At 29.7% G+C, this 57,671-nt stretch carries 52 protein-coding genes (2 of these 52 cut by a window edge); 15 read left to right on the plus strand and 37 right to left on the minus strand.

Translation table 11 applies throughout. The features are described from left to right. From ACYEKI_RS09095 to ACYEKI_RS09120, 6 genes are all read right to left on the minus strand, one after another. Positions 1-3,785, minus strand: the 5' portion of a protein-coding gene (locus tag ACYEKI_RS09095; RefSeq protein ID WP_459210873.1) for an amino acid adenylation domain-containing protein. 1,846 nt of this gene lie to the left of the window's left edge; 3,785 of the gene's 5,631 nt are visible here — the first part of the coding sequence; it begins with the start codon at positions 3,783-3,785; the stop codon falls past the left edge of the window. Between the two features lie 97 nt (positions 3,786-3,882). Beyond that, positions 3,883-9,405 (minus strand): amino acid adenylation domain-containing protein, encoded by a 5,523-nt coding sequence (locus ACYEKI_RS09100; RefSeq protein WP_459210874.1) that lies wholly within the window; start codon positions 9,403-9,405, stop codon positions 3,883-3,885. Between the two features lie 750 nt (positions 9,406-10,155). Further along, positions 10,156-10,686, minus strand: coding sequence for a DUF4199 domain-containing protein (locus ACYEKI_RS09105; RefSeq protein WP_459210875.1), 531 nt, complete (start codon positions 10,684-10,686; stop codon positions 10,156-10,158). A gap of 97 nt (positions 10,687-10,783) precedes the next feature. Next, positions 10,784-11,206, minus strand: a complete 423-nt coding sequence (locus tag ACYEKI_RS09110) for a helix-turn-helix transcriptional regulator (RefSeq protein ID WP_459210876.1) — start codon at positions 11,204-11,206, stop codon at positions 10,784-10,786. 3 nt (positions 11,207-11,209) lie between these two features. Next, positions 11,210-11,680 (minus strand): hypothetical protein, encoded by a 471-nt coding sequence (locus ACYEKI_RS09115; RefSeq protein WP_459210877.1) that lies wholly within the window; start codon positions 11,678-11,680, stop codon positions 11,210-11,212. A gap of 19 nt (positions 11,681-11,699) precedes the next feature. Beyond that, positions 11,700-12,113 (minus strand): VOC family protein, encoded by a 414-nt coding sequence (locus ACYEKI_RS09120; protein WP_459210878.1) that lies wholly within the window; start codon positions 12,111-12,113, stop codon positions 11,700-11,702. Between the two features lie 184 nt (positions 12,114-12,297). Between ACYEKI_RS09120 and ACYEKI_RS09125 the strand changes: the two genes are divergently transcribed. From ACYEKI_RS09125 to ACYEKI_RS09160, 8 genes are all read left to right on the plus strand, one after another. Further along, entirely contained in the window at positions 12,298-12,885 is a 588-nt protein-coding gene (locus ACYEKI_RS09125) for a TetR/AcrR family transcriptional regulator (RefSeq protein WP_459210879.1), read from the plus strand. Between the two features lie 156 nt (positions 12,886-13,041). After that, positions 13,042-13,641: a hypothetical protein gene (locus ACYEKI_RS09130; protein ID WP_459210880.1), complete on the plus strand. Its 600-nt coding sequence runs from the start codon at positions 13,042-13,044 to the stop codon at positions 13,639-13,641. 23 nt (positions 13,642-13,664) lie between these two features. Beyond that, the gene (locus ACYEKI_RS09135; RefSeq protein ID WP_459210881.1) at positions 13,665-14,441 is read left to right on the plus strand and encodes a hypothetical protein; all 777 of its coding nucleotides are present in this window, start codon (positions 13,665-13,667) and stop codon (positions 14,439-14,441) included. A gap of 37 nt (positions 14,442-14,478) precedes the next feature. Then, positions 14,479-15,039 (plus strand): SMI1/KNR4 family protein, encoded by a 561-nt coding sequence (locus ACYEKI_RS09140; RefSeq protein ID WP_459210882.1) that lies wholly within the window; start codon positions 14,479-14,481, stop codon positions 15,037-15,039. Between the two features lie 31 nt (positions 15,040-15,070). Then, on the plus strand, positions 15,071-15,484 hold the full coding sequence (locus ACYEKI_RS09145; RefSeq protein WP_459210883.1) for a hypothetical protein: 414 nt from the start codon (positions 15,071-15,073) through the stop codon (positions 15,482-15,484). After that, complete coding sequence (locus tag ACYEKI_RS09150) at positions 15,481-16,047, plus strand: tetratricopeptide repeat protein (protein WP_459210884.1); 567 nt, start codon at positions 15,481-15,483, stop codon at positions 16,045-16,047. The genes ACYEKI_RS09145 and ACYEKI_RS09150 overlap by 4 nt, the downstream gene beginning before the upstream one ends. Positions 16,048-16,134: 87 nt before the next feature. Then, positions 16,135-16,785, plus strand: coding sequence for a hypothetical protein (locus ACYEKI_RS09155; RefSeq protein WP_459210885.1), 651 nt, complete (start codon positions 16,135-16,137; stop codon positions 16,783-16,785). A 143-nt stretch (positions 16,786-16,928) separates the two neighbouring features. Further along, the gene (locus ACYEKI_RS09160; RefSeq protein WP_459210886.1) at positions 16,929-17,501 is read left to right on the plus strand and encodes a hypothetical protein; all 573 of its coding nucleotides are present in this window, start codon (positions 16,929-16,931) and stop codon (positions 17,499-17,501) included. 13 nt (positions 17,502-17,514) lie between these two features. Here ACYEKI_RS09160 and ACYEKI_RS09165 read toward each other — a convergent pair whose 3' ends face one another. The 5 genes from ACYEKI_RS09165 to ACYEKI_RS09185 form a co-directional block, all read right to left on the minus strand. Further along, the gene (locus ACYEKI_RS09165) at positions 17,515-18,039 is read right to left on the minus strand and encodes a GNAT family N-acetyltransferase (RefSeq protein ID WP_459210887.1); all 525 of its coding nucleotides are present in this window, start codon (positions 18,037-18,039) and stop codon (positions 17,515-17,517) included. Between the two features lie 87 nt (positions 18,040-18,126). Next, on the minus strand, positions 18,127-18,465 hold the full coding sequence (locus ACYEKI_RS09170) for a cupin domain-containing protein (protein WP_459210888.1): 339 nt from the start codon (positions 18,463-18,465) through the stop codon (positions 18,127-18,129). A 4-nt stretch (positions 18,466-18,469) separates the two neighbouring features. Then, positions 18,470-19,864: a pyridoxal phosphate-dependent decarboxylase family protein gene (locus ACYEKI_RS09175; protein WP_459210889.1), complete on the minus strand. Its 1,395-nt coding sequence runs from the start codon at positions 19,862-19,864 to the stop codon at positions 18,470-18,472. Between the two features lie 59 nt (positions 19,865-19,923). Further along, positions 19,924-20,745 carry an AraC family transcriptional regulator gene (locus ACYEKI_RS09180; protein WP_459210890.1) on the minus strand — a complete coding sequence of 274 codons (822 nt, stop codon included), beginning with the start codon at positions 20,743-20,745 and terminating at the stop codon, positions 19,924-19,926. A 110-nt stretch (positions 20,746-20,855) separates the two neighbouring features. After that, positions 20,856-21,779: a sensor histidine kinase gene (locus ACYEKI_RS09185; protein ID WP_459210891.1), complete on the minus strand. Its 924-nt coding sequence runs from the start codon at positions 21,777-21,779 to the stop codon at positions 20,856-20,858. Between the two features lie 289 nt (positions 21,780-22,068). On the opposite strand from ACYEKI_RS09185, the gene ACYEKI_RS09190 reads away from it, so the two are divergent. The 6 genes from ACYEKI_RS09190 to ACYEKI_RS09215 all read left to right on the plus strand — a co-directional run bounded on the left by ACYEKI_RS09190 (position 22,069) and on the right by ACYEKI_RS09215 (position 29,691). Beyond that, positions 22,069-24,495: a DUF5916 domain-containing protein gene (locus ACYEKI_RS09190; protein WP_459210892.1), complete on the plus strand. Its 2,427-nt coding sequence runs from the start codon at positions 22,069-22,071 to the stop codon at positions 24,493-24,495. Positions 24,496-24,513: 18 nt separating this feature from the next. Further along, complete coding sequence (locus ACYEKI_RS09195; protein ID WP_459210893.1) at positions 24,514-25,074, plus strand: YceI family protein; 561 nt, start codon at positions 24,514-24,516, stop codon at positions 25,072-25,074. An 8-nt stretch (positions 25,075-25,082) separates the two neighbouring features. Next, positions 25,083-26,819 (plus strand): sodium:solute symporter family protein, encoded by a 1,737-nt coding sequence (locus tag ACYEKI_RS09200; RefSeq protein WP_459210894.1) that lies wholly within the window; start codon positions 25,083-25,085, stop codon positions 26,817-26,819. Between the two features lie 6 nt (positions 26,820-26,825). After that, positions 26,826-28,022, plus strand: coding sequence for a DUF3500 domain-containing protein (locus ACYEKI_RS09205; protein ID WP_459210895.1), 1,197 nt, complete (start codon positions 26,826-26,828; stop codon positions 28,020-28,022). Between the two features lie 41 nt (positions 28,023-28,063). After that, positions 28,064-28,888 (plus strand): DUF6503 family protein, encoded by an 825-nt coding sequence (locus ACYEKI_RS09210; RefSeq protein ID WP_459210896.1) that lies wholly within the window; start codon positions 28,064-28,066, stop codon positions 28,886-28,888. Positions 28,889-29,100: 212 nt separating this feature from the next. Further along, on the plus strand, positions 29,101-29,691 hold the full coding sequence (locus ACYEKI_RS09215) for a class I SAM-dependent methyltransferase (RefSeq protein ID WP_459210897.1): 591 nt from the start codon (positions 29,101-29,103) through the stop codon (positions 29,689-29,691). Positions 29,692-29,823: 132 nt separating this feature from the next. Here the strand turns inward: ACYEKI_RS09215 and ACYEKI_RS09220 are convergent, their stop codons facing one another. The 26 genes from ACYEKI_RS09220 to ACYEKI_RS09345 all read right to left on the minus strand — a co-directional run bounded on the left by ACYEKI_RS09220 (position 29,824) and on the right by ACYEKI_RS09345 (position 54,937). Continuing rightward, entirely contained in the window at positions 29,824-30,381 is a 558-nt protein-coding gene (locus ACYEKI_RS09220; RefSeq protein ID WP_459210898.1) for a phosphatase PAP2 family protein, read from the minus strand. After that, complete coding sequence (locus ACYEKI_RS09225; RefSeq protein WP_459210899.1) at positions 30,378-31,439, minus strand: glycosyltransferase family 9 protein; 1,062 nt, start codon at positions 31,437-31,439, stop codon at positions 30,378-30,380. Before ACYEKI_RS09225 ends, ACYEKI_RS09220 begins: the two co-directional genes overlap by 4 nt. Positions 31,440-31,716: 277 nt before the next feature. Then, positions 31,717-32,745, minus strand: a complete 1,029-nt coding sequence (locus ACYEKI_RS09230) for a helix-turn-helix domain-containing protein (protein WP_459210900.1) — start codon at positions 32,743-32,745, stop codon at positions 31,717-31,719. Positions 32,746-32,891: 146 nt separating this feature from the next. Next, complete coding sequence (locus ACYEKI_RS09235; RefSeq protein WP_459210901.1) at positions 32,892-33,527, minus strand: hypothetical protein; 636 nt, start codon at positions 33,525-33,527, stop codon at positions 32,892-32,894. A gap of 9 nt (positions 33,528-33,536) precedes the next feature. Continuing rightward, positions 33,537-34,226, minus strand: coding sequence for a HupE/UreJ family protein (locus ACYEKI_RS09240; protein ID WP_459210902.1), 690 nt, complete (start codon positions 34,224-34,226; stop codon positions 33,537-33,539). Between the two features lie 78 nt (positions 34,227-34,304). Then, complete coding sequence (locus tag ACYEKI_RS09245; protein WP_459210903.1) at positions 34,305-34,520, minus strand: hypothetical protein; 216 nt, start codon at positions 34,518-34,520, stop codon at positions 34,305-34,307. A 23-nt stretch (positions 34,521-34,543) separates the two neighbouring features. Further along, positions 34,544-35,722 carry an efflux RND transporter periplasmic adaptor subunit gene (locus tag ACYEKI_RS09250; protein ID WP_459210904.1) on the minus strand — a complete coding sequence of 393 codons (1,179 nt, stop codon included), beginning with the start codon at positions 35,720-35,722 and terminating at the stop codon, positions 34,544-34,546. Positions 35,723-35,735: 13 nt separating this feature from the next. Beyond that, entirely contained in the window at positions 35,736-40,136 is a 4,401-nt protein-coding gene (locus tag ACYEKI_RS09255) for a CusA/CzcA family heavy metal efflux RND transporter (protein WP_459210905.1), read from the minus strand. A 183-nt stretch (positions 40,137-40,319) separates the two neighbouring features. Further along, a complete protein-coding gene (locus ACYEKI_RS09260; RefSeq protein WP_459210906.1) occupies positions 40,320-40,775 on the minus strand; it encodes a hypothetical protein in 456 nt (151 codons plus the stop codon). Positions 40,776-40,802: 27 nt separating this feature from the next. Next, a complete protein-coding gene (locus ACYEKI_RS09265) occupies positions 40,803-41,240 on the minus strand; it encodes a TlpA family protein disulfide reductase (RefSeq protein ID WP_459210907.1) in 438 nt (145 codons plus the stop codon). A gap of 86 nt (positions 41,241-41,326) precedes the next feature. Further along, positions 41,327-42,490, minus strand: a complete 1,164-nt coding sequence (locus ACYEKI_RS09270; RefSeq protein ID WP_459210908.1) for a hypothetical protein — start codon at positions 42,488-42,490, stop codon at positions 41,327-41,329. Positions 42,491-42,684: 194 nt separating this feature from the next. Next, on the minus strand, positions 42,685-43,146 hold the full coding sequence (locus tag ACYEKI_RS09275; RefSeq protein WP_459210909.1) for a TspO/MBR family protein: 462 nt from the start codon (positions 43,144-43,146) through the stop codon (positions 42,685-42,687). A gap of 3 nt (positions 43,147-43,149) precedes the next feature. Then, positions 43,150-43,851 carry a GTP cyclohydrolase I FolE gene (folE, locus tag ACYEKI_RS09280; RefSeq protein WP_459210910.1) on the minus strand — a complete coding sequence of 234 codons (702 nt, stop codon included), beginning with the start codon at positions 43,849-43,851 and terminating at the stop codon, positions 43,150-43,152. Continuing rightward, complete coding sequence (locus ACYEKI_RS09285; RefSeq protein ID WP_459210911.1) at positions 43,814-44,236, minus strand: 6-pyruvoyl trahydropterin synthase family protein; 423 nt, start codon at positions 44,234-44,236, stop codon at positions 43,814-43,816. Before ACYEKI_RS09285 ends, folE begins: the two co-directional genes overlap by 38 nt. Positions 44,237-44,243: 7 nt before the next feature. After that, entirely contained in the window at positions 44,244-44,513 is a 270-nt protein-coding gene (locus tag ACYEKI_RS09290; RefSeq protein ID WP_459210912.1) for a TIGR03643 family protein, read from the minus strand. After that, positions 44,503-44,934, minus strand: coding sequence for a hypothetical protein (locus tag ACYEKI_RS09295; protein WP_459210913.1), 432 nt, complete (start codon positions 44,932-44,934; stop codon positions 44,503-44,505). Before ACYEKI_RS09295 ends, ACYEKI_RS09290 begins: the two co-directional genes overlap by 11 nt. Next, positions 44,931-46,418 carry a cryptochrome/deoxyribodipyrimidine photo-lyase family protein gene (locus tag ACYEKI_RS09300; protein ID WP_459210914.1) on the minus strand — a complete coding sequence of 496 codons (1,488 nt, stop codon included), beginning with the start codon at positions 46,416-46,418 and terminating at the stop codon, positions 44,931-44,933. The genes ACYEKI_RS09295 and ACYEKI_RS09300 overlap by 4 nt, the downstream gene beginning before the upstream one ends. After that, positions 46,411-46,959, minus strand: coding sequence for a hypothetical protein (locus tag ACYEKI_RS09305; RefSeq protein WP_459210915.1), 549 nt, complete (start codon positions 46,957-46,959; stop codon positions 46,411-46,413). Before ACYEKI_RS09305 ends, ACYEKI_RS09300 begins: the two co-directional genes overlap by 8 nt. Continuing rightward, positions 46,943-47,215 (minus strand): deoxyribodipyrimidine photo-lyase, encoded by a 273-nt coding sequence (locus tag ACYEKI_RS09310; protein ID WP_459210992.1) that lies wholly within the window; start codon positions 47,213-47,215, stop codon positions 46,943-46,945. The genes ACYEKI_RS09305 and ACYEKI_RS09310 overlap by 17 nt, the downstream gene beginning before the upstream one ends. A gap of 84 nt (positions 47,216-47,299) precedes the next feature. After that, on the minus strand, positions 47,300-47,953 hold the full coding sequence (locus tag ACYEKI_RS09315; protein WP_459210916.1) for a flavin reductase family protein: 654 nt from the start codon (positions 47,951-47,953) through the stop codon (positions 47,300-47,302). Next, entirely contained in the window at positions 47,950-49,272 is a 1,323-nt protein-coding gene (locus ACYEKI_RS09320; RefSeq protein WP_459210917.1) for an ABC1 kinase family protein, read from the minus strand. Before ACYEKI_RS09320 ends, ACYEKI_RS09315 begins: the two co-directional genes overlap by 4 nt. Before the next feature lie 3 nt (positions 49,273-49,275). Further along, positions 49,276-49,929, minus strand: coding sequence for a TetR family transcriptional regulator C-terminal domain-containing protein (locus tag ACYEKI_RS09325; protein ID WP_459210918.1), 654 nt, complete (start codon positions 49,927-49,929; stop codon positions 49,276-49,278). Positions 49,930-50,062: 133 nt separating this feature from the next. After that, complete coding sequence (locus ACYEKI_RS09330) at positions 50,063-51,457, minus strand: TolC family protein (RefSeq protein WP_459210919.1); 1,395 nt, start codon at positions 51,455-51,457, stop codon at positions 50,063-50,065. Between the two features lie 2 nt (positions 51,458-51,459). Next, positions 51,460-52,812 (minus strand): HlyD family secretion protein, encoded by a 1,353-nt coding sequence (locus tag ACYEKI_RS09335; protein ID WP_459210920.1) that lies wholly within the window; start codon positions 52,810-52,812, stop codon positions 51,460-51,462. Next, positions 52,805-54,478 (minus strand): peptidase domain-containing ABC transporter, encoded by a 1,674-nt coding sequence (locus ACYEKI_RS09340; protein WP_459210921.1) that lies wholly within the window; start codon positions 54,476-54,478, stop codon positions 52,805-52,807. The genes ACYEKI_RS09335 and ACYEKI_RS09340 overlap by 8 nt, the downstream gene beginning before the upstream one ends. Positions 54,479-54,604: 126 nt before the next feature. Further along, a complete protein-coding gene (locus ACYEKI_RS09345; RefSeq protein ID WP_459210922.1) occupies positions 54,605-54,937 on the minus strand; it encodes a hypothetical protein in 333 nt (110 codons plus the stop codon). A 287-nt stretch (positions 54,938-55,224) separates the two neighbouring features. On the opposite strand from ACYEKI_RS09345, the gene ACYEKI_RS09350 reads away from it, so the two are divergent. Beyond that, positions 55,225-57,671, plus strand: partial view of an amidohydrolase family protein gene (locus ACYEKI_RS09350; protein WP_459210923.1) — the 5' portion only. The gene runs 835 nt beyond the window's last position; the window shows 2,447 of its 3,282 coding nt (coding positions 1-2,447); its start codon is at positions 55,225-55,227; the stop codon falls past the right edge of the window.

The following is a 57,671-nucleotide window of genomic DNA, read 5'->3' on the forward strand; positions in this document are numbered from 1 at the left end:
TCATTTAGTTCTAGTTCATTAATTACATTATTAGGAATATCAATACATTGTTCAATTATATTTTCAAACATAACATGATAATGCTCAATAGTCTCTTTAGAAAATAAATCTGTATTATATTCTATCTCATAATGCAATTTTTCATTTTCTTCAATAAATCTATATGCCAAATCAAATTGAGCAGATGTATACCCCTCGGTTTTATATCGTTCAACTTTTAATGCATCATTATCTTTATTTAATGCTCCCATTATATCCAAGTTGACGAAATTTTGTACCGATAATACAACATCAACTAGTGGAAATCTATCATTATTAATTGGAATTTTAAGCTCTTCAACTAACAATTCAAAAGGATATAACTTATGTTTGTACCCTTCTTTTAACATTTGAGAACATAGTTCTAATAGTTCTTCAAAACTCTTGTTTTCATCCCATTCCATTCTTAATGGAATCATATTTAAATAAAGACCTATTTGATTTTCTAATTCTTTACTATCTCTTTCTACTATAGGTAAACCTAAAGTAATATCTGTTTTTCCAGATTTCTTGTATAATAAAATATTAAGAAAAGTACTTAACATCATTGTTAGTGTTTTTCCTTTATCTTTTGTGTATCTTTTTAATTTAGTGAATATCTCATCAGAAATTTTAAACGTAGTTATAGTACCATTATATGTTTTAACAGCTGGTCTTTCTTTTTGATCATGAAGCTGTAATACCGATGTTTTTTTTTCAAATTTTTGCAACCAATACCTTTTTGCTTCCTCAAATTCACCAGAAGTAACCTTCTTAAGCAACCATGCTGTATAGTCTTTATATTGAACCGTTAAAGGATCTAAAACTATTGGTTTTGCATCTTTTAAACATTTATAAATATGAAAAACTTCTTGCTGTAAAATACTAGTTGACCAACCATCACATACCAGATGATGAATTGCTATATTAAGAATATGTTTGGTTGTTGATAATTTAAAAACAGAAACTCTAATCAAAGCTCCTTTATCTAAATCAAAAGGTTTCTCATGAAAATTCAATATCATTTCATTAATTTGAGATCCTTCATTATTCTCTATGTTTTCTATCTCAACCTCAAAGTCTAACTCATTTATTGACAATACTTTTTGACGAAGTCCTGTTTCACTTAGAAAGAAATTAGTTCTTAACGATTCATGTCTATCAATCAAAATTTTGAAAGCTTCTTTCAAACTCGACAAATCTAATTCTCCTGTAATGGTAACCGATTCTGCTATATTAAGACTTGATGTATTTCCTGATAATTTAGACGATAACCATAATCTTTTTTGTGCGAATGAAACTTCATAACTTGATTCTATTGGTATTTGTTCAATAACATTCTCATTAGCTGGAATATTAACATCTGCTATATCTTCTATATGAGCTGCCATCTCTATAGGAGTTCCATAGTCAAATAGCGTATCTATATCAAAAGTTAAATTGAAATTCTCGTTTATTAAATTAATCAATTGCTGACCATTTAATGAGTGTCCTCCCATTTCGAAAAAATCATCTTCACCTTTTGTTTTCGTTTTTAAAACTTGTTCCCATAGTTTAATAAGAATTTCAAGTGTATTTAGTCCTTTAATATCATCTTCTTTGCTAGTTTTTTGAATTTTAACTTGCCCAAATTCAGGAAGTTCTCCTAAAGGATTATTTTCTGACCTTAACCAACATCTTGTTGTTTCAAAGCTATAAGTCGGTAGTATAACTTTTGAATAAATTTTATTACTATATAAGGTTTTAAACGACATAGTATTCTTAAACTCAAACAATGAATTTAATGATACATTAAATTCATTATCTCTTTCAAAGTTAATAGTTCTAATACTACATACATTTACATCTTCAATCTTTCTAAATATCTTAAAAAGAGTCCCTTCACATCCTATATTTAAAATAGTCAATTTATCACTATATCTATTTATTAGTGCTTTAGCTCGTTCTAATAATTTTTCTTCAACGTCTATTTCAAAAACTTCTTCAGACAACTTTTCTAAAGCTTCTTCTAAACTTATTTCATTTTTGATTACCTTAATTACAGTTTTTCCTAATCCATACCCTAACATATCTTTAATTACCAATCCAGTTCTTAAAATTTTTTTATATGTTAAATACTGTATTAAAAGGCTTTTTTGATTTGGGTTTAAATTCTCATCTCTAGTATTTTCTATACCTAGATCAGTATAATTATCAGTAGTTAATGAATCATCTATACCGTTATCAAAAAGTAAAAGAGTAGAATTACTATTTTCAGACCTTTCTAAATCCCCTATTTTTACTGATCTGATTTTCTCTAACAGTTCTTTTTTATTATCTGCTAATATTGAAAAACGATATTCATAAATCGGCTTCTGATTTAGCATTGATGTGATATCTATTATATCATCTTGTGTGGTTTCAAGGTATGCACCAAAACTTTGTATATAGCTATACAAACTATTTGAGCTTTTTGCACTGAAAAGACATACATAATTACTCTTGACATCTTCCTTTTTAATTATTTTATTTGACTCATATGCTTCTATGATTGCATGAACATTAGTTCCCATCAATCCAAAAGAACTTATCCCTGCTATTTTTCTTTCATATTTCGTTTTGTTCCACGAAATAGGTTCTGTTACTACTTCAACTTTAGCACTCTTAAAATCTATATATTCATTTAATGGTAATGCATTTGCTGAAGGGTAAATAGTATTTTCTTTAAATGATAACAAAATCTTTATAAGTCCTACAAGTCCTGCAGCACTATCAGAATGTCCTAAATTTGATTTTACAGCTGATAAATAAATACTTTCTTCACTAGATAAAAATGGAGCAAATACTTTTCCTAAACCTTCTATCTCTATTGGATCCCCAAGTTTAGTGCCTGTACCATGAGCTTCTATATATGAAATTTCATCTGGCCTAATTCCAGCATTTTTTATAGCCTGATTTATTACCTCTGTTTGTGCTTCACTACTTGGTGCTGTAATACTTGCAGAACTTGCGCCATCTTGATTTATAGCTATTCCTTTTATTACTCCATGAATTGTATCGTTATCAGTAATAGCATCTTCTAACTTTTTTAAAAGTACACAAACAACAGCTTCTCCTGATAAAGTACCATCAGCATTTGCAGAAAATGGACTACATTTACCACTACCTGACTCAACTCCCATCTTCAATGCTGATTCTGTATGTTGTGGAAAAACTTGAAGATTAACACCACATACCAATGCCATTTTTGTCTGTTCTAAATATAGTTCATTTGCAGCTACACTTAACGCAGATAAGCCAGATGAGCACGTTGTATCAATATTATATGCACTTCCTCTCAAGTCAAAAAATCTTGAAATTCTACTAGCATTTAAAGATTTCATATTACCAGCTATAAGCGATGGAGATATATCTTCTGCCAAAAGATAATATTCTGTCGAAGTATCTCCTACATAAACAGAGGTATTACTACCTTTAATATCATTAGGGTTATAATTTGCCCTTTCAAATGTCTTATACGCTTCTTGAAGCAATAGCCTTTGATGTGGTGTAATTTGTTCTGCTTCTCCTAATGAGATTTCAAAAAACTTATGATCAAAACTAGAAATATCTTCCAAATAGCCTCCATGGCAATAATCTATATTATTTGGTATAGTTGTATCATTAATTCTTTCCTTTGAAATTTTTCCAATTGATACATGTCCTTTTTTTAAATTATCGGCTAATTGCTCTATTGTGTTAGCATCTGGTAATATACCTGAATAGCCTATGATAGCTATATCTTTCATTGACAGTTTTTTTATTGATTTTTTATAAGCTGATTATGTTGTACAGTTTTAAGAGTAGTTACTGTACAATGAATATTTTTTTATTTAAAAGGGTAGTTTAAAACTCTACTTCATTAACTTCTAAAACTAAATTCTTTGCTACTTTGTCTTTAGAAATTAACTTTGCTTGTTCTTGTATTGTAGGATGGCTAAATAATTGACTAATATTAATTTCCTCGTTTATTTTTTTTATTTCACTATACAACTTAGTTATCAATATGGAATTACCTCCTAAATCAAAAAAATTATCTTCTATACTAATTTCATTAAGATTAAGAACATTTTTCCATATTACTGTTAATTGTTCTTCAGTTTCATTTTCTGGAGCAATGAACTCTTTTTTTACTAAGTGTTTTTCTGAGAAATCAGGTAATTCTTTTCTATCTAATTTTCCATTATGAGAAATTGGCAACTCGTCAAGCTGTACATAATATTGCGGAATCATATAAGATGGTAATCTTTTTTCTAAGAATTCTTTAATCTTTCTTATATCAATAATACCCGAGCTTGATGTAAAATATGTAACTAGAACTTTTTCTTCATTTAATTCTTTAGCGGTAACTATTACTTGATCTATTATTGTTTCATATTCACTGATATTTTTTTCAATATCTTCTAGCTCAACTCTAAACCCTCTTATTTTAACTTGATTATCGATTCTACCTAAAAAATCGACTTCTCCATTAGGTAACCATCTAGCAATATCACCTGTATCATACATAAATGTATCTTTTTCATAAGGGTTTTGTATAAACTTTTTTAAAGTAAGTGAGTCATTATTTATATATCCTTTAGAGAGTCCTTTCCCCGAAAAATATAATCGTCCATAAACACCTTCTTCACAAAGTAGTTTGTTTTCATTCAGTATATATGCCTTACAGTTACTAATAGGAGTTCCTATCGTTATTGGATAATCTCCCATCTTTGCACTCAATACATCTATTGTTGTCTCTGTCGGCCCATAATTATTATACAAAACATAACCTTTCTCTAGAATTTTATTTTTATTAGGCTCTGTTAATTGTTCTCCTCCAACAATAATTTTTTTTATTGATGTTATCTTAGGTATTTGAGATAATAAATTTGCGGTGTAATCGGGTACATAATTTATTATTGTAATTTGATTCTTGGTTATGTATGATAGAAGTTTATCTTGTTCAAGTAATAAATCTTTTTTAATTAAATGAAATGTTCCTCCTTGAGTTAATGTTCCAAAGATATCTTCTAAGCTAGGATCAAATGTGTAATCGGTAAGTTGTATTGATCTAGTTTTTTCATTTATTTCAAATGTATTGGTAAACCAATTAATAACATTACTTATATTTCCATGAGAAACCATTACTCCTTTAGGTTGACCTGTAGTTCCTGAAGTATATATTACATATGCTAAATTTTCATTGGTTATTTCTCTTTTAATATTTTCGAAAGAAAGATCATCTCTTTTAAATTTAAAATCTGCTATAACCTCTTTATCTATAATAGCTTTACAATTACTATTTTTTTGAATATAGGTTATTCGTTCTTTTGGATAGCTAATATCTATTGGTACATATGCTGCTCCTGCTTTTAATACAGCTAAAATTGTTATAATTTGTTCTAAACCACGTTCTAATTTTATTCCTAATAAATCATCTGGTCTTAATTGATATTGATTTATTAAATAATTTGCCATTTGATTGGCTTGTTCATTAACCTCTTTATATGAGACTTTTTGGTCATGAAATATTAGTGCTCTATTATATGGTGTTATAGATACTTGTTTTTCAAATTTATCTATAATTGTCTCGTTTTCATCAAATTTATCTAGAGTATCATTAAACCCAATTAGCAATCTATTTTTTTCCTCTTTTGTAAGATATTCATGTGCTATTATTTCTTTATTTGGTTCAGAAATTGAAAGCTTAAGAAAGTTTTCAAAATGCATAAACATCCTTTCTATTATAAATGCATCATAAATATCCGTATTAAACTCTATTTCTAAATCAAGTCCCTCATTTTCTGTAAAAGTAAAACTCATATCAAATTGAGCTGTATCTCTATCCAAATTGTATGGTTTTACTTTTAACTCATGCTCTATTTGAGTATTTTCAAATTGTGATAATTGTCTTTGGTTTTGTAAGACTACCATAATATCAAATAAAGGTGATCTAGATGTATCTCTACTTAAGTTTAGTTTGTTAATTAATACATCCAAAGGATATTCCTGATGTTCATAAGCTTCTGTAAGAGCTTCTTTTTCTAATTCAAGAAGTTCTTTAAACGTACTCTTTTTATTAAATGAAGTTCTAATCGCTAGTGTATTTAAAAATAATCCTAATTGATTTTCTAAATCAGGATGGTTTCTTCCTGCAATTGGAGTTCCTATAATAATATCTTCTTGTCCTGTATATCTAAAAAATAATCCTTTGATACCCGCCATTAATACCATAAAAAGAGTCGTTCTATTTCTTTGAGCATGCTCTTTTAGTCTATCCAAAAACTCTCGATTATACGAGTTTACTATTGTTTTACCATTATAGGATTGTACTAATGGTCTAGGTTTAAAACTTGGAATATTTAAACAAGGTATTTTACTAGAAAACTTATCTTTCCAATATATTTCGGCATTCTTATATGTTAAAGTTTCTTCTTGTTTCTTTTTCCAGAATACATAATCTTTAAATTGAATTCTATCTTGATCATATACAGTTTCTGCAGAGTAATTACTAATTATTTCATTTAATAATATTTCTAATGACCATCCATCACTTATTATATGATGTATATTTAAAAACAAATAATTTCTATCAACATCTTTCTTAATTAAATGTATTTTATAAAGAGGCAATGTTTGTAAATCAAACGTATATTCTTCTATTTCAGCTATTTTTTGTTTGAGTATTTCTTTTTTCTTTATTTCTCTCGAAATATCAACTAGTTCAACATTTACTGTTAACTCTTCATTTTTATCTAATATAAATTGTGAAACTTCTCCTTCTTTATCTATTTCAAAATATGTTCTTAGAATCTCATAATTTTCTACAACATTTTTGATCGCCTTATTTAATCTTGTTATATCTAAATTTCCTTCAATAAGAATACCTGCAGACATTATATATGCCTTTTCTCCTCCTTCTAATTGATTTAAAAACCAAATTCTTTGCTGAGCAGTTGTTAACGGATATTTATCTTGTTTTTTAATTTTTTCAATTGCCAGAAACTCATTTTTTTTAAGTTTTGAAGTTAATTCAGCTATAGTAGGATTATCAAAAAATAATTTATAAGTAATCGTAGCATTTAAGTTTTTAGCTATCTTATTAATTACTTGACCTATCATTAAACTATGTCCTCCTAATTCAAAGAAGTTATCAAAAACACCTATTTTATCTTTTCCTAATACTTCTTCCCATATTTTTACAATCTCGTTCTCATTTTCATTTCTTGGAGCTTCATATGCAATATTAGACTTAATTTCAATTTCTAGTTTTTCTAAAGCTCCTTTATCTATTTTACCATTAGGAGTCAATGGTATTTTATCTAAGAAAATTATATAACTAGGCATCATATAACTAGGAAGAATATCTTTGATTTTTTGTTTTAATGCTTCTATATCCAAGCTATCAGTTCCTGTATAGTATGAAACTAATCTCTCACTATTGTTAGTTTTTTTAATTATAGTAACAACTTGTTTTATATCATCCGTATATGATTTGATTACATTATCAATTTCTCCTAACTCAATTCTGAATCCTCTTAACTTAACTTGATCATCATTTCTTCCTAAATATTCTATATTCCCATCATTTGTCCATTTTGCAACATCCCCTGTATCATACATTTTATGTCCTTCTTTAAATGGATTATCGACAAACTTTCTTGATGTCAAATCATGTTTATTAAGATATCCTTTGGCTAAACCATCTCCAGAAATATATAAATTACCTCGTACTCCTATAGGTACTATTCTCAAATCTGCGTCTAAAATGTATACTTGAGTATTTGATATCGGCTTACCTATTGGAATAGAGTTTTCATATTTCTTCTTAGGATCTAATTTATATATTGTACTATATGTAGTATCCTCAGATGGACCATACAGGTTTCGAATTTCTGCATTTGTTTTCAATAATTTATTTGCTATATCTACAGGAAATGGCTCTCCTGCCAAATTCATTACTGTAACATTTTCTAGATCAACTTCATTATCGATAAGACTACGAACACTAGAAGGAACTGTATTTATTAGTATTTTTTTATCATACAAAATCGTCTTATCTATCTCCAATGCATTTTTTAATAACCTGATTTTTTTACCAATGGATAATGGATAAAACATTTCATATATAGACAGGTCAAAACAATTTGATGTTGTAGCATATACTATATCGAATTGTTCTTTATCAAATTCTTGTTGAGCCCATTTTATTAATCCCACAGCATTTTTATGAGAAATCATAACCCCTTTAGGTTTACCTGTAGTTCCTGAGGTATATATTATATAAGCTAAATTACTCGAAGAAAACTTTATACCTAAATTTTCATTTGTGTATGAAGTTTTAACACTATTAAATTCATTAATTAATTTTTCATCAATAATTAACTTACTTCTACTATCTGTTTCTATATATTTAATTCTTTCTTCTGGATAATTAACATCTATAGGAACATAAGTCGCTCCTAATTTTAAAACTCCTAAAATTGATATAAATATATTCTCATTTCGATCTAATTTAATACCTAATAAATCTCCTTCTGTAACTTTCTTTTCTATTTTTAGATATTTAGCTAGTTTGTTTGCTTCTTTATTAAGCTCCTCATAAGTAATTTCTTTATCATGTATAACAACTGCAATTTTATTTGAAGTAAGCCATACTTGTTCTTCAAATAAATCAACTAATGTTTTTGATTTATCATAATTAAGATTGTAATCATTAAAAATTTCTATTTTTTGTTTTTCTTCTTCTTGTACAATAGAAATGCTTTTAGTAATTGTATTTAGATATGATTTAAGATTACAAATCCATATTTTATAAGTTTTAATAAAATGTTGTGCAGCTTCGTCGCTTATATAAGAATCGTTATATGATAGACTTAGTTCAAACTGATTTTTATTTTTACTAATAAAAAGTATAACTGGTAATTGATTTTCAATTTTGTGATCTATTTCACCATATATTATTCCGTGATTAGCAAGTTTTTCAAAAGGATATTTTTCTTGAAGCTTTTTATCGTATTCAACATGTTGATAAACTTCTTGTATTTCTTTTTTAACCCTATTGATATAAGACTTGAAAACTTCTTCTTCTACTAGTATATTATCAAATAATAAAGATTCGTTAGTATTATTAATTTTTGATGAAAAAATATATTTTTCAAAATCAAGGTAACGGTTTGATAATACATTAAAAATACTAAGAAAGATAGTGAACTCAGCCATACTATTATCCTTAGTAAGCTTTGATAAAAATTTTATCTCTTCTTTATCATTAACCGTTTCTTTTATTGTTTTTTTATCATAAAAAAGAATATCATTTATAACTGTAGTCTTTTTTACTTTTTTTAACCAATAATTGGATACTATCTTTTGTTTAATATTATTCAATTTAAAATGTTTTTGTGTTTAACTATCTATGAGAAGTGTATATATTATTTATAAGAGAGATGTATAGTTAATTTATTTATCTAAATATTTCTAGATAAATAAATCCAATCACCACACCATCCTATTTAATTAAAAATCAAATAGTAACATACTTTAAAATAACTGCTTTTCTTGAGCGTAATTTACATAAGAGAAGATTTTAATATTCTATTTTTAGTATATAGAATTGTATTTTATCAGAAGTAATGGTTTTTGATAAAGCTTCGCTTCCCTCAGTTACATGAGTTGCATTTTAGAAAAAAAAAGAAAATAATAATAAGATATTGTCTTTTTTGTTGGTCAATATCTTTTTTAACGGTGCAATTATACTACTTTTTTTCTTTGAAAATCTTTAGGTAAGTTAAAAAATTGTAAAAAATCACTTACTATATTCCCAGTTACCATTAAACCGTAATAATATTATACAAAAACATCAAAAACTTGTATGATATTAACCAAAGAAGGTTATTCAACTAATTAAAAAATCATATATTCATTGTTATATTTATAAAGAATGCTTAATTAGTAACTATAATAAGAAAAGCTAATCCATAATTTAACGTTCTGAATTAGCTTTTCTTATTTATACTTTATTTTTTGTAATCTTAAAATTCCTATCTACATTTTTGCTTTTCTATATAGTTCTCAGGAATCTCATTCATAATTAATATAAGTAATTTATTAAATGTAACTTATATAATTATACTCCTCTTATTCTTTTGATTTAAAAAACAAACTCATAATTAAAGAAAATGCTCCTCCGGTAATAAGATTACCAACAAAAGAAAATTGAGCCTGCATTGTAGTGCTATAATATTTTGTTTGCTCATTGACTTTTTGTGTCAATTCTTGAGCAGGAATATTTTGCTGACTCATTTTCTTAATAAGTACTTCTGTCATATCCTCTATATAAGTCGTATAGATATACTCATAAAAAATGATTGTAAAAACAACTGCAAATACTGCTGTAGATAGACTTACCCACATCCCATTTTTAAATGCTTGTAAGAAACTTATTTTTCCTCCATTATTATTTTTATAAGCTAAAATACTTTTACCTATACCTAATAGTAAAAATAGATATAGTGCAATAAACAATATAGTCCCTCCTATCATAAACATATCATTTTCTATTGCCTTAGGTCCTACCATATGTATTGCTAATAAAAGAAGCATTAATACAGTACCTGATAATGCAATAACAAAACCTGTTTTAATTGCATACTTCGTTTTCTTGTCCATTAGTTATTTTGTTTTTAATATCTGAGAACAAATTTGATAGAAAAGGATTTTTTACACAATTTTCATGGGGTGGATAAAAGGGTGGATATTTTTTATTTCACTCATTTTCAAACATATCAAAAAGCTCTTTCCTATTTTTAATGTTTAATTTTTTATAGCTATTATTGATATGTGTTTTGATGGTAGACAACTCAACAAACATTTCGTTGGCGATATCTTGATTTTTTTTCTTCTTCAAGATCAGTTTTACTACCTCTTTTTCCTTTTGTGTTAGATCAAACTTATCAATTTTTTTAATTTTACTTTTATGCTTGTATTGCTCTATAAGCATTCCAAAAGAGCATACTGTTATAATAAATGGGATTAGCAATAATGAATTTATATAATCAATTTGTGCAATTCCGTAATAACTTGAAAAATACACTACGTTAAATATCAAAACACAGATCACAACCAATATCGCTAATCCAATGATAAAGGCATTTTTGTTTTGAATATTCATTAGTTTATTAGTATTCATATTTTATACCATTCCTTGATCATAAAGTTCAAATTCAAACATTGCTACCTTACTATATCCATAAACTCTTTCTAATATCATATGTACTATTTTTTGAATTCGAGTATGATTATTCCCCATATTTAAAACATAACATGGTATTGTATCAAACTCATAATATGTAAACTCTTTTGAAATATCTAATGCTTTAAATCGATCTTCTGCTTCTTTTTCATTATCAAAAGATAAGTTTATCGAGAAATTAAACTCACTCTTTTCTGTTTGAATCTGTTCAATTAATACCCCATGCATAAGTTGTAAAACAACTTCATTCTCACTGATTAAATTGATCAAAAAAGCATGATTATATGTTTCAAATTGTTTTGAAGTCAATTCGAGAATATGTGGTAATCCTTCATTTAAAGGTACTCTTTGATTTTTACTCCTATCCTTACCACTAAATATACTTAATATTGACTGTACTATTTTTTTCATTGATGATTCATTTTTTAAATTAATTTGCTTCTGGTCCTATCCACATAAAAGGGTTATATGCTATCTCCCATAAATGACTATCTAAATCTTTAAAATATGCATGAAAACCTCCCCAAACTGCCTTTTGTGGTTCTTTTATAATCGTTGCTCCTGCACTTCTTACCAGTTCAATGAGTTTTATTACCTCTTCCTCAGAGGTAACATTATGAACTAGATTTATCCCACTATATCCTGTACCTTCATGAGAGATTCCTGCATCACTAGCTAAGTTTTCGCGATTAGCAAGACCTAACCATGTCCCATTAAGTTTAAAAAATGCCACTCCTGGAGGTGATTCTATCATGTGTAAACCTAATCCATCTCTGTAAAATGTTATCGCTGCTTCTAGATCACTTACTCCAAGCGATATCATACTTATTCTTGAATCCATCATCTACTTACTATTTTCCTGATTGATTTTATATAATGTAACTACTTATACCATATTATTATCGATCAAAGTTACATTTTTTGTATATATATTAAGTTTTATTATTTGTCAATTTTAATTGTACATACTTCTAAAAATAATCCTTTTTTGTTAAATTTATATTTTTGCTCTCAAACGTAAATCCTACATGAAAAACACTAAAACCCGTATCATAAAAAAAGCACTTGAGTTATATAATACTAGAGGAATTTCTAATGTTTCCAGTAAAGCTATCGCTCTTGAGTTGGGTATCAGTGATGGAAACTTACGCTATCATTATAAAAACAAAGAAGCTATTTTAATCACTATACTTAAACGTATGATTGAGGATTTACACGAAACTGAAAAAAACTTTTCGATAGAACAAACTATTGATAGAGCTTTCTTTTTTAACACTTTTAGAAATGCTTATGAGGTTACTTATCACTATCGTTGTATTTTTATAGATCAAGTATATTTACATAAAGAGTTCCCTCTATACTTCGAAGATTTTTCTGCCTATGTACAAATGTGGCGCACAAAATTTTTAGCCCTTTTTGATTATTTATTAGCTCAAAACATATTTAAAACATCATTTTCTAAACAACAGTATAAAGATTTATTTGAGCAAGTTTATATGTTCTCTAATAGTTGGTATTTTTATAAAGAACAAGAACCTGATAAAAATCTAGACTATTTCGCAAATATTGGAGCCTCTATCTTTACTCCTTATTGGACTCATCCAGAAGCTGTATAACACTATATTATAAATAGATAAGTATACTCCTATCACTTTTTGATATTATATTATCACATTTTAATTCAAAATTAGCCTATTTGGGCTATATTCTTTTATAATACATAATATTGATTTAGCTTCGTGGGGCTAATAATTAATTCATCAATATATTTTATGCGATTATCTAAAGAAAAAATCCAAAAAGAATTCCACGATTATCTTTTACCTACTACACTTTCCTCTTTAATAGATTTTGATAATGACATATCAGACAATTACTATTATACAGAAGCATTTGAGTTAACCTATAGAAGTTATTATGATCTTGCTTTAGAACACACCTCAGTAAGAAGAGCGTTTTTTAAAGCTATAATACCTTTCGCGCAAGCTACACATTCTGGATCTTTTTATGCTTTCTGGGCAAAAGATGATACTAAAGATTTAAATCAAGCTCCAATCGTTGTTTTTGGTGATGAAGGAGGCATACATATAATCGCAGATAATATAAACGAACTATTACAAATCATAGCTATCGATGTTGAACCTATGGTCGATGATGAAGAAGTTTTTTTTATTGATGACGAAGAAGATGATTATATCGAGGAAGATGAAGAGGAATCTTCTAGTAAGCATATAGATTCTTTTAAAGAATGGTTACAACGAGATTTGAATTTAACACCATTTACAAAAGACGAAATAGCTCCTGCTATCGAAAAGGCACAACAAAAACATCAAAAGGACTTTGAAACCTGGTTAACTCCATTAGCTAATTAATTACAAATCTCAATTTTACATTTATGAATTTTATCAATTTATTCAAAAAACGACAGGACAATATAGCTCAAGAACCTCAATTTGAGCAAGACATTATTTTAGGAATTCCAGGTAAATGGGATTCAATTGATGCTATTAAAGCTTCTATTATAGAACATTCTAATAATGAACTCACTATTAAAGACAATTTTATTACCGATAGTCAAACAGGTCAAGTTTATGAATTAGATATTTATGATTATGATCCACAAATGTGGCTCGCTTTTAAGAAATGGAGTAAAACACCGCTAGACGAAAATTTCTTGGACGAATTAGATACTCATACGCATACCATTTATCTTGTAGGTCCTGGTGGTAGTATGTCTCTTGCTCAACGTATATCCGAAATAGCCGTGCATATTCTTAATGCTGGTGGTTTTGGTGTAAAAATTGAAACTAGTGGTACTGCATATGACAAATCCAACTGGACAACAACTGTAGGTATAAATGCTCCTATAGCACTATATAGCTTGTATGTAAGACAAATGCAATATGCTAGAACAAGTTTTAGTTATACTTGCGGAATGCATAATTTGGGGCTAGCCGATGTATCTACACGTCAAACAGATTTACAAATAGCCATTCCAGCTGTATTACAATTTAACTCTGATCGCCTGATGGATAATTTAACCATAAAAGCTGGTGATCAATATACTGCCCTTGATACAGATTTTTTAATCACAGAAGAAACCACCTGTCCTACTGCCGATGATGAATATTATAGAAATCCATGGGGAATGTGGTTACTAACTGCAAAATAACCCTCTTATAATTATCTAATATCTTATCATCACCAAAATGAACTGGGAACAGCTATTTGATAGCATCCACTATGACGCATTAGCTGGTGCTACCGAAGGACAATTAAAATTATTTAAAACAACCTGGAATGCCGATTTAACTAAAAGCGAAATCGATGAACTCATAATTTCAGAAAAAAAATTATTTACTTCAGAAGAGCATAAAAACTTTACTCAACATCCAAAATCGTATGATCAATGGAAATTTCCTGATCGAGAACTGCCCAAAAGTTATTTGTCTTTTTTACAGTTTTGCCATACTGGAATAACAACGGTAAAAGGTGACAGGGAAATTCAGTTTTTTTCGACCAAAGAAATTAGGCCATATAATTTGATTTACGGACTCCCCGAAGAGTTACCTGGCGCACTCTCTATTGCTATGGATGGTTATGGAAATCAATTGTTTTTTGATATGAGAGAAAAAACAATTGATGACGAATATAAAATTTATGCATGTTCTTCTAGCGATCTAGATTGGGATGAAGCTAAAATTATAGCTGACTCTTTTGTGGATTTTTGCTTAGGCGAAACCGCTATTGATCAATTTATGTATGCGTAAATAATTTTCAATATTCATTAATATTAAACGAATGGCTTCAAAACAATTCAGAAAAATTGTAGTTAATAACCAAACTTATTTATGGAATCGCGCACATTATCATCTAGTTGAATACAAACATTCTGCATGTATAGAAACGGTTGTTGTGTATCTAGAAGGTTATAAAAATTCTCCTATGCGAGTTTCTTTTAGAGAAGAAGATAACTTGGAGATATACACAGATCTAGAAAAAGGAAATTGGTGCGTAGGTTATCCTAGATCTGGAGTTATTTGGTTTTCTGGTCAAAAAAATATTGATATCAACTTAAATAGACCTGCTGTAGTAGCTAAACTAATTAAATATTTTACAAAAACACAGTGGAAACCTATGAAACGAACAAAACCACTTATTATCGATAATGCCTTAACATTATTGGATCAATTAGATTTACCACAAGGATTATGAATACAACAATTCGTCAATATTTAACTTACAGTTTTATCTTTATAGCTTTCTTTAATAGTTATAGTCAATCTTGCTTTACTAAAGAAACACTTCGATTTAAATCCGAATCACAAACTTATAAAAGTGAAACTATCTCTTGGTTAAAAGATGCTGCCCAAGCTAATTATGCCTATGCTGCTCATGATTTAGGATTGATATATGTGCGTGGTCGCAAGGTTTCTAGGGATTATGATAAAGCTTATTCTTATTTTGAAAAAGCTGCTTTACTTGGTCTTCATAATTCTATGAGAAGTCTAGGCATTATGTGGAAAAATGGTGAAGGTAGGACTGTCAACTTAGCCAAAGCTTATGGATGGTATCGCTTAGCTGGAGAATATATCCCTACTTCGTGGAGTACCTGGAGTATTCCTAGAGCAAAAATTGCCATGTTTAAACGTATGGCTAGTGAATTAGCAGAAAATATGACTCCTGAAGAACTTAAAGAAGGAGAAAAATATTATAAAAAAATGAAAGCTAGAATACAATGCGATTTTCTAACTTGGGTTACTGATCAAAATCCTTAATAATATCTGTTTGATTTTATGAAATTAACTTATCACTTAAAAATAGTATAACACTTTCATTATTACTCATTTCTTATTTTACATCTTATGTCACAATATTATATTTATATACTCGTAGCTATAATGGTTATTGTCATGCAATTCTTTGGTTTAAAAAGATTCAAAAAACTTAAGAATAGAACCAAAACATTAAGAGCCGAAGCTACTCGCCTAGGACTTTCTTATCATTATTACAATGATAATTATGAACGTGATTATGTATTAGGGTTTGATTACCTTGACCGTTCAAAAGGATTAGCAAATAGTTCTGGAGGTGCGTATCATATGATTAGTGGTCAATATCATAATCAAACTGTTTTATCTTTTGATTATCTTTTTACTGCTACTAGGACAAGTGCTGTTACATATTCTCAAACAGTTTTTTTCTTTTTTGATATATCACCAGACATTCCAGATTTTATAATAACTCCTAACAACAGTCTTCGTCAAGCTTTAAAGAAAAGTTATACAAATGCATCTATCCAACAACAGTTTGAGGAACAATTTATATATCAAAATAACAGTAATCGCTCGTATTCTTTATCTCAAGGATTCTTAAAAAAATGTATGGAATATCCTGAATTAAGAATTCAAAAAATAGATGATCGCATAGTTTTTTTTGAAAAGGATTACATCATCAAACCTGAGCATTTACAAGATAATCTAGATTTTTATACGCAACTCATACAACAATTATAATGTTATGTCAAAAACATTGATCAAAGTAATCATTTTCATTTTGATAGTAATCTTATTAGGTTATGGTCTCTTACTTTTATGGGATGAAATGGACCTTTTAAAATGTTAATCTTAAATTACAATTATTATTCTTAAGTTACTTCATGAAAAAAATACTACTCTTATTCTTGATGATATCATCTTATTCTTGGGCAGATCCAAGGGATAATTTTACCTTAAAAGAAGCTCAAAATTTATCATTATTTTTAAAATATGATCCTTTTATTGTAGATTATTGTGACTGTTGCAGCTATGAAGGAGACTATGCTGTAAAAGTACATCTTATGAAAGTGATTTCTTCTGAAATTGTTTCATGTGAATGGGATCCAGAATTTTATAGTGTAAAAGTAAAAGTTGAGATCTTAGCTCAGATACCTTATAATGAAAATGGTTTGGATTATAATTCTCCTATAAAAATCACAAAACGTCAAGAAGAACTAATTGTTAATGCTAATTACTTTTGGGGTTTTAAAGAATTGTTTTTTAAAAATGCTCCTATTGTACCTTTGGTTCCTTTTGATGCTATTTTAAAATATCAAGATGATGTGAATTATGGTGATTGTAGAGCCATTACAAATTTTCCAGATCCAAGAAAAATTAATGACAAACAATACGATACTTGGTATTCTAATATTCTCAATTCTTTTGAAGACTATGATAGTGAGGAAGGCTATTAAATCACGCCCTCTATTATTCTAAGTTCTCTTTTAAAAGACGATATCTACTTACTGTTTGATGAAAATTAATCCATCCTGGAGTTGTTTCATATGTTTTAAGAAATTCAAAACCTAGTTTTAAAAGCGTTTTATTAGGAGCTATGTTTGCTGCTCTAGGTTCGCAAATAAGTTCTTTTAAGTCAAAATACTTAAAATATAAAGGAATGGTTTTTTGTAAGAAATGTAATCCTAATCCACTTTTACGTTTCTCATTTTTCCATACATGTAAATGCATTGTAGCTGATGAACCAAAAACAATATTATTAATATTTGAATGTCCTATTGGTTCATTATCCATAAGCCAAACCACATAAAAGAAAGCTCTTTCATTAAAGGGTTTTACTATATCTAATTGTAATTTTTTAATCCATTGTTCTCTTTCTGGTAATTTGGCCCTATCAACTCCCATTTTTTCAAGAAAAGCAGCTTCTGCATTGAGAAAATAATCAACCATTAATTCAATTTCATTAAGACACATTTCTCTTGCCTCTATTTTCATGTGCAATATTTTTGTTTTACATGTAAATATAATTAGTATATCCTCAAAAAGGAAATTTAAATTCTTTTAAGGATATATTACAGCTGTTTATATTGAAGTCTTTTCTTTATATCTATCTACTTGGTCAAATAATGTCAAATCCTTATATCCTGCTTTTATTTTGGCCGAATGAATCACATCTTTTTCTATATAATAATGATCTCCTTTTTTAAGATGTTTGATTTTACCTGCTATATTAATTTCCATTTCGCCATCTAATACGATGCCCCATTGTGCATTGTGAGAATGAGGTGGAACTTCTACATCTCTATCAAACTCCATAAAGATAAATTGTTGTTCACCAGCTTGTATTAGTCTAGACATCACCCCTTCCAAAGCTATTTCTGCTTCAGGGAATCTAGCTATTAATGGATTATTTTCTATCATTTTATTATGCCTTTATTTCTTTATTCAATTTAAGTATTAATTCCATTATGCGATCAATATCAGTTGTTGTAGTTGCCCAATTTGATACACTAATACGCATAGCTTCTTTTCCTTGCCAATTTGTGCCACTAAACCACGCTAAGCCGTCATCTTGTATAGCTTTAATCATCAATTTAGTTTTTTTACTCGACCCAAAAGAAACCATTACTTGATTAATAAAAACTTCATTCAATATTTCAAAACCTGCTGCTTTTAATTGACTTTCAAAATATTTTGTCAATCGACATGAATTATCGATCATTTCAGAAACACCTCTTTTTCCTAAACTTTTTAATGCCGCCCACAATTCTACAGCTCTAGCTCTTCTAGAAGTTTCTAATGTTGTATTCATAGGATCTTCGCTATCTTGAATCAAGTAGTTTGCTTTTAACTGAATACTTTCTTGAATAGCCCTTTCATTACGAAACAATGCAATCCCAGAATCATATGGTGTATTAAGCCATTTATGCCCATCTGTTGCCCACGAATCTGCTTTTTCAATACCTTTTGTTAAATACCTATAATGTTGAGATGTCCTTGCCCATAACCCAAAAGCCCCATCAACATGTACCCATGCACCATATTTTTTTGCTTTGTCTATTATATAATTAAAATCATCAAACCCTCCTGTATCAGTATTACCTGCATTAAGGCATACTATAGTTGGTTCATCATTAAATCTAGGCAATGCTGTAATATCTATTACTCCTGCTTTATTTACAGATACTTTCTCGATCTGTTCATTACCAATACCTATTACTCGTAAAGCTCTAAGCATTGTTGTATGAACTTCTTCTCCTACTATAACTCGTATTTTTGGAGCACCTATAAGCCCTTTCTTTACTACATCCCAACCATATTTTTTTAATACATAATTTCTAGCTCCCACTAAGCATAAGATATCAGCTGTTGTAGTCCCAGTTACATAGGAGCATGTCGTATCCGAGGGTAAATTTAAAATATCTACTATCCATTCTTCTACTACTTTCTCTAATTTACAAACGGTTGGAGACATTAATTTCATGGTAGGAGATTGGTCCCATACTGTAGCCAACCACATTGCTGCTATACTGGCAGGTAATGCTCCTCCATTAACAAAACCAAAATAACGAGGACTTGCAGTAAGCATCGTACCAGGACTTCCTAGTGTATTCAATTCTTTTATAATAGCTGTAGCATTTGTTGCATTCTCTGGTAGTTTATAAACAAATTGTTCCAGATTTAATACATCTTCTTTACTAGGAAGCACATTTCTATGGGGTAATGCTCTCAAAAATTCTTTAGATACTTGATGAGTCAGATCCAATACCTCTTCCTTTTCTCTCCAAAGATTATTAATATCAAAGTTTTTATTACTCATTATAATTAGATTTTGAGCAAAACTATGATATGGTAAATTCTAAAACTTGTATATTATTGCTATCGTATCTGTTTTTGGTATTGCTTAGGTGTTATTCCTAAAAAAAGCTTAAAATTACGAATGAAATGACTTTGATCATAAAAACCAACTTCATATGCAATTTCAGTAGATGTCTTCATTCTCTTTAACAGTTTACGTGCTTTATTTAACCTTAAGTTAATCAAATATTGATGTGGTGGTATTCCATTAGCTTTAGCAAACATTCGGTTTAAGTGATATGGACTTAGTTCTGCTATCTCTGCTAATTCTTTTAATTCAATTTTTTTAGTGTAATTATCATGTAGATATTCTTCAACTTTATTTAATGTCTTTCTATCCTTATGTTCTCTAATTATATCTTGATGAGATATAGTGTGGTTCTTAATTAAATATACTAATACTTCGTACAAATAATTTTGTTTTTGAATACAATCAAAAGTATTATTCCTTAAAACTGTATGTAAATTAATTAAGTGTTTCTCTACATAGGTATCCCTAATAGCAAATTGAGAGAACTTGGGATTCCCTTTATTTTTATCAAAAACTTCTTGACCTATATTATTAATAAGTTCAGGTTTGATATAAAACATTATATATATAAAACCATGATCATCTAAGTTTTCACTATTATGAATTGTTTGAGGGTTTACAACAGGAATATCTCCTTTTATCATATACTTATCCCTCTTGTGTTTTGAATCATATCCTTGAATACCATATTCCATAACTCCAATAGCATATTCATCATGAATATGAGCTTGACTCTTATAAGATTTAATATTTGCAGACATTATTTCTACACCATCAAGATCTTTATCTATATGGAAATCTACTTGATTCATTTAAAATTACTCTATTAGAGATACTATAAAATTCATAAAATAAATGGTCTCACAAATTTAGTTAAATTTATTTTTGACTACCTCACTATAGTTTTTATATGCTATATAAATCAGTTTTTCACTTTTGTTAACTTTATAAATAATTGTATTTTATATAGACTATCTTCATCATTTATGTTTAATTCATATTGATCGGGATAAAGTAATTCTAAACGCTTTCTTACATTTTCTAACCCTATTCCTTTAGATAGTTTTTCGTTATTGCTAGTCGCCAAAAAACTATTTGTGCAATTAAAATAAAGTGCCCCGTCATCTTTAACTTTTATATCTATATCTATTGTAATATTATCACCTTGGCTAGCCGTACTATGCTTAAATGCATTTTCTACAAACATGGTCAATATAAGCGGTGCTATAACAAAATTATCTGAAGCTATCGCTGACGAAAAATTAACTACTCCTCTATTTTCTATTTGAAGCTCATTTAAAGCAGTAAAATCTTCAAGATGTTTGATTTCTTTGGATAGTGGGACAAAATTCTCTTTACAATCATATAACATATACCGTATAACAGATGAAAGTTCCAAAATAATAGAAGGTGTTTTAGGAGAATTCTCTATAGCATAAGAATATAGATTATTAAGATTATTGAATAAAAAATGTGGATTAATCTGTGATTTCAAAAAGCGTAATTCACTTTCGTTTACAGCTAATTGCAAACTCTCTAACTCTTGTTGTTTTTGTATAGCATCCCAAGCCATTTTAAAACTCACCATCATAAACAGAAAAGGGAAAATACTTAATATGGTATAAAAAACATTAGAGATTATTGCTCCTCTATGTCCACCTACCAATACAGGCTCTAATACGTATTCTTCCATAAAATAAACCCCTAATAATACCATTATGATAAGTAACCAAAAAGTTAGCATCTTCTTGGTATAAAAAAATCTAGGAACAAGTACGTAGCTTATAAAAAGAGCAGTCAATGCATAAAAACCAAAAAAGGCAATATCATACATATAAACTTTCATTTCATGCTTATTTAATGCATACATCAAAAAGAGTATAACAAAAAATATGCTTTGATATAGAAACTCCTTAAATCGTGTTTTTTGCAATAACGTTTTCATAATTCAAAAATATAAAGAGTTGTTAAACTTTTCTTATAATCTTGGGTTTACAACAAAATTAATAGGGTCAACAGTAATTCTTATCGGTTATTCGACGATTTGCTGTTGAACTGCTTACTTTGGATGTTGATAGATTTTGTTTTTTCAACTAAGGCATCTATTTCATTTTTGTTTTTGAAAAAGAAGAAAAATGAAAAAGGAATTACTAACCATACTATATTTTTGTGTCGTTGTTTTAAGTTATGCGCAACAAAAAACAATTACTGCCTCTCGTATACAGTCTACCATAAAAATTGACGGTGAATTAAACGAATCTGAATGGAACTCGGCAAACGAAGCTACAGATTTTACTATGCTTACTCCAGATAATGGAACACCTGCTCCTGTAACTCATAAAAGTAGCGTTAAACTATTATATGATGATACCTCCATTTACATTGCTGCTTACCTTCACGATCCAAATCCAGAATCCATTACCAATCAATTTACTTTACGTGATAATGTTTTTGGTGAAACCGATGTGTTTACTATTGCTATCAATCCTTATAATGATGGTATTAACGAAAATAAATTTTATGTTACTTCTGCCGGTACTCAAGGAGATTCAAAAACAATTCCGAATAGAAGACGAGGAAATGCCGATGATTTTAGTATCAATTATGTATGGGAAAGTAGTGTAAATATCGTTGATGATGGTTGGATAGTAGAAATAAAGATTCCGTATTCTGCATTGCGTTTCTCTAGTGATACAAAAGATTGGAGTATCAATTTTTTTAGAGATATTAAATCTTTAAATCAAATCTATTCTTGGAATTATGTAGATAGAAGTATTGGACGAGAAGCACAGTATCATGGTTTACTTAAAGGTATTTCTAATATTACTCCTCCACTTAGATTAAATTTTTTACCCTTTGTATCTGGAAAAACAGAATTACAAGAAGGTGAATTTGAAAACGATTTAAACTTTGGACTTGATGTAAAATATGGTTTAAGTGATAGCTTCACACTTGATGCTACTTTAATCCCTGATTTTAGTCAAACTGGATTTGATGCACTTACCCTTAATCTAGGTCCATTTGAACAAACTTTTAGAGAACAACGTCAATTTTTCACAGAAGGTGTTGAGTTATTTGAAAAAGGAGATTTATTCTTTTCTCGTCGTATAGGTAACGCTCCTAGTAGTTCTCCTAACCTAAAAGAAAATGAAGAAATAATTGATTCCCCTACAGAAGTTAAAGTTCTTAATGCTTTAAAATTATCTGGTAGAACAAAAAAAGGATTAGGTATCGGTTTTTTTAATGCTATTACCGAATCTACATCGGCTACTATAAGAGATACAAATACAGGAGAAGAACGAAAAGAAGAAGTTGAACCATTCACAAATTATAATGTATTTGTACTCGATCAACAGTTTAATAATAATTCGTCTGTAGCTTTTACAAATACTAATGTATTTAGAACAGGAAGTTTTAGAGATGCCAATGTATCTGCCTTATCTTGGGATATCTCAACCAGATCAAATTCATATAATATTAATGGTAACGCACGTTTAAGCGCCGTTAATGATACTGAAACGCTAAATGGATTTAGTTCTGAATTGCGTTTCTCAAAAACTAAAGGAAATTTTAGATTTGGAGTGAATCACAGATTTAGTGATGATAAATTTGATAATAATGATCTAGGTCGACAGTTTAGAAATAACTTTAGCAATTTTGGTTGGAATCTTAATTACCAAACTTTTACTCCTACTCAATGGTTTAATAGCTATCGTATATTCTTCTGGGGGAATCGTAATTATCTATATAAACCTAATGTACATACTGGAACTTTTGGTGGTATAGATACTAATTTTACACTTAAAAACTTTGATTCTTTAGGTTTTGAAGCTTGGGGAGCTTGGGGAAATCGTTATGATTATTTTGAACCTAGAGTTGCTGGTCGTTTCTTTAAGCAAGGTATTGATTATAATCTTTTATTCTTTTACAATACTGATAGGGGTAAAAAACTGTCTTCTTCATTTAGATTTCATTTTAAGGATTATTTAGAAACAGAGCAACGTTCTTATAACTTTAGAATATCTCCTAGATATCGCTTCAATAATAAGTTAAACATTAGTTATTCTCTTAATCTTGATCTCACAAGAGCACAAACAGGATATGTAGATGATAATGGTACTGATGTTATCTTTGGTGATAGAGATCGTATTAGGACTGAAAATCAAATTCAGTTAAACTATAACTTCAATACTAAACAAGCATTATCTCTTAATTTCAGGCATTTTTGGACTACAGTTCAATACAAAAATAGATTCTATGATCTTTTAGATGATGGGACATTACAATCCTCGTCTCCAGATTTAAGCTTTAATCCAGATACCAATTTTAATGTATGGAATTTAGACTTGAGCTATAGTTGGCAATTTGCTCCAGGGAGTCAAGCTATATTATTATATCGAAATTCTATTTTTCAAAATACCGACGAAGGATCATTGGGCTATTTTGAGAGTCTAAATAATCTTTTTGAAGAGCCTATTAAACAAACTTTATCCTTAAGAATTGTTTACTACTTAGACTATCTCAACGTAAAAAACATCTTTAAAAGTAAATCAAATATATAAACCTAAAATTGTATACAAATGAATATCAAAAAATTATTAACAGCCTTATTATTCTTAGCGATTACTACCGCTCAAGCACAATCAACATGGAAATTAGATGCAGGACATTCTTCTATCAATTTTGCTGTATCTCATCTTGTAATTTCTGAAACAACTGGATCTTTTGATCAATTTGACATAACAGCTATTACAGAAGAGGATTTTAAAAATCCAAAATTTGAAGTTGCTATTGAAACTGCTAGTATCAATACAAAAAATGAAAGAAGAGATAATCACCTAAGAGCTGATGATTTCTTTGGTGCAGAAAAATTTCCTAAGATTACTTTTAAAAGTACTTCTTTTGAAAAAGTTGATGATAAAACCTTTAAAACAACTGGTGATTTAACTATTAAAGGAATTACCAAGAAAGTAACTTTTAACGGTAAATTAAACGGTATTTTAAAAAGTGACCGTGGACAAAAAGCTGGATTAAAATTAAACACTACAATCAAACGTACAGATTTTAAAGTAGGTAGTTCAGGAGGTTCTGTTGGTGAAGATGTAACAGTAACTATCAATCTAGAAATGGCTAAAAAATAAATTAGTTTATGAAGATTCTGGATTGGATTGTTCTCATATTTATAATCATTATAATCATTGTTTACGGAATTAAGAAAACCCGAAAACCATCTGATTCAGAATCTTATCTAAGAGGACAACAAACTTTACCATGGTGGACAATAGGTCTATCTGTAATGGCAACTCAAGCAAGTGCTATAACCTTTTTGTCTCTCCCTGGTCAAGCTTATGATGAAGGATTACGATTTGTACAGTTTTATTTTGGGCTACCCATAGCCATTATTTTACTCTGCATATTCGTTTTACCTGTATATTACAAATTGAATGTATATACTGCTTATGAATTTCTTGAAAAGAGGTTTGATTTAAAGACAAGAAGTTTTGCTGCATTCTTATTCTTATGCCAAAGAAGTGTTGCTACAGGTCTTACACTCTTTGCTCCTTCTATTGTATTATCCTCTATTTTGGGTTGGAACTTAAGTTTTACTACCTGTATCATTGGGCTTTTAGTAATTATATATACTGTTTCTGGAGGTACAAATGCTGTGAGTCAAACTCAAAAACAGCAAATGCTTGTCATCCTTCTGGGATTAATAATTATATTCTTTATTATTATTTCAAAATTGCCATCAAATGTTTCTTTTCAAGACGCAATTACTATAGCAAATGATACAGGTAAATTAAAAGCTATAGATTTTGAATTTGATCTCTCTAATAAATACAATATCTGGAACGCTATTTTGGGCGGTACATTTTTGTTTTTGTCCTATTTTGGTACAGATCAAAGCCAAGTTCAACGCTATTTATCTGGTAAATCTTTAAAAGAATGCCAATTAGGCCTACTATTTAATGCCATACTTAAAATTCCTATTCAGTTTTTTATTCTCTTTATAGGAGTTTTAGTTTTTATCTTTTTACAATTCAATACTACCCCTTTACATTTTAATACTGCAAATGTAGCTTTGATTAAAAATTCTACCTATGCAGATCAATATATATTATTAGAAAAGCAATTTGACTTATTAGAAAAGAAAAAGTTAGATGCTATTAATCATAATCTAGAAGCAAAAACTGTAGATAAAACTGAAAACATAGCTTCTATTAATAACATACTTATTAAGGAAAAAGCTATTAGATCTGAAGCTAAAACATTGTTAAAAAAGTTTTCGGTTCAATCTGGAGTTCAAATTGAAACTGAAGACACAGATTATATCTTTATAAATTTTATTACACAACACTTACCTCAAGGATTTGTAGGCTTATTAATAGCAATTATAGTATTAGCTGCCATGTCTGCTACTGCTGCTGCAATTAATGCACTATCTACAACTAGTATAATAGACTTTTATAAACGTTTATACAAACCTAAAGCAACAGATAAACATTATTTGTCTGTTTCAAAAGTAGCAACATTCTCTTGGGGCATCATATCAATTTTCTTTGCAATGATCATCACTTTATTTGATAACCTCATTGAAGCTGTAAACATTATAGGCTCTTTATTTTATGGAGCTATTCTTGGCATTTTTATTATTAGTTTTTTTCTAAAAAAAATCATGGCCAATGCGACTTTTATTGGCGCTATTATAGGTGAACTTATCGTGATCCTACTTTTTATACTTAATACTTATGAAATTATTGATATAGCCTATTTGTGGTTCAATCTTATAGGTTGTGGCATTACAATACTTATCGCAAGTTTATCTCAATGGATTATAACTATTAATAATCGTAAAAAACTAAACTTAATTCTTATCAAAAACTAACTATATATGAAAGCTATTCTATATGTATCTATATTCTTGAGTATTATTTCTTGTAATGCTCAAAATGAAAAAACAACAACTAAAAAAGATACAGAAACTAAAAGACCCTTAAGTCATTTTGAAAAACATGAACTTAATTATTTAACTACTCCTTATAAAGGAATTTTCACTTCTACAGGAAAAAAAGAAGGACTTTTTCCTTTAAAATCCACTGGAATTTCAACTGAGAAAATAATTACCACAGCACAACAATTTATCAAAGGATTAACTCCGTCACAAAAAGAAAAAACTGTTTATCCTTTTAATGACGAAGAATGGCGAAAATGGTGTAATGTAGATAATGGTATTTATAGAAGACAAGGTGTTTCTATCAAAGAAATGACACAACAACAACGTCAATTGGCATTTAAAATGTTAAAAACTTCTTTAAGTGCAAAAGGATTACAGTTGTCTAAAGACATTATGAAAACCGATCAAACACTAAAAGAGTTAAATGGGAATTCTCCTGATTTTGATGAAGAATTATATTATTTCACGATAATGGGTTCTCCTTCTACAACTGAGCCATGGGGTTGGCAATTAGATGGGCATCATTTAATTATTAATTATTTTGTTTTGGGAGACCAAGTAGTAATGACACCAACCTTTATGGGAGGTGAACCTATCATTACAACTACAGGAAAATATAAAGGCAATACGTTATTTCAAGATGAGCAAAATTTAGGTTTAGCCTTAATGCAAGCTCTCCCTATATCTCAACAAGAAAAAGCTACTTTAAGTACACAAAAGAATAGAAATAACGCTCAAGCCGAAGCTTTTTCTGATAACATAACGCTAAATTATGAAGGATTAAAAGTATCAGAATTATCAAAAAAACATCAAGATCAATTACTACAACTTATCGATCAGTATGTGTCAAACATGATCGATAATCATGCAAAGGTTAAAATGGACGAAATTAAAACTCATCTTGACGATACCTATTTTGCATGGATAGGGAAAACCAGTGATGATAGTGTTTTTTATTATCGTATACACAGTCCCGTTATATTAATTGAATTTGATCATCAAGGTCCTGTAGGTGTTAGAAGCAACAGTCGAGGGGCAACAAGAAATCATATCCATACCGTTGTACGCACTCCTAATGGTAATGATTATGGAAAGGATTTATTAAAGCAACATCTAGAAAAACATCATCATTAATATTTAATATAATTAAACCAATCGTAAACCCTTAAAATACTATGAAACTCACTAAGCACTTAGCGATCTTAACAATTACAGCTACAATAGTTAGTTCTTGTAAACAAGAAACCTCATCGTCTAATCTTTCATCTGCTCCACAAAATCAGATAGAAAAAAGAACTACTGAGATTAAGGTTAATACTAAAACTTATCCCGATTTAATATCCAAAATGTTTGATAAACACGGCGGAATAGAAAACTGGAATACCATGCATCAACTTAGTTTTGATTTAGGAGAAGGTGATGATAAAGAAACTACTATTACCGCTTTGCATAGTCGTAAAGCAAGAATCGATACCAAAAATGATGCTATAGGTTTTGATGGTACTAAGGTATGGTCCTTAGAAAAAAGTGATAAAACTTATGAAGGAAATGCTAAATTCTATTATAATCTGATGTTCTACTTCTATGCCATGCCTTTTGTATTAGGTGATGATGGTATTATTTATGAAGAAGTTCCTCCTCTTGAATTTGAAGATATTTCTTATCCTGGAATGATGATCTCATACAAAAGTGATGTCGGTTTATCTCCAGATGATCAATATATTGTTTATGTACATCCTAAAACAGGTGAGATGGAATGGTTAGGTTATACTGTCACTTATTTTTCTAAAGAAAAAAGTAAAAAATTTAGTTTTATACGTTACACAGATTGGCAAACAGTTAATGGTATAAAATTGCCTAAAACACTAACTTGGTATACATCAGAAAATAACCTTCCTACTACAGTAAGAAATAGTGCTGAGTTTAAAAATGTTTCTCTTAAAAATACCATAAACGCAGATTTATTTACTATCCCAGAAGGTGCAAAAATAGTTGAATAACTACCTATGAATGGAGTGATGTATTTTAAGGCTACTTGAATTTCCTTGTAAGGTTTTAAAATACATCTCTTCTAATCATTTAGTTAGTTTTCTAATTATAAAGGCTTTATCAATTAAGCTATACTTTTTACAGCTAGAAAACTATCCTCTAACTAACATTAAAAACAACATTAATTCTTTAAACCTTAACTATGATAACTTAATACAATTACATGATATTAAACGCTATAAAGAACAAAGCTATTTTTCGAAACATCATTTTATTGTTTTTAAATCGATGGGTCGAAAAAAAAACTTTAAATTTTTCATCTTATCTAATCAAACAGTGTAAAATACTTGATGTAGGTAGTGGTAATTGTCTTATTACTCAAAATTTAAAAGAAAAAGGCTTCAATATCATTCCTGTAGATATTCAAAACTTATCCATAGTAAAAACCATTACTCCTATAGTTTATGATGGAAAAACACTACCATTTAAACAACAAAGTTTTGATACTATCTTACTACTAACTGTTTTGCATCATAGCGATGATCCTTATCAATTGATTACTGAATGTAGTAGAGTTGCAAAAGAACTTATAATTATAGAAGATACTTATACTAATTCTATTCAAAAAACTGCTACTCAAATTGTTGATTGGTTGGTAAATTTTGGTCATTCAAAAATGACCTATCAAAATAAAACAGAAAAAGAATGGGAATACATATTCTCAGAATTAAACATCAATGTATTATCCAAAAAAAGAACAGCTATCTTATTCTTTTTTCAACAAACTACCTATCACCTTAAAATCCAAAATTAATATTAAAATGAAAGCTCTTCCTTAAAAAGAAGAGCTTTCGAAGTTTAACAAAAATCTCAGACAAAGATCCAACCTCATCTTGTCCACATTTATAAAATAATTCTCATCAATTATTTATCTTGTACTCTATTTTTAAAAATCATATCTAAAACCTAGAGTTGGTGTGTCATTCATATAACCCGAAGTAACTTTAAATTTACTATCGTATCGCTTTGTAAATATATAACTCATACCTATTCCTATAGCTGCACCAGCTACCACATCCCATCCATCATGTTTTTTTGATTCAATTCTAGTATATCCTACATAACTTGCCAAAACATAAGCTGGTAAACCATATTTCCATCCATATCTTTTATGCACAAAAGCTGCACTCATAAATGCTACAGAAGTATGCCCTGAAGGAAAGCTATTATTATTTTCTCTATTAGGTCTTTCTTTATCTATTATAAACTTTAATCCATAGGTAACAGCTAGAGTTCCTGCCAAAGCTTTAGAAAACTGCATCCCTCCTTTTTGTTCATCTTTCCATATAGCGGTTGATCCTAATGCTAGAGTAGGCATCGTAAATAATAACACATCACCTATAGATTTATGTGTCTTTTGTGTCGAACTTAATGGCTCTTGACTATACGTTAATGAAGAGATACAACAAATTATCAATAAACATATTTTTGTCTTTACTATCATATAGCCATCTCTTCTAGTTCAACAAATAATCTCGATTCTATCAGCTTCATGATCTCTCTAACTCTGACTGTATTTGTATTTATAGGAAGACTACCATTATCAAAAGGTTTATACATATCAATATTAGTAACAGAAAATAATCCTAAGGTAGTAGTATGTGTCGCACTAGCTAAATGCATTATACCACTATCTGCACCTATAAAAATATCTGTGTTTGCAATTACTCCTGCTAATTCTCTAATATTTCTAGTATAAAAAGTAGGTTCTTTATATCCTATTTTTGAAATATTCTCTTTAGGTAAGACTTCAATAATGTTTACTTTTGGAAAACGATCTTTAAGTTCATTATAGAATATTTCCCACCACTGTTCGCTATAACATTTTGCACCTGTAGCATAGGTAAATAAACAAATAGTCTGCTGATCATTATTAACTAGATCTCTTACATTTTTCTTTCCGTTGATCAACTCTTGCTTTGTTAGTTTAATAGCTAATGGTGAAATTTCACTTTCTAAATCTGATATTCCTACGGTTTGTAAAAATTGTCGCAATGCAAATACAGATTCTTTAGCAATATGTTTTGATGCTATCCCATCTGCCATAGGTATCCACTTACTACTATCGACTAATTTAAAATCGGCTCTAGATATTACTGTAAAAATTCTTCCTGACGAAGATCCTCCTACTGCATTTATTGATAGGTCATATTTTCTTGTTCTAAACGAGAAACAAACTTTTAAATATTTAAAAAGATTCTTAAATGGTTTTTTGGGTAATTCATATACCCTATCAACAGTATTATAATTAACATATAGTTGTGGTGCACAACTTTGATTAGTTAATAAATCTATTTTACAATTAGGAAATGTATTTTCAATCTCTTGAATAAGCGGAGAGATAAGTAGTAAATTACCTAACCTATGATTAGGTCTACATATAAGTACTTTTTTAACCGTTAACGGATCTAAATCATTATACTTTTTATAATCACTTATACTGTTTGTAAAAAATTTAAGTAATTTTCGTTTAGGCCTATTCAAAGATTTTATAAAACTCATCTGCATTCAAACTTTAAAATTGAACACAAATTAGAAGTCGTGTTCATTACATTTTAAAGCAAATGTATAGGTCAGTTATTCTCTCAAAAAATAGACTTAGTGCTATATACGCACTTTAGACCCATTCATACCAAACACACATATAACCAACTAACAAACAGTGATATAAACAAAAACAAGAAGAACAATCGAAAAGGTTCAGGATACGTATTTTGTACATTTACACCTAATAATTTCATGATTTAAAAAATGCTTTTACAATTATCAGAAGCTTTTTCTAGCTTTTAAGTTTCTTTTTAAATTCACTCGGAGTCATTCCTTTTAATTTCTTAAAAGTAGTATTAAAAGATGATTTGGATTTGAACCCTACCTCGGTTGCAATTCCCATTATCGTATAATTATTATACTTCTCATCATTTAAATATGCTATAAACTCATCAATTCTACATTTATTAAGATATTCTTGAAAACTTGTTTGCATATATACATTGAGTACTTCAGACAAATGTTGTCTTGGGATTCCTATCTCTTTGGCAACATCATTTACGGTAAGGTTATTATTTTTAAAAAGCTTATCCTCTGTCATTAATTTTATAAAAACCTCTTTATATTCTTCTATATTAAATCTGTTAATACTTGAAGTTTTATATTTTACAATTTCTGCATTAGGTAAAATTGTTTTTGGAGCAATCACTAATTTAAACAAGATGATATACAGTAATAGAACAGATAATCCTATAATTCCATAGCTTTCTATAAAGGGTATCGTATCATGCTCTCCTGTAAAATAATATGGAATCGTATCTAAGATATGGACAATTGCATAAGGGATTATAAAATAAAGAATCCATTGTTTCTTTTTATTAATGATAATATTATAAATCATATAACCTAAATATCCAATCATAGCAAAACCTACCATGGCTTCTCCTAATATAAATAGCATATGTCCTAGTCCATTAGGAAGCTTATCTATTACATCTTCTATAAATTGCAGTATAACAAAAAACACATATGGTATAAAATACGCTAGATCTTTTATTTGAAATTTATCTTTTTCAGAATTACTATATTTTATAAGCAAAAAGAATAATGTTATTACTAATGGCGCATGGAATAAAAACCAATTTGCATCGGTTTGAAAAAGATTAAAATCATCATCTCCTATACAATGTAAAATCAGCCCTACAATACAACTTAATAATAAAAAGAAATTGAGTTTCTTATAATTTCTCCTTTTATTTATTAATAATATTAAAAGAAAAACACCCTGAATTAGTGCTATTATTTGAATAGTTCTTAGCATACATTTATTTATAATAATTCAAATCTTAACAAAATATTTTAAATAAAAAAATTTGATCTATTAGCTGGGGTTATTTACCCATAAAAAAAAGATGGTTTATAGTAAACCATCTTTTTAAACTTATTTTTAAATCCTAAATTATATTATTAGAATAACTCGTATTCTCCTTTCAATCTCAACTGAATTGTGATATCCTCTTTAGTATCATTTCTATAATACCATCCATGTTTTCCTTCAAATGGTGCCGTTAAAGTTCCTGCCATATTATTTGAATACGCTAATGTATAGCTTTCATAAAATACATTTTTAGGCGGATTCTTTTGTTTTACTTCACCATGAAAATCTATATATACCACTCCTTTATTTGTCATCCATTCATATTTTACACTTCCATATTTAAGCATTTTAAATTTGTATTCTATTCCCTTACCTGCAGGAACAACAACCTCAATAGTATCTTCTCTTTGAGTATACTGTACTTCTGGTGGAGGATTATTAGCTTCGATTGGTTTAGGCACACTTGCTGGTGAACCTACCTTTTCTAACGTTATCTTTTTATAACTCGGTGTTGTAGTTGTAGTTTTAACTTCAGTTTCTACTATTACTTTATCCTCTTGATATAATTTGCTAAATCCCAATAGTTTTCCAGTCTGTAATGGATCCATACCATATTCTGCCGGAAAGACTGCTGTTATTAACACTACCATTCCTATTACAAAAGCTATAACTACTGATTTTATGATTTGTTTTTTGCCCATAATAGGCTGATTATTTGTTTCCATATAAATTATTTATGATGTAAAATATCCTGTCAATTGAAATCCTAGCAGTAAAAAACCTGCTGCCATTAAAAGTGTATTGGTAATTTTTGAGAACTTTAAATAACTATCGTATTGTCTCCAAAAAGCTATTATTAATAAGATCAATCCTAATGCTAAAAATTGTCCAATTTCTACTCCTAAATTAAATCCTAGTAAATTGACGAATAGTCCTTCTTCATCAAATTCAAACTCTTGCAATTTTGTAGCCAATCCAAAACCGTGAAATAGTCCAAAAACCAAAACAGCTACTTTTGTATTAGGTTGTTTTTTAAAGAATTGTTTAAATCCTCCTAAATTATCAAATCCTTTATATACTATAGATAAAGCTATAATCGCATCAATCAAATACGCATTAACATTAATATCTGCCATAACACCTAATAATAATGTTGTACTATGACCAATGGTAAAATAACTCACGTATGTTATTATTTCTTTAGTTCTATATAAAAAGAAAATGACTCCTACCAGAAATAGTAAATGATCATACCCCGTTATCATATGCTTTGCTCCTATATACAAAAATGGACCAAAAGCAACTCCTTTATTACCAGAAAGAAATGATTGTGTTTCATCATCTACTCCATGTGCATATGCCGTAATTGAAATCATACAACAGAGCATTATCATTATAGGAGTAATTATTTTTTTTAGCTTCATATCTAGCTATTTATTATTTGTTTTACAGTTTAACAAAGTAATCTAAGCACCTGTCTAAAAAACAGATGCTTAAAGTGATTAATGTGCATGTCCATGCTCCTTTACTTGACGTATGCTATCTAATCGTCTTTTTTCTGCTTCGTCTATAGCATTTTCTTGTTTAGCTTTTACTTCTTCAACTTTAGTTTCTACTTTAGTCTCTGTAGTTTTTTCTGTAGCTTTCTTATCTGTACATGAAATAATACATGCTCCAATTGTTACGGCTAATACAAGGTTTAAAATTCTAGTTTTCATAATTATTTTGGTTTTGAAATGAGTTATTCTTCTTCTAATGAGTTTTTAATTGCTGAGATTATAGCATAGGCATTTTCTAGAACAAGTTCTTTATTATTTAATACTTCTTCAGAAAATTCAATGGCTGTATAACCATCTTGTGTAATCCCTTTTTTAATAGCGATCAATTTAAAAATAGTACCTTCTTGAGTTATTTTTTCTTTTAAAACAACATAATCTTTTTCATTAAATTCTACAATTGCATCTTCTGGTACAGCTTCAAATGTTTGAGTTCCATATGCTATTTTGGCTTTGACATACATCTCTGGTAAAAGCCCCTGAATGTTCTCTTTTGATATATCTCCATGTACTATAATGATATTATCATTTCCTGATGTTTTTCCTATCTGAACCACTCTTGCTATTCTGTCAAATTTTATTTCGCCTGCCAAAGAAAACTTTATTTCTTGTTCTATGGCTAATTTTCCAATATTATTTTCAAAAGCATTTAATTCTAAATGTATTTTATCCGTATTTACAATTTCAAAAATGACATCTGTTGATGTTACATAATCTCCTATCACGGCATTACTTGTTTTTATATAACCACTAATAGGTGCATATAGACTAGTTACTCTTGAGATATTACCGTCCTGAATAGCTTTCTTATTAAGTCCAATTAAGGCTATTTTTTGCTCTAATGCGCTTACTTTTGCCTGAATCATTTTATACTCTGATTCAATCTTTTGGAATGTTTTTTTAGAATTTACATCTTGTTTTCTAAGCTCTTGTTGCCTTTGATATTCTTGCTCTAGATAGCCAAGTGTACTATAAGCTGCTAAGTATTCTTGTTGAACAGTAATAAACTCAACATTTTCTATAGTAGCCAATACTTGTCCTTTTTTAATCGGAGTTCCTACTATCATTCCTGCTGATTTAAGGTATCCTCCCATAGGTGCAGAGACAATAGCTTGATGTGATGGATCAACTTCGATTTTTCCGTTTAATTGAAGTATATTACTCATACTTCTTTTGGTAATACGACCTGTTTTAGTTGAAGCAAGTTCACTTTGTTCTTTAGTGAATTTTATAGTTGTTATTATTCCTTCTTCAATCTTTTTGCTTTCTACATTTTCAACTTTCTCAACATTGTTGTTACACGATATCAGTATTAATGTCACAATACCTATTAACATATTGTTTCTTATTCTTTCAAAATTCATTGTCTTTTTCTTTTTAATTCGTCATTACTTCTCCTAATAAGGTTTCTATCGCAATCACGGTTTGATTGTTTAAGTATATCGCATCCAAGTATTCTGTTTGAATTGTATTGGCTACGGCCAAATTCTGGAGGTATTGCGTATAATTTATTTCACCTTCTTTAAAACTCAGATTTGCAGTCTTAATCAATAATTCGACTTGCGGAATTGCATTTTGAACATAATAGGCTAAAGTTTCTTGATATTTTTCATAAGCTTTGATATGTTCTTGTAAACTCGCTTCTTTCTCTACTTTAATCAATTCTAATTGACTTAAAGCTATCGTTTCTTTTAGCTTAGCCTGTTTTATTTTGGATCTATTCCCTCCAGGAAATAACGGAATTGCTAATCCCATTTTAAAAGATGAAAAACGATCTGAAGATGTATAACTAATTGCATTATTAGCTATATTAGATTGTCCTGTATAGGTCTGACTATTGTATCCTAATAGAATATCTGGTAAGATTAAACTTCGACTTAACTTAGTTTCTTTTTCTTTTATTTTGACTTTGCCTTCAAGATATTTTATCAATGGTATATGAGCTACATTCTTTTTTGAATCTATAGCTAATAGTGTTTTAGTTTTAAAATCATTAGCATTTAAAATCAAGTTATCTTCTGTGTATACTATTGCTTGTAATTTCTTCTTTGCAATGGCAATATCACTATCATTTTGTTTTAACAGATTATTCATTTTCATAGCCTGAGTTCTTGACATTATATGTTCAAGTTTTGTTGTCTCCCCTGTTTCATACCTCTTTTTACTTGCAAAATCTAGTTGCTTATAAATACTATCTTGCTTTAATAGCAATTTTCTTTTAGCCAATTGCATTGCATAAAAATCATAGGCATTTTTAACTTTCCCGATTAATATTGTCTCTTGTAAAGCTTTATGATCTTCACTACTTTGCATTTTTGATTTAGCCAAAAGGTTTTGACGATAATATACCGTAGGAAAAGCTATACGTTGTGATATAGAAAATAAATCATCATCAACACCTGGATTGCTTAATTCTCCATAACTATATGAAACTTCGGTTTTAGGTATATTAATAGCTTCATTTTTTGCTATTTTGGTCATCTCTACTTGGTAAGTTGCAATCTTTATGCTATTGTTATTTTTTAAAGCTTCCTTAATTGCTTCTTTTAAAGTTATAGTTCTTCCTTGTTTATTTATGTTTTGTGCATTTACTGTAGTTATACTACTTAAGCCTAATACTAAGCCTAGTACTGTCACTATTTTATTAGCTTTGAATTTATTTTTCTTTAATGTGTAGCTATATAAAATAGGGATGATCACCAAGGTTAGGATTGTCGCTGTAAATAGTCCTCCTATTACTACTGTAGCTAACGGACGTTGTACTTCGGCTCCAGATGTATTAGAAAGTGCCATAGGTAGAAACCCTAACGATGCTACCATTGCTGTCATTAACACAGGACGCAACCTGGTTTTTGTTCCTAAAAGTATTCGCTGATAAATATCTGTTATACCTTCTTTTTCTAATCTATTAAACTCAGCAATTAATACGATACCGTTTAAAACTGCTACACCAAATAACGCTATAAATCCAATTCCCGCCGAAATACTAAAAGGCATTTCTCTTAAAATAAGTCCAAATACTCCACCAATTGCAGAAAGTGGTATTGCTGTAAAAATCAACAAACTTTGTTTAACCGATTTAAATGTAAAATACAGTAACAATAAAATCAGTAATAAAGCTGCTGGAACAGCTATCCCTAAACGTTTGTTTGCTTCTTGTAAATTTTTAAATTGTCCACCATAAGTAATATAGTATCCTGCTGGCATATTGATCTTTAAACCAATACGTTCTTTTATATCATTTACAATACTCTGTACATCTCTATTTCTTATATTAAAACCAATTGTAATTCGACGTTTGGCATTATCTCTTTGGATTTGTACAGGTCCTGGTTCATAAGAAATTTGAGCTACCTCTGCTAATGGTATCTGATTACCTGAAGCTGATGTTACATAAATATTCTTTACATCTGTAATGGCTGTTCTATACAATTTGTCTAAGCGTACGACAAGATCAAAACGTCGTTCTCCTTCGTAAATTAACCCTGCAGATTTTCCTGCAAACGAAGTAGCAATTACCGCATTGATATCTTCAATGTTCATTCCGTATTGTGCGATCTTATCTCGATTCATTTTTATCTGAATTTGAGGTAAACCAGTAATTTCTTCTATATATAAATCTTCTATTCCTGCTACGGTTTTAATTGTATTTCCTACTTGTGATGCTAAAGTCGAAAGTTTATCCAGATCTTCTCCATATATCTTCAATACCACATCTTGCTTCGCTCCTGTAAGTAATTCGTTAAAACGCATTTGTATAGGTTGCTGAAATCCAAAGGTTGCATTGGCTATTACTGCTAATTTCTCTTCCATTTTTGTAACCAATTCTTCACGAGTATTTGCTACTTTCCATTCGTCTTTATCTTTAAGGATAATCATCATATCTCCTGCTTCTATAGGCATAGGATCTGTAGGTATTTCACCTGATCCTATTTTATTGACAACCTGCTTAACTTCATCCGGAAAATTCTTTAGTATAATTTTTTGAGCTTGAGTAGAAACTGCTATAGATTGCTGTATAGAACTCCCTACCGGAACTCTTGTTTCTACCGCAAAATCACCTTCATCCAATTGTGGAATAAATTCTCCTCCCATTGTATTAAAAGTAATTACAGTTAGTATAAATACTCCAATAGTAATTCCTAAGACAAGACGTTTTCGCTGTAAAGCACCTTTTATAATTGGATCATAAAAACGTTGAAATACCGTCATCATTTTATCTGAAAAATTACGCTTATGCGTTGTTTTTCTACTTAACATCAAAGCAGACATCATAGGTACATAAGTTAAGGACAACAGAAAGGCTCCTAAAATGGCAAAAGAGACCGTTTGTGCCATAGGTCCAAACATTTTTCCTTCTACACCTACAAGTGCGAGAATTGGTAAATACACAATCAAAATGATAATTTCTCCAAACGCAGCAGCAGATCGTATTTTTTTTGAAGATTGGTATACTTCTTCATCCATTTGCGCTTTTGTGAGCTTAGTTACTCCTGTATATTTTGTTTTACTCTTTGTTATGCCATGCATTACTGCTTCAACAATAATAACAGCACCATCTACTATTAATCCAAAATCAATTGCTCCTAAACTCATCAAATTACCAGAAACACCGAACATATGCATCATTCCTATTGCAAAAAGCATGGATAATGGTATAACTGAAGCTACGACTAGTCCTCCTCTTAGGTTTCCTAAAAAGAGTATTAATACAAAAATAACGATCAATGCACCTTCGGCTAAGTTGGTTACTACAGTATTAATAGCTCTATCAACCAAGTTTTTTCTATCCAAAAATGGTTCTATAACAACCCCTTCTGGTAAGGTTGTCTTAATTTGTTCTATCATATCTTTTACATTAGTAATAACCTTAGAAGAATTAGCTCCTTTGAGCATCATCACAATTCCTGTTACAACTTCTCCTTCTCCATTTCTAGTTGCTGCACCATAACGTGTACCGTGACCTAAAGTAACATTGGCAACATCTCTAATTAATATAGGGATACCATTTTCATTAACTTTAATTACAACTTTTTCTATTTCTTCAATATTCTTTATTAATCCTTCACTACGAATAAAAATAGCTTTTGGGTTTTTATCGATATAAGCTCCACCAGTATTCTGATTGTTTTTCTTTAACGCTTCAAACAATTCTGATACTGATATATTCATGCTTTGTAATCGATTAGGATCAATTGCTACTTGGTATTGTTTAATATAACCTCCAAAACCACTCACTTCAGCTACTCCTTCTGTACCTAGAAGTTGTCGCTTAATAATCCAATCTTGAATTGTTCTTAACTCGGTAGCATCGTATTGTTTTTCATATCCTTTGGCAGGACGAACAACATATTGGTAAATTTCTCCTAATCCTGTTGTTACAGGTGCCATCTCTGGAGTTCCTATTCCTTCAGGTATATTTTTAGCAACTAATGCTAATCGTTCTTGTACTTGTTGTCTACCCCAATATAAATCAACATCTTCTTCAAAAACGATAGTGACTATAGATAGTCCGAATCTTGAAAAAGAACGCATTTCGTCTATATTAGGAATACTGACCATCGCTTGTTCTACAGGAAATGTGACAAGCTGTTCGACTTCTTGAGCGGCCAGTGTAGGCGATACCGTAATAACCATTACTTGATTATCTGTAATATCTGGTACCGCATCGATAGGTAGCTTTGATAAAGCATATGAGCCCCATATAATCAAAGCTACAGTGATTAGTCCGACAACTAATTTATTAGTTATCGAAAACTTTATTATTTTATCTAGCATTGCATTTTTTTAGTTTAATTAAATACGATATCATGAGGTACTTTTACTGTACTTCAGATATATTGTTTAATGTAAATTTGGGATACAAGAGTGTTCTTACTAAGAATCTCATTATTCTTAATAAAACATCCTATTCTTATATAGGTTTAATACTATATAAGAGTTGTATCACCGTAACTTAAACTAAATAAAAGCAGGTGGTCCCCGTAGGGAGAGTGAAGTTAATAGAGGTTTCCTGACTGATTTTAGTACATAAATATCATTTATCGTACTAGTTATACTAGAGAGATCTCTTTTTAATAAAAAAGTATACGGAAGAATCTTAGTACTATCATCTGTAGTTTTTTCTAACGCTGTTTTCACATATTGCGCAAGAACAATAACCTCATCTGTAATAGCATTGTGTGCATGACTTTCTAAAAAATGATTAAAAAAGTCTAAATCATTATGATGATCTCCACTTTTATTTTCATGATGATGGTTTGTATCAATATCATCATGGTGATGATCTACATCGTGATCAGTAATAGCATGCTCTAATTCATGTACATGATGAATATGAGGTAATATAGTGTGTAATAACGTTAAGCTAAAAATGCTTAACAACACTATAGGCGCTATTTTTCTGATAGAATTCACGTTGCGAAGTTAAAAAATAAAATTAGACTATAAATTATCTTCTTCAATCAATCCTTGTATTGCATACAAAAGTCTATTTTGGGCACCTGATTGAGATCCAAATATTGATCTGTAAACAGTTCCATCTTTTTTTATCAAAACCCATTGTGGTGTTCCTTCACAATTAAAGTCATCATATACTCGATGGTGCTTATCTATATATATAGGAAACGGGGTTTCTTTTTTGGTAAAAATACTTTCTATATCTGTTCTTGATATATCATTATTTCTAAAATTACTATGTATCCCCAGTACTTGAATATCTTTAAACTCTTGTTGATACTCATATGCTAAAGGAATTGCTCTACCTGTACATCCTAAACATTCATTATTGTAAAAAATTAAAACTAGAGGTTTGTTATTATATAAGTTAATTAGATCAACTTCGTTTTGATCTAGGTCATGTACTTTTATAGTCGTAATCATTTTTTTAGTATAAAAAAACAAGATACTATTTTATATACAAAATAGTATCTCATCTTATTCAATGATTTTAAATCTGAAAAATCACTTTATGCATTTAAAATAGCTTGAACACATGAAGATCCTTTTAATTCACCTATATCCTTTCTAAATGCAACTCTTACATTATTCTCAAAACTTGTAAACTTAACTACAAAGCTTGAAATATCACTTGAAAGCTCAGTAAAAGGTGTTACTACAGTTTCAATTTCATTTTCAAACTTAGTAATCACTCCCTCTAAATCATTTAATCCAGGAATACTATTTTCTAAATAGTGTTCTACATCTTTAAAAACACTATTAATTTTGTTAAAAATTGATCCTAAAAATTCCTTTACACCATCCATTAAAAGATCTTCCACTTCTTCTATGATATCTTCTATTCCGTTAAGAATCTCTTGTACTGTAAATGTAAAATACTCTACTTTAACTGAATCTTTCCAAGGTTCATACCATGGCCCCGTAACTTTAATTCCATATGGTACACTTATCTTATGATTTAACGCTGAATTAATATCTTTGGCTACAGCTAATATTGGACTTATATCATTTGTGAATGTATTAATAGCTTCGCCTATAGGTGCTACATCATCTTTTAATATACTACCTGCATCTGCTAATCCATTAGAAACTGTTGCTCCTGTACTAATTAATCCATTTAGTACATTATTAGCTCCTTTTACATAAGGATCAGCATCTTTAGAGAAATCTTCTAAAACACTCACCAAACTAGTTTTTTGTACACATTTATAAATATTATAAAACTCTGTTTTAAAATTTGAAGCAGCTGTTTCTCCACTATTTACATAATCTCCAATTTTACTCACTTTAGATTCCATTTTTTCTAAAGCATCTTTGTATGGTTTTACGATATCAGCTACTTTCTTCACTGGTTTATTTGCATCTGTAATACCATCTTTTAAAGGCTTAAGTATCTTTTTTAAATCTCCAACAAATGTGCCTACATCTGGAACTAATTCTAGAATAGTCAAAGCATCTGATAATGCTGTAATACCATCTATTAAGTCACTAAGATCATCTGATATTTCTGATGGATACGAGATATAAGAAATCGCATTATTTAGTTCGTAATCCAAACTATTGATTCCTTGATCTATAGTAGTCAAATCAGATACTGTTGTGTTTAAATCATTTAAAAATGTAGTAACACTACTTGTTTCTACTACTTCTTTTGTTGCTAATTCTGTACTCATAATAAATTTGTTTTGATTTTTTAGTTTGATTTGTATAGCATACAATATCTATACAGAGCCATTAACTTCATTAATGGACATCTTTTTTAATCAAAAAACAATCTATATGAGATCTCTTAACTAGTATATAAACTGTATCTTTTTGATACTACTAATGTATAGCTAATTACTCCCTAAAAATATTTCATCATATTTCAAATCACATAAACATTAAGTGATATAGCAATACACATCCATATTATATAAGGTAATATTAAAAGAGACCATAAGTTCATCTCTCTTTTAAACTTACTTGTCATCAATATCAATACAATTTGTAAAGCGATTAATATGATAACTCCTAATATGATATAATGCTGATTAAAAAAAATGTAATTCCAAGACACATTTAAAATCCATTGCAAACTATAAAGTGTAACTACTTTTTTTGTAGATACTCTATGCCATAGTTGAGCCATATATACAGCAAAACAAATCATAATAAAAGACCATGCTATCCCAAATAAAGCATTAGGTGGTGACCATGGTGCTTTATCTAGATTAGCATACCATAGTGATCTAGGTCCGTTATCCATAAGATAAATACCTAAAGCTAATGCTGCAAAATTGAGTACTAGAAAAACTAAAAAGTTTTTTATCCCTTGTATACTTTTCATGTTTTAATCTTTTATATAGCCTTGTAGTTCTCTTATTTTTGCTTCTGTATTAAATACTCCTCCATAGTATACTGTTACAGTTTCTGAAGTATCATCTTTTACTCCTCTAGATGAAACACAAAGATGCTTTGCTTCTATGATCACAGCTACGTCTCTTGTATCTAATATGTTCTCTAATTCTTTTCCTATTTGATTTGTTAATCGTTCTTGTACTTGTGGTCGCTTAGCATAATATTGTACAATACGATTGAGTTTTGATAAACCTATTACTTTACCCGAAGAGATATATGCAATATGAGCTTTACCTATTATAGGAACAAAATGATGTTCGCAATTAGAATAGAAACTTATATTCTTCTCTACCAACATTTGATGGTATTTATACGTATTATTAAATAATGCGATTTTAGGTTTATTTTTAGGATCTAAGCCAGAAAAAATCTCCTCGATATACATTTTAGCAACTCTATCTGGTGTTCCCTTTAAGGAGTCATCTGTAAGATCTAATCCTAAAACATCCATTATTTCGCTAAAAAGCACACTAATCTTTTCCTTCTTTTCTTCATTGGTTAATGTAAAGGCATCTTCTTTTAAAGGTGTTTCTAGGCTAGTAAACATATGTTCATCTCCTATTTCATCTATCGTAAAATCAATCAAATTTGATTCTTCAATAAGGGTATTCTGCATAATTTCGTTCTGTTTCATATAGCTTAATTTTTAATTCTAATGCTGGATCAATATGTGATCGTAATCTATCATAAATTACCATTGCAATATGTTCTACTGTAGGATTCAAATTTTTAAAATCTTCTACTTCTAGATTAAGGTTTTTATGATCCAAAGGGGTTAATATATTAGTCTTTATCAATTCTGATAAAACTTTTGTATCCATTACATAGCCGGTTTCTGGATTGCATATACCTATTATTTTAACTTCAAGGTCATAGTTATGCCCATGATAATGAGGGTTATTACATTTACCAAAAACTTCTTTATTTTTTTCGTCGCTCCAATGTGCATTATGTAATCGATGTGCTGCATTGAAATGTTCTTTTCGTATAATTGCTGTACGATATTGAGGAGTTTTCATTTTATGTTTATATACGCTTACTTATTTTGTTTAATGATATATTACGTTGTCTATTACATTTGAATCTACCTTTTTCAAAACTTCTTCTCTTTAAATGTTTGGTAACTCTTCCTTGTACTCGTTTTCTCCATCTATTAAAACTTGATCGTTTTAATTCTTTTCTCATAAGTGAAATCACTTGAGATTCATTTAATCCAAATTGATACTTAATAGCTTCAAAAGGTGTTCTATCTTCCCATGCCATTTCTATGATTCGATCTAATGTTCTATCTGTCATAAAAATCGCTATTATTTTTCCCCAATACTTCTATTCTCATTTGTTTCATTTTCTCTATAAACACGTTATTTTCTTTATAACTTTTTAGTTTAAATTGTATATACTGTCCTTGAGCATGTAGGCTAAAAAATTCTGTTTTATAGTACACCAACTGGTAATATGGTATACACCATGTATATGTTTGATGTAATTGTTTTATATGAGTTAATATTCCTTGTGGCCTCAATTCTATATTTGCATAATTAAGATCACTATTTTCAATTAACTTTTTATTGATCATATTGCTTGCTTTAACTATAATCATTCTTGACGAACCTACTCCTTTAAGTTTAAGTTTTTGCCAAATAGAAAATGGTTTCCCGACCAATTCATTAATTCTTTTTGTTATCTCAGGTTCTTCATATGTAGTTTCAATAATCATGAGCTTCTAGTTTTACGATTCATTAAAGTATGCCTAAGTAGAATTCGCTTACTTTCTTCTATTACCAATTTATCTGTTCTCAGTTTCCATAAAGTATCACTTGCTCGTTTACGATTTAATTTCATATCAATAATTGGATAAGGATATGCTTCTCCTAATCTAAAATTATATAATCCTTGTTCTAGCGAAGTCATTAAATACGGTTCATGTATAAATCGTGTATCAAGTGATGCTAACTCTGGCACCCAAGCTTTAATAAACGCTGCATCTGGATCATGTTCTAGTCCGTTTTTTATAGGATTATATATACGTAAAGTGTTGATTCCTGTCTCTCCTGCTTGCATTTGTAATTGAGGAAAATGAATTCCTGGTTCAAAATCTAGAAATTGTCTGGATAAATGTATTGTTGCTTCTTGCCAAGGTTGCCATAATAAATGTGTAAAAAAAGAAACGACCATTGCTCTCATTCTAAAATTGAGATAGCCAGTAGTATTCAAACATCGCATACATGCATCAACGATAGGCACTCCAGTATTCCCTGTTTTCCAAGCTTCTTGAAACTCTTGAGATATTTTCTTTTTAAGTTTATGAAATCCTTTATTTACACTTGCTTTTTCCATCACGTATTCCATTTCAAATTTTTGTATAAAATGTGCCTGCCATCGCAATCGCGCCATAAACCCATCTAAAGTTCGTTTTTTAGGACTAACTTTCCGTAAGGCTTTTGCTTCTTGCCATACTTCTCTTATCGATAAATTACCCCAAGCAAAATATGGTGATAATCGACTACAACCTGTACGAGATCCTTGCGGTTTAGAAATATCTGAAGCATAATTTTGATATCGCTCTTCAAAAAATGAAGCTTTATAACGAAGCGCCATTTGTCGTCCTCCTTTTTGAAAAGGTGTTTTTAATATCGTATGGAGTGATACTGTTTTAAAATGTTTGTTAATGTTCTCTATTACTTCATTTGAAATAAAATTCTCTTTCTGTGGGTTAAACTTATATGTGTTGGTTTTCATATAATCTTCCCATTGTATACCCCAATCTAATCTATTTTGTATTCCTCTTTGTACTCCATTATTTATATTCTCGATCCATTTAATCTTATTATTTTTACAATACCTATTAAATTTTTTATCTCGCTGATATGTTATTAATATTCCCGTTTCTTGATGTGAATAAACAGTATCTATAAAAAACAATTCTTGCAATTTATTCATCACTGAGATCATATCTGATTGTACAGCCAACACTTGAGTATTATAACTTTGTAATTTTGTATTTATAGCTACAATTGATTGTTTTATAAAATCCCAATGTCGTTTACTATAATGAGTATCATTAAGTAATAATTCTTCAAACACATATAACAATAAGATACGCTTACCACTAGCAATAGCATTACTTATTGCTTCGTTATCTTCTAAACGTAGATCCCTTTTAAACCAAACAATTACAATATGTTCTTTTTTATTATACATCCTGTGTTGTTATGATGTGCATTGCCCTTTTCTTGATTTTTTCACGCTCTTCAATCGGAATCTTATTTAGAATACTGTACATCATTTTCATTCTTCTATTCTTAGCAAGTTTTTCTCGATGTATCTCTAAAAAATTCCAATACAAACTATTAAAAGGACAGGAGTCACTTTCTATTCTCGTTTTGTGATTATAGGTACAACTCGTACAGTAATTACTCATTTTATTGATATAGCTTGCCGATGAGATATACGGTTTTGTTGCTATTAACCCACTATCTGCATATTGGCTCATGCCTCTCGTGTTAGGTAGTTGTACCCATTCTATAGCATCTATATATACACCTAAGTACCAAGCATCTACTTGACTAGGGTTTACCATAGATAATAATGCATAATTACCTAAAACCATTAAGCGTTGAATGTGATGTGCATATGCATTATCTAATGAATTTTGAACTGCATGTTTTATACAATTCATATTTGTATGAGCATTCCAGTAAAAATCTGGTAGTTCTTGATTGTGATTAATGAGTATAAACACATTTTATATCATACTTTTTTGCAAGTAATTTTATAACCGCTATAGGTTCTTTTAAACTAACTTCAAGGGGAACCAATAGATCCGATAGGTTTTTTCTTAGATTACAAAGACTCTCTAATAGAAATTTTGCTCTATATACTTCTAGTTTTCTAATCCCTAATTCATTACTATCAAAAATCTTATCATCAAAACAATATAATCCAATAACACTTTTATGATTGTCTAATGCTTGTTTTAGTACATTATTATCATGTATTCTTAAGTCATTCTTAAGTCATTTTTAAACCATACTAATGCTACATCATCAGCTTCATTATTCATTTCTTTATAACATTCATTTTCAATTATTATTGGTCTCAAATTGAGCTAAGACATCTTGTCTTGGCCGTTGATAATCATATCTTCTACGTTCTTTTGGAGTAGCATAAGCATCTAATCCATTGATTGCTGTTACATTTCCTTCAACTAAATCAACAAATCCATCATGTTTTATGAGGTTTTCTTTAATAAACAATGCTTCTATCGATCCTATAAGCAAAATAGTATCATTAGATTTAATATAATATTCTTCTTCATACTTCATCAATAACTGTACAGGAGCATTTTTTACAAAAGGCACATCCCATTCATCTCTATATTGAGGAGTTAACTTCGTTGCATCAAATTCTGAGAATTCCAAAGGGTATTTAGCAGATGTATGGTGTGCCTCTTGAGTTATTTCTTCATGTATATGATTTATAGTATAATACTTTGTTTCTTTTATATTTTTATACGTATCTCTAGGTACTGTTAATGGTCTAAAAACCATTCCCATTAAAGGAGGTGCTGACCCCATATGTACTACAGAACTAAATACTGCTACATTAGGTCTTTTATTATTAGAAATTGATCCTATGAGATTAGCAGGTTTAAATCCAGAACAACTGTTGATTAAATTAATTTTATAGAGATGCTCTAATGCATCAATTTCTGATCTTAAAAATCTTTTCATCATCTATTTTCATTCAGTTTTTTAAACCTATTAATCTCTATGTGATTTGCTTTTAAATCATGCATTAAATTATATAGTCCAAAAAATGCTCTATTCATATAAATAAAGTGTTTAGAGCCTCTATTTCCATTCATTTTTCGCAATGTAGTATCCTTTGAATAGCGTTCACCAAGTTTTGCTATTTTCCCAAAAAAGTCACCATCAGAGAAATCAAAATAAACTTCATGAAAAGGTTGTGTAAATAAGCTAAGCATCTCATGAAACATCGCAGAAAAGAATTTCTTTTCTTGAGGAGTATCATCTTCTTTCAAAATTTCTAATTCATAAAGTTTTTGTTTAAAAACCTCTGGATTTGATAACTTCTCTTTTTCTGCAAGTTCAAAATATGGTTCATAAAATGTTTGGGGAATAGCCTTTACACAACCAAAATCTAAGATGACCAGTTGATCATCTGGGGTAATCAAGAAGTTTCCTGGATGTGGATCTGCGTGTACTTTTCGTAAACAGTGGATTTGATGCATATAAAAATCCCATAAAGCTTGTCCTATTTTATTAGATTTATTTACATCATTATTACGTGCGGTAAATTCAGATAAATGTTCTCCTTTCATCCAATCCATCGTAATAATTCTATCCGACGATAATTGGGGATAATACTCTGGAAAGATCACATTAGGAATATGTTTACAGGCTTTGGCAAGTTCTTCGCTTTGCTTGATTTCTAATATATAATCTGTTTCTTCTTCAAGCTTTTGTTCTACTTCTTTAAAATATTTATCAGAGCCTTTTCCTTCTATATTAAACATTTTCATCGCAATAGGTTTGACCAATGCTAGATCTGAAGCTATACTTTGAGCTACACCTGGATATTGTATTTTCACAGCTAATTTTTTCCCATCTTTTTTTGCCAAGTGTACTTGTCCTATACTTGCTGCATTAATAGCATTGGTATCAAAACTATCATAAAGCTCTTGCGGAGATTGACCAAAATACTTTTTAAAAGTCTTGATCACTAAAGGTGGCGATAATGGTGGTACCGAAAATTGAGATAAAGAAAATTTCTCTACATAGGCATTGGGTAGTAGATTCTTTTCCATACTCAGCATTTGTGCCACTTTAAGAGCACTACCTTTTAAGTTCTTCAATCCATTATAAATATCTTCTGCATTTGCATTATTTAATTTCTCTTTGGCTGAATTTTCATTACTTACAATACGGTCGCCATAATATTTGATATAATTTATCCCAACTTTTGCTCCTGTTTCAATTAGTTTTGAAGCACGTTGTATTTTTGTAATCGGTATACTATCTATTGTCTTCATATATCATCTTCTTAAGTTTTCTTTAAATAAAAATTTACCCAAATCCATTACACTTTTTATAGGCTTGATATTCATTAAATCAAAGCAAGCTGTAACAGATTTCTCTATAAATACATCAGTTTTTTCAAATCTCTCTGAAGTATCTTTCTTCCAATAATTGATAAAAATTATCAATTGCCCCCAGCCTAATTCTTCTATCTTTTTATCCTGAAACCTATTTAAATTCTTATTCTTTAATTCCAACTTCTCTATTTCTAAACCACTCATAAATTCTTTCACATTTTTTCTAAGTCCTGAAAAAAGCGAAATACTGTGACTTATGCTTGTTTGTTTTTGAAGTACATATAGTACAAAGCTTCTATTTACCGTAAGTATCTCAAAAAAAGTATAATAAAAACTCAGTAATTGATCCTTGGCTTGAAACGTATGATAGGCTTCATTTTTATGTAATAATGCTATAGTATGATTATAAAAGGCAGTAAAAACATGTTTTTCTAAAACTTCAAAGGAAGCAAAAAACGTGTAGAACTCTGATTCCTCTATTCCACATTCTTTAGCAAATACATATACATTTTCTGGTGCTTTACCCTGCTTTAAGACAAAATCCATATAGGCTGATACCAATTGCATCTTATCCATTTTAACTTCCTGACTCATAAGCTTTTTATTTATTTTCTTATTCAAAAATACAAATTGTTTAACTTTTAAACAAAAAGATTAAACAAAATAATTTTATGCATAAAAAAAACCACACTCAGTGCGGTTTAATATTTATGCGTATTAAAATTATTTAATTCACAATTCCTCTCACCTCATACAGGTCTGTCAATACTTGAAGTTGTTTAATTCTCAAATCATTTTCTTTCATTTGATTTTGTATGAGTTTCTGCTCTCTTGAATTAATTAAAAATAAAGAACTCTCTCCTATCTCAAATTTCTTTTCTTCGGCTACTACAAGTTCTTGATACTTTACCGTTATATCCTTAATTAAATCATATTGTTTGTCAATAGAACTTATTTCTGTTTTTACTGCTTCTAGTTTATTTTGAATCTTATAAGTTGTGGTTAATCTTTCAAAATTAGTTTCCTCTATTTTAAATTTTGCCAATCTTAAATCTCCTCTTTCTTTCCTTAAAAAAAGTGGAAAATTAAATCTTACAGCTGCTTTATAATTCTCAAAATCTATACTACTTATTTGATCATACTCTGGTGTCAAAAAATTATATTGTACTTCAATTTTTGGTAATAGCTTGTTTTGTTTTAATCGTTTTTCTACTTCTAATATTTTAATTTTAGTCATTAAACCGTTAAGCTTTGGATGACTATCAATTAAATTTTGTGTGGGTTCATCTTCTTCTATTCCTAATACATTTACAACGTTCTGCTTATCGATAAGTTCTGGTGTAATTCCTTCTTTTATTTCGATAGGAGTGTTTTCAAACCATAAAAAATTACTTGCATTAAGTAAGGCTTTTTGCTTTTTTAAGGTTATGGCTTCTAGCTTAAGTCTTCTATTTTGTTCTGTAATCAAAGCTTCAGTAACTAGTATTGCTGGTTTATCTCCTGCTTCTACACTACGTTCTACAGCTGTTTTACGTTCAACAGCTTTAGCAACAGCTAATTTTTGTATTTCATATTCATTAGCTGTTTTTAGCCATTCAAAATAGGCTTTACTAGCAGCAACAAGTATGGTATTAATCGTTAATTCGTTTTCAGCTTTTGTTTGTTCTCTATACAAACGTGCTTTTTTTAAGGTTGCCATTCTATCATTAATCAAGAATCCTCTAGCTAGATTTACAGAAATCCCTGCACTATATAAACCTTCTTCTGGAACCGTTAAATTAGGATTTAAAAACTCACCTTCGTTTCTTTCGTAACCTACCTTGGCTTCAATACCATACCAAATAGGTTGTTTTAATGTCGCATTTAATTCATCATAGTATTCTGTTCCTTTAAAGAATTTACGATCGTAATCTGCTATTATTTTAGGATCAAAATTACCTTTAGCCTTAGTTAACTTAGCATTTGCTTTATCCAATTGTAAATTAGCCTTTTTAACTAATGGATGTTGTTGTTTAACATAGTTTAAATAGGTTTCAAAACTCAGTTTTTCAATTGTTTGTCCAAAGCTTAATAAAGGAAAAAAGCAAACCAAAAATAAAATGACATAATGTTTCTTCTTCATGTTTACTTTTTTGTTTTTGATGCTTCTGCAGTTTTCACTTCATAATAATTAGGAGGGAAACCATTTAATTTTCGCCATAGCTCATACCATATAGGCACTTCTTCTAACAATGCGATTGTATAAGCTCCCGAACCTATACGTATGCGATCTGGCCAAGCTTCTTCTTCGGGATCTGGTTCTATTAATACTCTAAATTTACCATTGCTACTAATAAAGTTTTCTATAGCGATAATCTTTCCTGCAAACGTTCCAAAAGAAGTATTAGGCCAACCGCTAAAGAAAATTGCTGGCCACCCATCAAACTGTATTCTAACTTTTTCACCTATGTGTAATAATTGCAAATCAATAGGACTAACATATGTTTCTACAGCAAGTGCATAATTTGCAGGCATAATACCTACTAGTGGTTCTCCTGCCTTAAAGTTTTCTCCTATACCACTTCGTATTGCTTTATTGATAATTCCATCTTGAGGTGCAGTGATATAATATAATCCACTACGTATCTCATAATTTGTAGATTGGTTCTCTAGCTTTGCAACCTGAGCTTTAGCTTCGTTTTGATCAGATATAGCTGTGTATTTACTACTCTCTGATTTGGCTATTTTATCATCATAAGCAACTATAACTCTATTAATTTCTATAGTGGCATTGCTTAATTTATTTTTATTTGCTAAAACTTTATTTTCTTTCGAAATCATTTTTGCTTCCAGCTCTTGCATCTTGAGCTTTTTTAATTCGAGATCAGTTTTTGATTTAATCCCTTCATTAAATAAAGATGCTGTACGCTTATATTGCTCTTGAGCAATATTTAAATTGTTTTTAAGCGCTATCAACTGTATACTATCACTCTGTATCTCAAGTTTCAATTCATTTAACTTATTTTTCGCTTGAGAAACTTTAATCACTTTTTCTTTTTGTAGAGCTGCTACCTGATTTTCCAAAGCTGTGATTTTACCTTGATAAGATATAACAGATTCGCTTTTTGCCTGCTGCTGCGCTCTTGTTCGTTCTAATAAATTAGGATCTTGGTATTCATTTTTAAGTTCTGAAATAAATACAATCGTGTCTCCTTTTTTAACCAAATCACCTTCTTTTACATACCATCTTTCAATTCTACCAGGAATTGGTGACTGAATTGTTTGTGGACGTTGATCCAATGTTAATGTAGTCACAAATCCATTTCCTGAAACATTTTGTGTCCAAGGCAAAAACAGTAGAATAAATACTAAGATCAAAAACAACCCCAGTAACTTATTGAATAAATTATAGTATTTACCAGTAAACGCTCTTTGATGTGCTTTATAAGACTTGAGCGATACCTTCTTATTGAGTTTATCGTGAGATATATTAAGCATTTTGAGTCGTGTTTAAAGTTATTTTCCCGTTATCCAATCTAATTTTACGCTTGCAATACTTTTTCCAAAGCTTATTTTTACTTGCTACTATTAACGCCCATGGACGCTCTGGAGCAGTTAAATAACTCATAATTGATAAAGCCTCTTCTTCTTCAAATGCGTCCAAAGGATCTTTGAGTAATAAAATCTTAGGTTCGTTTACTATGGCTCTAGCCAAAAGTATTCGTTTAGAAGTCGTGAAAGACATCTGTTGTCCTTCAGAAAACAACATGGTATCCAATCCTTTAGGCTGCTCTTTAATAAATGCTAATAGCCCTAAATGCTTTAATATATCGTATAATTTCTTTCTATCTATATTAGGATTTCCTAAAGTGATATTTTCCAAAATAGTCCCTTCAAACGGAAGTTGTTCTGGTAGTGTTTGCCCTACAAACATTCTATATTTATTGAGCCAGATACCATTAATAGAGACATCATTTACATAAAATCCTCCATAAGTAGGTTGCACTAATCCAGAAATCACTTTGAGTAAGGTCGTTTTTCCTGATCCAGATTTTCCTTCAAGTAATATTCTATCACTACTGACAATATCCAAGTTTATACCATCCAAAATCTTGATCGAATTCCCTTTTTGATATATTAAATCTTTTAATTCTATTTTTAAATCTTCTCCATTATCAAAAGGAACAACTCCTGTTTGTACTTCAAGTTCTTTATCTACTACTTGTCCTATTTTTTCTAAAGAAGTCAACACATCATAAAACGATTCTAATCCCTTGATAATTTTCTCTACAGATGTGATTACTAATAGTATAATAATCTCTGAAGCTACAAATTGACCTATATTCATTTGTTGATTTAAGACCAATAATCCTCCTATGATTAATAATCCAGCAGTTACTAGAACTTTAAAACCAATCATCTGTATAAATTGCGTGATTAAAACTTTAAAATGATTCTCTCTAGCTTCAAGATAACTCACTGTTAATTCATCATTTTTATACATAGAAAAATCTGTACTTCCAGAAAGTTTAAAACTAATTAATGATCGAGCTATCTCTTGAATCCAATGCGCTACCTTATATTTACTCTTAGATTCTGCCAAGCTTGTTTGTAAACCTTTAAGCGCTGTAAACTTAAAAATGACATAGATAAGTACTACCAAAAGTAGTCCGTAAATAATAAAAAACGGATGGTAAAATGATAATAAAATCAATCCTAATACAATTTGTAATATCGCCGAAGGAAAATCTATCAATAGTTTTGACAATCCCTTCTGGATCGTTAACACATCAAAAAAACGATTGGCTAACTCAGGCGGATAATAATTATATAATTCCTGCATCTTAATTTTTGGGAATCGATAAGCAAACTCAAAAGAAGCTCGTGTAAAAATCTTTTGTTGCATTTGCTCTAGAATACGCATTTGCATGAGTTGTAAAACTCCCTGAAAAGCAACTCCTAGTGTTACCAAAAATACTAGAATAATCCAAGAAGTAGAAACTTGGGCACTTTGCATAAAATTAATAATTGCCTGAATTCCTATAGGTAATGTAAGCGCTACAAATCCAGAAAATATAGCGTAATAACATATATGTAGAATATCTTTTCTATCAAGTTTTAATAGATTGATAAAACGTTTCCACGGTGAAATGATTTCTTTCATTTGATCGAAATTAAACGTAAAAAAAGTGTATTTAAAGTAGAAAATCTTGTCTTAAATACTATTTCGTTGATATTAAATTTTAAGTGTAATGTTCATCGAAATTCGAACATTAATTTGAAGAGTTTGTTATGCCATATCCGGTGGCGGAATCAAAATATCAATAGCTATAATAGTATATAATTGATTAGCAGAGATATTCTTATATCTCTTGATGTGGTCAAAAATATAATCGTGTTCAGCTATGATTAAAAGCTTAGTCTTTTGATCTTCGGTATCTTCTTGATTTTTTTCTTTTTCCTCTGCATCTTCATCATATTCATAAAGAGCAGTTACTTCTGTATGATCTTGTAACAACATAGCTATAGTTTGATGCGCTGGTTGAATTAATACAATGATTAACCCAAACAAGCATATCAAGCTTCTTAAAATATACGCTATGTTATTTGTTTTCAGATTCACTACAATTTAAAAAATCAAATTATACTGTTTGTTGTAATTAATAGTATCGCACAAATATACGATAGTATTACTATCAATAAAAATAGTAACTCAATTTTAATGTTTTTTTTACATTTATTTTTCTTTAGCATTAACAATACAAAAGGATTATTTAATTATTAACACACTAATAATCAAACTCAAAATTTAAATTTCTTCTTATTGATGTAATATTTGCCTTAACACCACTTTAAGATAAGATGTATTATAAAATTTATATTTTCGGTTTTTCATTAAATAATCATCTTATGCACAAAAAGTTTTTAGGAATACTACTAGGGGTTGTCACCCTTTTTAGTGCAGAAGCGCAAGAAAAAGACAAAAAATGGGATGTAGCCAATCCAGGTGCTGCATTCAAGTACAAAAATCATAAGTTTAGTACCTCAGAGGGAACTTGGATGAATGTTGATGTAAGTCCAGACGGAAAAACATTAGTTTTCGATTTATTAGGAGATATCTATTCTCTACCTATAACAGGAGGAAAAGCTACTCCACTTAGAACAGGAATTCCGTTTGAAGTACAACCACGCTTTAGCCCAGACGGAAAACAAATTCTATTTACCAGTGATGCTGGTGGTGGTGATAATATGTGGTTAATGAATACCGATGGTTCTGGAGCAAAACAAGTTACAAAAGAAAACTTTAGACTATTAAATAACGGTGTATGGATGCCTAATGGTAATTATATCGTGGCTAGAAAACATTTTAGCTCAGAGCGTTCTTTGGGAGCTGGAGAAATGTGGCAATATCACATTACTGGAGGTTCTGGAGTTCAATTAACAAAACGTAAAAATGATCAACAAGATGTAAACGAACCTACCATATCTCCAGATGGGCGTTATATGTATTATGACGAAGATATGTATCCTGGAGGGTATTTTCAATACAACAAAGATCCTAATAAACAGATCTATGTCATTAATCGTTATGATTTTGTTACTGGGGAAACTAAGAGAATTACTGGTGGTCCAGGAGGAGCTGCTAGTCCGCAAATATCTAGAGATGGTAAAAAACTAGCTTTTGTACGTCGTGTTCGCACAAAATCCGTTTTGTTTATTCATGACTTAGAAACTGGCGAAGAATGGCCTATCTATGATAAACTTAATAAAGATCAACAAGAAGCATGGGCTATTTTTGGTGTTTTCCCAGATTATAACTGGATGCCTAATAACGAAGAAATCGTATTCTGGTCTCACGGAAAAATCAATAAAATCAATATCAATACTTTAAACGTTACCGAAATTCCGTTTACGGTTGATGCAACTATCAAAATTGCAGAAACAGTACATTTTAATAATCCTGTTTCACCTAAAACATTTACAGCAAAAGCTATACGTAATGCAGTAACTTCTCCAGACGGAAAAACTGTTGCTTTTAATGCTTTGGGATATGTATGGACCAAATCACTTCCTGATGGAACTCCTAAGCGTTTAACACAAGGACAAGATTTTGAAGCAGAACCAAATTTCTCTCCTGATGGATCAGAAATTGTATTTGTTACATGGAATGACGAAAACCTAGGTAGTATTGTAAAAGTAAATGTTAATGGAGGTGCTCCTACAAAATTAACTGCTCAGAAAGGAATCTATCGTACGCCATCTTTTTCTCCTGATGCTAAAAAGATTGTCTTCTTAAAAGAATCTGGTAATGGTGATCAAGGAAGGATTTTTACCAAAAAATCTGGAATCTATACGATGGATGCAAACGGAGCTAACATAAAGTTTGTTATTGATGAAGGACAGTATCCTACATTTACAAAAGATGGTAACCGCATTTTTTATCAAACTGGTGGGACATATTTTGGAAGTTTAACAAAAAAACTACTTAGTGTAAATCTTAATGGTAAAGAAAAACGTACTCACGTTTCTTCAAAATACGCAAACCGTCTAGTACCTAGTCCTGATAATAATTGGATAGCTTTTTCTCACTTGCATAAAGCTTATGTTGCACCATTAAATATCAATGGTAAAACAATTACACTAGATAATAAGTCGACATCGGTTCCTGTATCTCAGATTGCACGTGATGCAGGTGTAAATTTACATTGGTCTCCAGATAGTAAACAGGTATATTGGACATTAGGTGATGAGTATTTCTCAAACGAACTAAAAAACCGTTTTAGTTTCCTTCCTAATGCACCAGAAGAATTACCTGAAATGGATATCAAAGGAATTAAAATTAACCTAGTACAACCTACAGATGTACCACAAGGAACAATTGCTTTTACTAATGCACGTATCATTACTATGGAAGGTGATAAAGTAATAGAAAACGGTACTATCGTTATTAATCAAAATAAGATTGAAGCTATAGGAGATGCTTCAAAAGTAAAAGTACCTAGTGATGCAAAGGTTTTTGATGCTTCTGGAAAAACTATTATGCCAGGACTTGTTGATGCTCACGCTCATATAGGTGCCTTTAGATATGGATTAAGCACTCAAAAACATTGGCAATTTTATGCAAATTTAGCTTTTGGTGTTACTACAGCTCATGACCCATCTACAAATACAGAAACTGTATTTAGTTTATCAGAATTGGTAAAAAGCGGAAATACTGTAGGTCCAAGATTATATTCTACTGGTTTTATTTTATATGGAGCAGATGGCGATTTTAAAGCAGTTATCAATAATGTTGATGATGCACGCTCTTCTATTCGTCGTACTAAAGCATTTGGGGCTACCTCTGTAAAAAGTTA

The sequence above is a fragment of the Aquimarina rhabdastrellae genome (assembly GCA_947387485.1).
Taxonomy (GTDB): Bacteria; Bacteroidota; Bacteroidia; order Flavobacteriales; family Flavobacteriaceae; genus Aquimarina.

Excerpts from the sequence above, each read along its gene's own strand:
- ACYEKI_RS09105 (WP_459210875.1), bottom strand. The coding sequence starts at position 10,686 with ATGGACAAGAAAACGAAGTATGCAATTAAAACAGGTTTTGTTATTGCA.
- ACYEKI_RS09110 (WP_459210876.1), bottom strand. The coding sequence starts at position 11,206 with ATGAATACTAATAAACTAATGAATATTCAAAACAAAAATGCCTTTATC.
- ACYEKI_RS09115 (WP_459210877.1), bottom strand. The coding sequence starts at position 11,680 with ATGAAAAAAATAGTACAGTCAATATTAAGTATATTTAGTGGTAAGGAT.
- ACYEKI_RS09120 (WP_459210878.1), bottom strand. The coding sequence starts at position 12,113 with ATGATGGATTCAAGAATAAGTATGATATCGCTTGGAGTAAGTGATCTA.
- ACYEKI_RS09125 (WP_459210879.1), top strand. The coding sequence starts at position 12,298 with ATGAAAAACACTAAAACCCGTATCATAAAAAAAGCACTTGAGTTATAT.
- ACYEKI_RS09130 (WP_459210880.1), top strand. The coding sequence starts at position 13,042 with ATGCGATTATCTAAAGAAAAAATCCAAAAAGAATTCCACGATTATCTT.
- ACYEKI_RS09135 (WP_459210881.1), top strand. The coding sequence starts at position 13,665 with ATGAATTTTATCAATTTATTCAAAAAACGACAGGACAATATAGCTCAA.
- ACYEKI_RS09140 (WP_459210882.1), top strand. The coding sequence starts at position 14,479 with ATGAACTGGGAACAGCTATTTGATAGCATCCACTATGACGCATTAGCT.
- ACYEKI_RS09145 (WP_459210883.1), top strand. The coding sequence starts at position 15,071 with ATGGCTTCAAAACAATTCAGAAAAATTGTAGTTAATAACCAAACTTAT.
- ACYEKI_RS09150 (WP_459210884.1), top strand. The coding sequence starts at position 15,481 with ATGAATACAACAATTCGTCAATATTTAACTTACAGTTTTATCTTTATA.
- ACYEKI_RS09155 (WP_459210885.1), top strand. The coding sequence starts at position 16,135 with ATGTCACAATATTATATTTATATACTCGTAGCTATAATGGTTATTGTC.
- ACYEKI_RS09160 (WP_459210886.1), top strand. The coding sequence starts at position 16,929 with ATGAAAAAAATACTACTCTTATTCTTGATGATATCATCTTATTCTTGG.
- ACYEKI_RS09165 (WP_459210887.1), bottom strand. The coding sequence starts at position 18,039 with ATGAAAATAGAGGCAAGAGAAATGTGTCTTAATGAAATTGAATTAATG.
- ACYEKI_RS09170 (WP_459210888.1), bottom strand. The coding sequence starts at position 18,465 with ATGATAGAAAATAATCCATTAATAGCTAGATTCCCTGAAGCAGAAATA.
- ACYEKI_RS09175 (WP_459210889.1), bottom strand. The coding sequence starts at position 19,864 with ATGAGTAATAAAAACTTTGATATTAATAATCTTTGGAGAGAAAAGGAA.
- ACYEKI_RS09180 (WP_459210890.1), bottom strand. The coding sequence starts at position 20,745 with ATGAATCAAGTAGATTTCCATATAGATAAAGATCTTGATGGTGTAGAA.
- ACYEKI_RS09185 (WP_459210891.1), bottom strand. The coding sequence starts at position 21,779 with ATGAAAGTTTATATGTATGATATTGCCTTTTTTGGTTTTTATGCATTG.
- ACYEKI_RS09190 (WP_459210892.1), top strand. The coding sequence starts at position 22,069 with ATGAAAAAGGAATTACTAACCATACTATATTTTTGTGTCGTTGTTTTA.
- ACYEKI_RS09195 (WP_459210893.1), top strand. The coding sequence starts at position 24,514 with ATGAATATCAAAAAATTATTAACAGCCTTATTATTCTTAGCGATTACT.
- ACYEKI_RS09200 (WP_459210894.1), top strand. The coding sequence starts at position 25,083 with ATGAAGATTCTGGATTGGATTGTTCTCATATTTATAATCATTATAATC.
- ACYEKI_RS09205 (WP_459210895.1), top strand. The coding sequence starts at position 26,826 with ATGAAAGCTATTCTATATGTATCTATATTCTTGAGTATTATTTCTTGT.
- ACYEKI_RS09210 (WP_459210896.1), top strand. The coding sequence starts at position 28,064 with ATGAAACTCACTAAGCACTTAGCGATCTTAACAATTACAGCTACAATA.
- ACYEKI_RS09215 (WP_459210897.1), top strand. The coding sequence starts at position 29,101 with ATGATATTAAACGCTATAAAGAACAAAGCTATTTTTCGAAACATCATT.
- ACYEKI_RS09220 (WP_459210898.1), bottom strand. The coding sequence starts at position 30,381 with ATGATAGTAAAGACAAAAATATGTTTATTGATAATTTGTTGTATCTCT.
- ACYEKI_RS09225 (WP_459210899.1), bottom strand. The coding sequence starts at position 31,439 with ATGAGTTTTATAAAATCTTTGAATAGGCCTAAACGAAAATTACTTAAA.
- ACYEKI_RS09230 (WP_459210900.1), bottom strand. The coding sequence starts at position 32,745 with ATGCTAAGAACTATTCAAATAATAGCACTAATTCAGGGTGTTTTTCTT.
- ACYEKI_RS09235 (WP_459210901.1), bottom strand. The coding sequence starts at position 33,527 with ATGGAAACAAATAATCAGCCTATTATGGGCAAAAAACAAATCATAAAA.
- ACYEKI_RS09240 (WP_459210902.1), bottom strand. The coding sequence starts at position 34,226 with ATGAAGCTAAAAAAAATAATTACTCCTATAATGATAATGCTCTGTTGT.
- ACYEKI_RS09245 (WP_459210903.1), bottom strand. The coding sequence starts at position 34,520 with ATGAAAACTAGAATTTTAAACCTTGTATTAGCCGTAACAATTGGAGCA.
- ACYEKI_RS09250 (WP_459210904.1), bottom strand. The coding sequence starts at position 35,722 with ATGAATTTTGAAAGAATAAGAAACAATATGTTAATAGGTATTGTGACA.
- ACYEKI_RS09255 (WP_459210905.1), bottom strand. The coding sequence starts at position 40,136 with ATGCTAGATAAAATAATAAAGTTTTCGATAACTAATAAATTAGTTGTC.
- ACYEKI_RS09265 (WP_459210907.1), bottom strand. The coding sequence starts at position 41,240 with ATGATTACGACTATAAAAGTACATGACCTAGATCAAAACGAAGTTGAT.
- ACYEKI_RS09270 (WP_459210908.1), bottom strand. The coding sequence starts at position 42,490 with ATGAGTACAGAATTAGCAACAAAAGAAGTAGTAGAAACAAGTAGTGTT.
- ACYEKI_RS09275 (WP_459210909.1), bottom strand. The coding sequence starts at position 43,146 with ATGAAAAGTATACAAGGGATAAAAAACTTTTTAGTTTTTCTAGTACTC.
- folE (WP_459210910.1), bottom strand. The coding sequence starts at position 43,851 with ATGAAACAGAACGAAATTATGCAGAATACCCTTATTGAAGAATCAAAT.
- ACYEKI_RS09285 (WP_459210911.1), bottom strand. The coding sequence starts at position 44,236 with ATGAAAACTCCTCAATATCGTACAGCAATTATACGAAAAGAACATTTC.
- ACYEKI_RS09290 (WP_459210912.1), bottom strand. The coding sequence starts at position 44,513 with ATGACAGATAGAACATTAGATCGAATCATAGAAATGGCATGGGAAGAT.
- ACYEKI_RS09295 (WP_459210913.1), bottom strand. The coding sequence starts at position 44,934 with ATGATTATTGAAACTACATATGAAGAACCTGAGATAACAAAAAGAATT.
- ACYEKI_RS09300 (WP_459210914.1), bottom strand. The coding sequence starts at position 46,418 with ATGTATAATAAAAAAGAACATATTGTAATTGTTTGGTTTAAAAGGGAT.
- ACYEKI_RS09315 (WP_459210916.1), bottom strand. The coding sequence starts at position 47,953 with ATGATGAAAAGATTTTTAAGATCAGAAATTGATGCATTAGAGCATCTC.
- ACYEKI_RS09320 (WP_459210917.1), bottom strand. The coding sequence starts at position 49,272 with ATGAAGACAATAGATAGTATACCGATTACAAAAATACAACGTGCTTCA.
- ACYEKI_RS09325 (WP_459210918.1), bottom strand. The coding sequence starts at position 49,929 with ATGAGTCAGGAAGTTAAAATGGATAAGATGCAATTGGTATCAGCCTAT.
- ACYEKI_RS09330 (WP_459210919.1), bottom strand. The coding sequence starts at position 51,457 with ATGAAGAAGAAACATTATGTCATTTTATTTTTGGTTTGCTTTTTTCCT.
- ACYEKI_RS09335 (WP_459210920.1), bottom strand. The coding sequence starts at position 52,812 with ATGCTTAATATATCTCACGATAAACTCAATAAGAAGGTATCGCTCAAG.
- ACYEKI_RS09340 (WP_459210921.1), bottom strand. The coding sequence starts at position 54,478 with ATGAAAGAAATCATTTCACCGTGGAAACGTTTTATCAATCTATTAAAA.